This is a genomic window from Streptosporangium sp. NPDC049644 (assembly GCF_040675205.1).
Classification (GTDB): Bacteria; Actinomycetota; Actinomycetes; order Streptosporangiales; family Streptosporangiaceae; genus Streptosporangium; species Streptosporangium fukuiense.
The window spans coordinates 1-55,654 of sequence record NZ_JBFAOJ010000014.1 but is presented as its reverse complement, the minus strand read 5'-3'; the positions used below and the strand labels follow the sequence as shown (position 1 = coordinate 55,654).

General features: G+C 71.4%; 50 protein-coding genes (1 of these 50 cut by a window edge). 32 read left to right on the top strand and 18 right to left on the bottom strand.

What is annotated here, in order from left to right; translation table 11 throughout:
* Window positions 1-376 carry the 5' portion of a TetR family transcriptional regulator gene (locus tag AB0J58_RS10885; RefSeq protein WP_343966161.1) on the bottom strand. It extends 221 nt beyond the left edge of the window, so 376 of the gene's 597 nt are visible here — the first part of the coding sequence; the start codon lies at window positions 374-376; its stop codon lies beyond the left edge, outside the window.
* A gap of 147 nt (window positions 377-523) precedes the next feature.
* Here AB0J58_RS10885 and AB0J58_RS10880 point away from each other — a divergent pair, with 147 nt between their 5' ends.
* Window positions 524-2,023 (top strand): MDR family MFS transporter, encoded by a 1,500-nt coding sequence (locus AB0J58_RS10880; RefSeq protein WP_364213444.1) that lies wholly within the window; start codon window positions 524-526, stop codon window positions 2,021-2,023.
* An 89-nt stretch (window positions 2,024-2,112) separates the two neighbouring features.
* Here AB0J58_RS10880 and AB0J58_RS10875 read toward each other — a convergent pair whose 3' ends face one another.
* Entirely contained in the window at window positions 2,113-3,102 is a 990-nt protein-coding gene (locus AB0J58_RS10875) for a sporulation protein (protein WP_364213233.1), read from the bottom strand.
* A 149-nt stretch (window positions 3,103-3,251) separates the two neighbouring features.
* Window positions 3,252-3,923: a pyridoxamine 5'-phosphate oxidase family protein gene (locus tag AB0J58_RS10870; RefSeq protein WP_364213230.1), complete on the bottom strand. Its 672-nt coding sequence runs from the start codon at window positions 3,921-3,923 to the stop codon at window positions 3,252-3,254.
* Window positions 3,924-4,328: 405 nt separating this feature from the next.
* On the opposite strand from AB0J58_RS10870, the gene AB0J58_RS10865 reads away from it, so the two are divergent.
* Both AB0J58_RS10865 and AB0J58_RS10860 read left to right on the top strand, forming a co-directional pair.
* A complete protein-coding gene (locus AB0J58_RS10865) occupies window positions 4,329-4,835 on the top strand; it encodes a CBS domain-containing protein (protein ID WP_364213227.1) in 507 nt (168 codons plus the stop codon).
* 3 nt (window positions 4,836-4,838) lie between these two features.
* Window positions 4,839-5,840, top strand: coding sequence for a hypothetical protein (locus tag AB0J58_RS10860; protein ID WP_364213224.1), 1,002 nt, complete (start codon window positions 4,839-4,841; stop codon window positions 5,838-5,840).
* A 49-nt stretch (window positions 5,841-5,889) separates the two neighbouring features.
* Here AB0J58_RS10860 and AB0J58_RS10855 read toward each other — a convergent pair whose 3' ends face one another.
* A complete protein-coding gene (locus AB0J58_RS10855) occupies window positions 5,890-6,540 on the bottom strand; it encodes a response regulator transcription factor (RefSeq protein WP_364213221.1) in 651 nt (216 codons plus the stop codon).
* Window positions 6,537-7,574 carry a histidine kinase gene (locus tag AB0J58_RS10850; RefSeq protein WP_364213218.1) on the bottom strand — a complete coding sequence of 346 codons (1,038 nt, stop codon included), beginning with the start codon at window positions 7,572-7,574 and terminating at the stop codon, window positions 6,537-6,539. The genes AB0J58_RS10855 and AB0J58_RS10850 overlap by 4 nt, the downstream gene beginning before the upstream one ends.
* A 135-nt stretch (window positions 7,575-7,709) precedes the next feature.
* Here AB0J58_RS10850 and AB0J58_RS10845 point away from each other — a divergent pair, with 135 nt between their 5' ends.
* The 4 genes from AB0J58_RS10845 to AB0J58_RS10830 are packed head-to-tail and all read left to right on the top strand — an operon-like array spanning window position 7,710 to window position 10,144.
* Window positions 7,710-8,054, top strand: coding sequence for a hypothetical protein (locus AB0J58_RS10845; RefSeq protein ID WP_364213215.1), 345 nt, complete (start codon window positions 7,710-7,712; stop codon window positions 8,052-8,054).
* Between the two features lie 34 nt (window positions 8,055-8,088).
* Window positions 8,089-8,355, top strand: coding sequence for a hypothetical protein (locus AB0J58_RS10840; RefSeq protein ID WP_343966179.1), 267 nt, complete (start codon window positions 8,089-8,091; stop codon window positions 8,353-8,355).
* A gap of 44 nt (window positions 8,356-8,399) precedes the next feature.
* On the top strand, window positions 8,400-8,861 hold the full coding sequence (locus tag AB0J58_RS10835; protein WP_030914291.1) for a CBS domain-containing protein: 462 nt from the start codon (window positions 8,400-8,402) through the stop codon (window positions 8,859-8,861).
* Window positions 8,858-10,144 (top strand): ArsB/NhaD family transporter, encoded by a 1,287-nt coding sequence (locus AB0J58_RS10830; RefSeq protein ID WP_343966182.1) that lies wholly within the window; start codon window positions 8,858-8,860, stop codon window positions 10,142-10,144. The genes AB0J58_RS10835 and AB0J58_RS10830 overlap by 4 nt, the downstream gene beginning before the upstream one ends.
* Window positions 10,145-10,296: 152 nt before the next feature.
* On the opposite strand, the gene AB0J58_RS10825 is transcribed toward AB0J58_RS10830, so the two are convergent.
* Window positions 10,297-13,578, bottom strand: coding sequence for a BTAD domain-containing putative transcriptional regulator (locus AB0J58_RS10825; RefSeq protein ID WP_364213212.1), 3,282 nt, complete (start codon window positions 13,576-13,578; stop codon window positions 10,297-10,299).
* Window positions 13,579-13,728: 150 nt separating this feature from the next.
* On the opposite strand from AB0J58_RS10825, the gene AB0J58_RS10820 reads away from it, so the two are divergent.
* Both AB0J58_RS10820 and AB0J58_RS10815 read left to right on the top strand, forming a co-directional pair.
* A complete protein-coding gene (locus tag AB0J58_RS10820; RefSeq protein WP_364213209.1) occupies window positions 13,729-14,325 on the top strand; it encodes an NAD(P)H-dependent oxidoreductase in 597 nt (198 codons plus the stop codon).
* A gap of 103 nt (window positions 14,326-14,428) precedes the next feature.
* Window positions 14,429-14,977, top strand: a complete 549-nt coding sequence (locus AB0J58_RS10815) for a dihydrofolate reductase family protein (protein WP_364213206.1) — start codon at window positions 14,429-14,431, stop codon at window positions 14,975-14,977.
* 189 nt (window positions 14,978-15,166) lie between these two features.
* Here the strand turns inward: AB0J58_RS10815 and AB0J58_RS10810 are convergent, their stop codons facing one another.
* Window positions 15,167-16,042 carry a universal stress protein gene (locus AB0J58_RS10810; RefSeq protein ID WP_364213203.1) on the bottom strand — a complete coding sequence of 292 codons (876 nt, stop codon included), beginning with the start codon at window positions 16,040-16,042 and terminating at the stop codon, window positions 15,167-15,169.
* Window positions 16,043-16,181: 139 nt separating this feature from the next.
* On the opposite strand from AB0J58_RS10810, the gene AB0J58_RS10805 reads away from it, so the two are divergent.
* A complete protein-coding gene (locus tag AB0J58_RS10805) occupies window positions 16,182-17,882 on the top strand; it encodes a GAF domain-containing sensor histidine kinase (RefSeq protein ID WP_364213200.1) in 1,701 nt (566 codons plus the stop codon).
* A gap of 12 nt (window positions 17,883-17,894) precedes the next feature.
* Here the strand turns inward: AB0J58_RS10805 and AB0J58_RS10800 are convergent, their stop codons facing one another.
* Both AB0J58_RS10800 and AB0J58_RS10795 read right to left on the bottom strand, forming a co-directional pair.
* Entirely contained in the window at window positions 17,895-18,536 is a 642-nt protein-coding gene (locus AB0J58_RS10800) for a response regulator transcription factor (RefSeq protein ID WP_343966196.1), read from the bottom strand.
* Between the two features lie 108 nt (window positions 18,537-18,644).
* On the bottom strand, window positions 18,645-20,747 hold the full coding sequence (locus tag AB0J58_RS10795; RefSeq protein WP_364213197.1) for a glycoside hydrolase family 65 protein: 2,103 nt from the start codon (window positions 20,745-20,747) through the stop codon (window positions 18,645-18,647).
* Between the two features lie 294 nt (window positions 20,748-21,041).
* Between AB0J58_RS10795 and AB0J58_RS10790 the strand changes: the two genes are divergently transcribed.
* The 6 genes from AB0J58_RS10790 to AB0J58_RS10765 all read left to right on the top strand — a co-directional run bounded on the left by AB0J58_RS10790 (window position 21,042) and on the right by AB0J58_RS10765 (window position 27,501).
* Window positions 21,042-21,929 carry a universal stress protein gene (locus AB0J58_RS10790; RefSeq protein ID WP_364213195.1) on the top strand — a complete coding sequence of 296 codons (888 nt, stop codon included), beginning with the start codon at window positions 21,042-21,044 and terminating at the stop codon, window positions 21,927-21,929.
* Window positions 21,930-22,005: 76 nt separating this feature from the next.
* Window positions 22,006-22,872: a universal stress protein gene (locus tag AB0J58_RS10785; protein WP_364213192.1), complete on the top strand. Its 867-nt coding sequence runs from the start codon at window positions 22,006-22,008 to the stop codon at window positions 22,870-22,872.
* Between the two features lie 59 nt (window positions 22,873-22,931).
* Window positions 22,932-23,969: a zinc-dependent alcohol dehydrogenase family protein gene (locus AB0J58_RS10780; RefSeq protein WP_364213189.1), complete on the top strand. Its 1,038-nt coding sequence runs from the start codon at window positions 22,932-22,934 to the stop codon at window positions 23,967-23,969.
* Between the two features lie 183 nt (window positions 23,970-24,152).
* Window positions 24,153-25,004 carry a universal stress protein gene (locus AB0J58_RS10775; protein WP_364213186.1) on the top strand — a complete coding sequence of 284 codons (852 nt, stop codon included), beginning with the start codon at window positions 24,153-24,155 and terminating at the stop codon, window positions 25,002-25,004.
* Between the two features lie 172 nt (window positions 25,005-25,176).
* Window positions 25,177-25,731 (top strand): hypothetical protein, encoded by a 555-nt coding sequence (locus AB0J58_RS10770; protein ID WP_343966208.1) that lies wholly within the window; start codon window positions 25,177-25,179, stop codon window positions 25,729-25,731.
* A 69-nt stretch (window positions 25,732-25,800) separates the two neighbouring features.
* A complete protein-coding gene (locus tag AB0J58_RS10765) occupies window positions 25,801-27,501 on the top strand; it encodes a GAF domain-containing protein (protein ID WP_364213183.1) in 1,701 nt (566 codons plus the stop codon).
* Here AB0J58_RS10765 and AB0J58_RS10760 read toward each other — a convergent pair.
* Window positions 27,498-27,938: a pyridoxamine 5'-phosphate oxidase family protein gene (locus AB0J58_RS10760; RefSeq protein WP_364213180.1), complete on the bottom strand. Its 441-nt coding sequence runs from the start codon at window positions 27,936-27,938 to the stop codon at window positions 27,498-27,500. The two genes, AB0J58_RS10765 and AB0J58_RS10760, sit on opposite strands and share 4 nt — an antisense overlap.
* A gap of 187 nt (window positions 27,939-28,125) precedes the next feature.
* Between AB0J58_RS10760 and AB0J58_RS10755 the strand changes: the two genes are divergently transcribed.
* From AB0J58_RS10755 to AB0J58_RS10730, 6 genes are all read left to right on the top strand, one after another.
* On the top strand, window positions 28,126-28,515 hold the full coding sequence (locus tag AB0J58_RS10755; RefSeq protein WP_364213177.1) for a hypothetical protein: 390 nt from the start codon (window positions 28,126-28,128) through the stop codon (window positions 28,513-28,515).
* Window positions 28,516-28,856: 341 nt separating this feature from the next.
* Window positions 28,857-30,176, top strand: a complete 1,320-nt coding sequence (locus AB0J58_RS10750) for a phosphoribosyltransferase (RefSeq protein WP_364213173.1) — start codon at window positions 28,857-28,859, stop codon at window positions 30,174-30,176.
* Between the two features lie 60 nt (window positions 30,177-30,236).
* The gene (locus AB0J58_RS10745) at window positions 30,237-30,506 is read left to right on the top strand and encodes a metal-sensitive transcriptional regulator (RefSeq protein ID WP_364213170.1); all 270 of its coding nucleotides are present in this window, start codon (window positions 30,237-30,239) and stop codon (window positions 30,504-30,506) included.
* A 277-nt stretch (window positions 30,507-30,783) separates the two neighbouring features.
* The gene (locus AB0J58_RS10740) at window positions 30,784-32,178 is read left to right on the top strand and encodes an MBL fold metallo-hydrolase (RefSeq protein ID WP_364155888.1); all 1,395 of its coding nucleotides are present in this window, start codon (window positions 30,784-30,786) and stop codon (window positions 32,176-32,178) included.
* Window positions 32,175-32,783, top strand: coding sequence for a rhodanese-like domain-containing protein (locus AB0J58_RS10735; RefSeq protein ID WP_364213168.1), 609 nt, complete (start codon window positions 32,175-32,177; stop codon window positions 32,781-32,783). Before AB0J58_RS10740 ends, AB0J58_RS10735 begins: the two co-directional genes overlap by 4 nt.
* On the top strand, window positions 32,780-33,568 hold the full coding sequence (locus AB0J58_RS10730) for a sulfite exporter TauE/SafE family protein (RefSeq protein WP_364213166.1): 789 nt from the start codon (window positions 32,780-32,782) through the stop codon (window positions 33,566-33,568). The genes AB0J58_RS10735 and AB0J58_RS10730 overlap by 4 nt, the downstream gene beginning before the upstream one ends.
* A 47-nt stretch (window positions 33,569-33,615) precedes the next feature.
* Here the strand turns inward: AB0J58_RS10730 and AB0J58_RS10725 are convergent, their stop codons facing one another.
* Genes AB0J58_RS10725 through AB0J58_RS10705 form a run of 5 tightly spaced genes read right to left on the bottom strand, consistent with a single transcriptional unit; the run spans window position 33,616 to window position 38,081 of the window.
* On the bottom strand, window positions 33,616-34,104 hold the full coding sequence (locus AB0J58_RS10725) for a hydrogenase maturation protease (RefSeq protein WP_364213163.1): 489 nt from the start codon (window positions 34,102-34,104) through the stop codon (window positions 33,616-33,618).
* A gap of 24 nt (window positions 34,105-34,128) precedes the next feature.
* Window positions 34,129-35,415, bottom strand: coding sequence for a nickel-dependent hydrogenase large subunit (locus AB0J58_RS10720; protein WP_364213160.1), 1,287 nt, complete (start codon window positions 35,413-35,415; stop codon window positions 34,129-34,131).
* The gene (locus tag AB0J58_RS10715) at window positions 35,405-36,202 is read right to left on the bottom strand and encodes an oxidoreductase (protein ID WP_364213157.1); all 798 of its coding nucleotides are present in this window, start codon (window positions 36,200-36,202) and stop codon (window positions 35,405-35,407) included. Before AB0J58_RS10715 ends, AB0J58_RS10720 begins: the two co-directional genes overlap by 11 nt.
* A complete protein-coding gene (locus AB0J58_RS10710; protein ID WP_343980846.1) occupies window positions 36,202-37,020 on the bottom strand; it encodes an FAD/NAD(P)-binding protein in 819 nt (272 codons plus the stop codon). The genes AB0J58_RS10715 and AB0J58_RS10710 overlap by 1 nt, the downstream gene beginning before the upstream one ends.
* Complete coding sequence (locus tag AB0J58_RS10705) at window positions 37,008-38,081, bottom strand: 4Fe-4S dicluster domain-containing protein (RefSeq protein ID WP_364213154.1); 1,074 nt, start codon at window positions 38,079-38,081, stop codon at window positions 37,008-37,010. Before AB0J58_RS10705 ends, AB0J58_RS10710 begins: the two co-directional genes overlap by 13 nt.
* Before the next feature lie 281 nt (window positions 38,082-38,362).
* Between AB0J58_RS10705 and AB0J58_RS10700 the strand changes: the two genes are divergently transcribed.
* The 4 genes from AB0J58_RS10700 to AB0J58_RS10685 all read left to right on the top strand — a co-directional run bounded on the left by AB0J58_RS10700 (window position 38,363) and on the right by AB0J58_RS10685 (window position 44,139).
* Entirely contained in the window at window positions 38,363-39,217 is an 855-nt protein-coding gene (locus AB0J58_RS10700) for a universal stress protein (RefSeq protein ID WP_364213151.1), read from the top strand.
* 62 nt (window positions 39,218-39,279) lie between these two features.
* A complete protein-coding gene (locus AB0J58_RS10695; protein WP_364213148.1) occupies window positions 39,280-41,565 on the top strand; it encodes a heavy metal translocating P-type ATPase in 2,286 nt (761 codons plus the stop codon).
* A 192-nt stretch (window positions 41,566-41,757) separates the two neighbouring features.
* Window positions 41,758-42,096, top strand: coding sequence for a YciI family protein (locus AB0J58_RS10690; protein ID WP_364213145.1), 339 nt, complete (start codon window positions 41,758-41,760; stop codon window positions 42,094-42,096).
* Between the two features lie 33 nt (window positions 42,097-42,129).
* Window positions 42,130-44,139: an RNA polymerase sigma factor gene (locus AB0J58_RS10685; protein WP_364213142.1), complete on the top strand. Its 2,010-nt coding sequence runs from the start codon at window positions 42,130-42,132 to the stop codon at window positions 44,137-44,139.
* Window positions 44,140-44,173: 34 nt separating this feature from the next.
* Here the strand turns inward: AB0J58_RS10685 and AB0J58_RS10680 are convergent, their stop codons facing one another.
* Complete coding sequence (locus AB0J58_RS10680) at window positions 44,174-44,365, bottom strand: hypothetical protein (protein ID WP_364213139.1); 192 nt, start codon at window positions 44,363-44,365, stop codon at window positions 44,174-44,176.
* 27 nt (window positions 44,366-44,392) lie between these two features.
* Window positions 44,393-44,773, bottom strand: coding sequence for a helix-turn-helix domain-containing protein (locus AB0J58_RS10675; protein ID WP_364213136.1), 381 nt, complete (start codon window positions 44,771-44,773; stop codon window positions 44,393-44,395).
* 239 nt (window positions 44,774-45,012) lie between these two features.
* On the opposite strand from AB0J58_RS10675, the gene AB0J58_RS10670 reads away from it, so the two are divergent.
* From AB0J58_RS10670 to AB0J58_RS10645, 6 genes are all read left to right on the top strand, one after another.
* Window positions 45,013-45,519: a hypothetical protein gene (locus tag AB0J58_RS10670; protein ID WP_364213133.1), complete on the top strand. Its 507-nt coding sequence runs from the start codon at window positions 45,013-45,015 to the stop codon at window positions 45,517-45,519.
* The gene (locus AB0J58_RS10665) at window positions 45,519-46,919 is read left to right on the top strand and encodes a hypothetical protein (protein WP_364213130.1); all 1,401 of its coding nucleotides are present in this window, start codon (window positions 45,519-45,521) and stop codon (window positions 46,917-46,919) included. The genes AB0J58_RS10670 and AB0J58_RS10665 overlap by 1 nt, the downstream gene beginning before the upstream one ends.
* On the top strand, window positions 46,916-48,271 hold the full coding sequence (locus AB0J58_RS10660; protein WP_364213127.1) for a VWA domain-containing protein: 1,356 nt from the start codon (window positions 46,916-46,918) through the stop codon (window positions 48,269-48,271). The genes AB0J58_RS10665 and AB0J58_RS10660 overlap by 4 nt, the downstream gene beginning before the upstream one ends.
* Before the next feature lie 13 nt (window positions 48,272-48,284).
* Entirely contained in the window at window positions 48,285-49,400 is a 1,116-nt protein-coding gene (locus AB0J58_RS10655) for an AAA family ATPase (protein ID WP_364213124.1), read from the top strand.
* An 82-nt stretch (window positions 49,401-49,482) separates the two neighbouring features.
* The gene (locus AB0J58_RS10650; RefSeq protein WP_364213121.1) at window positions 49,483-52,263 is read left to right on the top strand and encodes a DUF5682 family protein; all 2,781 of its coding nucleotides are present in this window, start codon (window positions 49,483-49,485) and stop codon (window positions 52,261-52,263) included.
* Window positions 52,264-52,567: 304 nt separating this feature from the next.
* The gene (locus AB0J58_RS10645) at window positions 52,568-53,200 is read left to right on the top strand and encodes a hypothetical protein (protein ID WP_364213118.1); all 633 of its coding nucleotides are present in this window, start codon (window positions 52,568-52,570) and stop codon (window positions 53,198-53,200) included.
* A gap of 92 nt (window positions 53,201-53,292) precedes the next feature.
* On the opposite strand, the gene AB0J58_RS10640 is transcribed toward AB0J58_RS10645, so the two are convergent.
* On the bottom strand, window positions 53,293-55,350 hold the full coding sequence (locus AB0J58_RS10640) for a glycosyl hydrolase family 28-related protein (RefSeq protein WP_364213115.1): 2,058 nt from the start codon (window positions 55,348-55,350) through the stop codon (window positions 53,293-53,295).
* Between the last annotated feature and the right edge of the window lie 304 nt (window positions 55,351-55,654).

Genomic DNA, 55,654 nt, shown 5'->3' with positions numbered 1-55,654 from the left:
ACTGCCTGGCCAGGAGCGAGGGGTGCCTCTTGGCGAGTCTGGCGCGGACCACCCACTCCCTTTCCGGGCCGTCCCCTTCGCAGTAGCGATCGTGTACCGCTCCGCGCAGTGCCCGCCAGGCCGATTCCTCGGCGGGGCGGGTGCGGACCCGCTCGAGCAGCAGGCGGATGCGCTGCTCGTCGCCGTAGAGGAGGGCGTCCTCCTTGCCGGCGAAGTAGTTGGAGAAGGTTCGCCGCGAGATGTTGGCGGCGTCGGCGATGGCCTCGACGGTGACGTGGTCCAGGCCGTGCTCCACAGTCAGCCGTAGAGCGGCCTCGTGAACCGCCTGCCGCGTCTCGGCCTTCTTGCGCTCGCGCAACCCCATTGTGATCTGCATGACACGGACAGCCTAACGCCTGACACCGTATGTGCCCAGTGGGCAAAGTTTCTCAATGGGCATGTATGGTGTCATGGCCCGTTCCAGTTACCCGTACGTGGAGGTTGTGTGAGCACCCAGGCGGTCACGCCGCAAAGCACGGAGCCGATGACCCATCGGCAGATTCTCGAAGCGCTCAGCGGCCTGCTTCTGGTGCTGTTCGTGGCGATGATCAGCGGCACGATCGTGTCGGTGGCGCTGCCGCAGATCATCGGCGCGCTCGACGGGACCCAGTCCCAGTACACCTGGGTGATCACCGCGTCACTGCTCGCCGCGACCGCCTCCACCCCGATCTGGGGCCGGCTGGCAGACCTGTTCAGCAAGAAGCTGCTCCTTCAGATCTCCATCGTCATCTTCATGCTCAGCTCGCTGGCCTGCGGGTTCGCGCAGAACGCCGGCCAGCTCATCGCCTTCCGCGCCATCCAGGGCCTGGGCATGGGCGCCCTGCAGGTCCTGGTCCAGGTCATCATCGCCGCGATGATCAGCCCCAAGGAGCGAGGGCGCTACAACGGCTACCTGGGCGGGGTGATGGCCGTGGCCACCGTGGGCGGCCCGCTCCTCGGCGGCCTGATCGCCGACACCTCGTGGCTGGGCTGGCGCTGGTGCTTCTTCATCGCCGTGCCGTTCACGGCGATCGCCTTCGTCCTGCTGCACAAGACGCTCAAGGTGGTCTCGGTCCGCCGCCCGAATGTCAAGATCGACTACGCGGGCGCCACGCTGATCGCCGCGGGCGTCAGCGTCCTGCTCATCTGGATCACCTTCGTCGGCAACTCCTTCGACTGGATCTCCTGGCAGACCGCGGTCATGGCCGGCGGCGGGATTCTGATCCTGGCCGTCGCCACCTGGGTGGAGTCACGGGTCGGCGAGCCGGTCGTGCCGATACACATCGTCCGCAGGCGCACCCCCGCCCTGGCCATCGTGGCCAGCCTCGCGGTGGGCATGGCGATGTTCGGCGGAGCGGTCTTCCTGGGGCAGTACTTCCAGATCGGTCGTGGCTACAGCCCCACCCAGGCCGGGCTGCTGACCATCCCGATGATGTTCGGCGTGCTGCTCTCCTCCACGGTCTCCGGGCGGCTCGTGTCCCAGAGCGGCAAGGTCAAGCCGTACATCGTGACGGGTTCCGTGGTGCTCACCCTCGGATTCCTCGGCCTGTCCCTCATCGACCACGAGACCCCGCTGGTGCTCATCTCGGCCGCGATGCTGCTGGTCGGCATCGGCGTCGGCATGTCCATGCAGAACCTGGTGCTGGTCATCCAGAACGTCGTCCCACTGCGGGAACTGGGTGCCGCCAGCGGCGCCATCACCTTCTTCCGCTCGCTGGGCGGCACCATCGGAGTCTCGGTGCTGGGCGCGGTGCTGGCCAGCCGGGTGGCCACCGGTATCGCCGAGGGTTTCACGAAGGCGGGCATCAGGCCGTCCGGCTCCGGAGGCGGCACCCTCAACCTTGAGGCGCTGCCCGAAGCCGCGAGGACCGTCGTGCGCGCGGCGTACGGCGACGCCACCGGGCACATCTTCCTGATCTCCGCCGCGATCGCCGCGGTGGGCGTCGTCGCCGTGCTCTTCCTCAAGCCGGTCAAGCTGCGCGACACCGTGGACCTGGCGAACTGAGCGGGTGACGACGGCCCGCCCCGCGAGGTCGCGGGGCGGGCCGTCACCGTCCTGTCCCGCCGGGGCTCACCGGGCGGGACCCGGCACGGTCACTCCTCCTCTTCCTCGTCCTCGAAGATCTCCTCGACCAACTCGGCGGCCACGTAGCCGCCGACCAGGCCGGCCGCGCCGGCGGCCACCACCGCCCCCATACCCGGACCACCGTGCCCCCCGTGGTGCCCCCCGTGGTGATCCCCGTAGTGCCCCCCGGGGTGACCGCCCTGGTGGGCGTACGGGTCGTGGCCGCCGTAGTGGCCGCCACCGTGGGAGTACTGGGACAGCGCGGCCAGCCAGCCGTTGATCTCCGAGGCCCAGTCGCGGTGCGGCGCCTCCTGGTGGCTGGTCTGCCAGCGGCCGAAGGCGTCACCGCCGGAACCGTGGCCGCCGGCCCGCTTGTCGGCCTCCAGGACGATGTCCAGCCCGCCGGGGTTGGCGATGAAGGTCAGCTCGACCTCGTTGATCTGCCCGGAGTAGGCGGGCGGCGGGTAGAACTCGATCTCCTGGTAGAACGGCAGCTGCTGGCTCACCCCGTAGATGTGGCCATGCTCCAGGTCGGCGCTCTTGAAGTGGAAGCCGAGCTGGGAGAATGCCCGCAGGAACGCCTCCTGGGAGGCCAGCGGCTCGATCTCGACCGGATCCATGTCGCCCTTGTCGACCGCCGCGGCGATCGCCAGCTCGGTGCGCACCCCCATGCCCATGCCGTGCAGGTGCTGCCCGGCGATCTCGGTGATCGGTGCCTCCCAGGGGACGGGGAACTGGAAGGGGACGGTCCTGTCCTCTCCGCTGCGCAGCCGGAACGGTCCAGAGACCTGCGTACGGTGAAGTTCCATCAGGCCGATCTGCTCACCCTCGCCGTGCTCAGATTCCACCCGGGTGACCAGGCCAAGCGCGATGTACTCGATGTCGGCGTCGAAGTCCCCGCCCTTGATCCTTACCTCGCCGCGCAGCAGCCCGCCGGGTTGCACACGCGGAGTGGACAGGACGGTGTCCACCGACGGGGCCCCGACACCGAAGGCTCCCAGCATCCGTTTGAAGATCACGGCTTCCTCTCCTGTTTGTTCGTCGAACATGACCGAAGAGCAAACGATCACCAGGCGGCCTGGGTTCCCGGGCCGCCGTCAGACGGCGCCGGTGGAGCGGAGGTACCGCCCGCCGCCGACCCGGCGGCGGGCGAACGTCCCGCCGGCTGTCACGGAGCGTGCCGGATGCGCCGTCCGGTGATCTCGCTGGGGACGATCCTGAGGTAGAGCTCGCGGTCGCCGCCCGCCCAGGGCTCGACTCCCGAGGCGGCCGCCTCGGCCTGCTCGTCGGCGGAGACGTGGTGGGCGCCACCTCGGATGAGCACGCTCCATCCTTCGCGGGCGGTGTCGTCGATCCGGTCGATCTCGAACGAGATCTTGAACTCGACTCCCCGGACGCCGGTGCGCAGGTTGCTGTCGAGGGGACCGCCGACCGCGGTGCGGACGATCACCGAGTTGTCGTGCAGTACGTAGTTGACCGGCAGGATCGTCAGTCCCGCGGGCTCCTCGAAGGCGACCCTGCCGACACCGCCGGGGGCGATCAGCCGCAGGCACTCGTCGGGCTGCAGTTTCTCCAGGTGGGCATGGGGGGCGGGGCGGCCGTGCCCGGAGGGCAGGTTCATCGTCGCGCCGAGAAGGTCCTCGATGCCGGTGTCCAGGGCGTTGGCCAGTTTGCGCACGGTGTCGGTGGTGGGGGAGGCGGCGGTCTCCTCCAGGTAGCCGAGATATCCGGGGTCGATGCCGGCCCGGTCGGCCAGTTGCTCGCGGCTCAGGTGCAGCTCCTCACGTCGCCTGGCCAGCCGGCGGCCCAGGTCGCCCGGGGTTGCCATATGTTCGGTCATCGAAATCTCCCACTAGAACAGAACGAGCAAAGATCTGGCGTCGTCAAGCTGACCGTGCAGGGGCTTCGCGGGTTTTCCGGCCACCGCCCCTCTCCTCTTCCGAGAGGAAAACAGTACCCGGCAGGGCGGTGGGCCGCCTCGGGGCGAATCGCCCCCGCGGAGGATGTTCCCCTCAGCCGGTATTCCACCACGGGCAGGGTACGAAGATGGGGCCGGAAGTCCCCGGCGAGCGGGCCTTTCGGCCACTGCGGAGAATACGGGGAACCGGTCTGATGGAGGGGAGAGGGTGGAGGGGGAGCAGATGACAGTGCGGATGGTGGCGGGCACGGAAGGCTCACCTTCCTCGTGGGCCGCCGACGACGCCGTGCCGGGTTCGGCGACACGTCATGCCCGGGGTGAGGCGTGATGGACGTGCAGAGCCTCAGGGTGGCGCGGGTGATGAGCCGGACGCTGGTCGTCGTCGAACCCGACGAGTCCCCGCTCATGGCCTGGGAGATCATGCGTCGCGCGGGTGTCCATCACCTGCCGGTCGTCGACCGGAACGGTTGCCTGCGCGGTGTCCTCACCCAGGAGGATCTCGCCGCCCGCTGGTCAGGCGGCCCGGTCGAGCAGTCGCGCGCTCAGGTCCACTCGTTGCTGGCCGAGCACCGCTGCCCGCACACCACCCTCGACGCGCGCCTGGCCGACGCGGCGGCTGCCATGATCGGCGCCGGTGTCGACGCGATTCCTGTTCTGGGAGAGTCCAGCAGGCTGGTGGGCATGGTGACCGTCACCGACGTGTTGCGGGCCGTGGCCGGCCTGATCACCGAGGAGGAGGAGCCGCCGGAGCTGATGACGGGGATGTTCCGGCTGGTCCCCGTCCTGCCCAGGTCCCGCGGGGCTGACGATCCCTTTACCCGTGACGGAGGCTGAGTCATGATCGCTCGCACCAACGAGGAGATCACCTCGGCGATCCACGCGGCGGTACAGGCCGCCGTGTGGGCACCATCGGTGCACAACACCCAACCGTGGTCCTTCACCGTCGACGGTGAGGAGATCGCCCTGCGGGCCGACAGCGAGCGGAAACTGCGGCTCGGCGATCCCGAGGGCCGGGAAATGCTGATCAGCTGCGGTGCCGCCCTGATGAACGTACGGCTCGCGCTGCGGGTGCTCGGCTGCGAACCGCAGGTGCGCGTGCTGCCCGACCCCGACCGTCCCGCCCTGCTGGCGACGGTACGGATGGGGGCGACCGCCGCCCCGGACGAGCACACCCGGCTGCTGCACGCCGAGATCGAACGCCGCCGCACCCACCGCGCCGGATTCGCCGAGGTGCCCGTGGCGGACCGTCTCATCGAGGCGTTCGCCTGCCAGGCGAACGCCGAGGGGGCGCGGTTGACGCCGGTCAGGTCCGAGGCCGCCGTCCGAGTGCTCGCCGCGCTCACCTGCGCCGCCGAGGACGTGCAGTCCCAGGACCGGCTGCTCACCCTGGAGATGATCCGCTGGGCCCAGCCGCCGGGAAGCCCCCGCAAGGACGGGGTTCCGGCGCGGGCCTACCCGCGCGAGCCCAGACGGACCCACCCGCACTTCGCCCAGCGCGACTACGCCCACGGCCACCCCTGGGGCGACGACGCCGACCAGTTCCACTCCACCTTCACCGGAACCGTGGCGGTGCTGACCACGCCGGGGGACTCCCGTGAGGACTGGATCTCGGCGGGCCAGGCGTTGCAGCGGGTCCTGCTTCACGCCTCCGCGTACGACGTCAGCGCGGCCTTCCACACCCAGGCACTGGAGATGTTCCACCTGCGGGAGTTCCTGCGGCAGGAACTGTTGTCGGGCGAGCACCCTCAGATGATCATGCGCCTGGGCTTCACCTCCGACGAGAGCGAGGGCATCCGGCGGCCGGTCACCGACGTACTGGAAGAAGGCGGGCCGGGCTGATCCGAGGGCCGCGAGGGAGCCGTGGGGACGGCCAGGTCCACCGATGCCCTCACGGCTCGATCAGGCCCGCGCGGATGGCGTACCTGGTGAGGTCGAGCCGGTCGCGCATGCCGAGTTTCTGCAGGATGTTGGCTCGATGCCGATCGACCGTCTTCACGCTGATGAACAGGGTCTCGGCGATCTGCTTGGCCGAGTTGCCCTCGGCGATCAGCTTGACGATCTCCTCTTCGCGCGGGGTCAGGATGCTCTCCGGAATCGCCTCCCCCAGCCTGTCGCGCTGCAGGTAGTGCCGGATCAGGGCGGTGACGGCGCCCGGATACAGGAACGGCTCGCCTCGCATCGCCGCCCTGCACGCCTCCAGCAGGTCGCGGTCGGCCACCGACTTCAGCACGTAACCCGAGGCCCCGGCCTTGAGCGCCTCGAAGAAGTACTGCTCGTTGTCGTACATCGACAGGATCAGCAGCCGGATGCCGGGCGCGCGCCGTGAGATCTCGCGGGCCGCCTGCAGGCCGGTCATTCGCGGCATCGCGATGTCGAGGATCGCCAGGTCGATCGCCTCAGGTACGGCCGCCTCCACCGCCTCGGCGCCGTTGGCCGCCTCGGCCACCACGGTGAGGTCGGGTTCGGCGTCCAGAATCAGCCGCAGCCCGCGGCGGACCAGGGCGTGGTCGTCGGCCAGCAGGATCCTGGTGGGGTTCATCGGCTTCCTTGTTCGTTCTCGGCCGGCACGGTGAGCCGGACGTCGGTGCCGCCGCCCTGAGGAGAGGTCACGGTCAGGCGGGCGCCGATGAGCATGGCGCGCTCGCGCATCCCGCGGATCCCCGCCCCGTCCTGGCGCACGCCACCGCGGCCGTTGTCGGTGATGCGCAACTCCAGGCCGCCGGGCCCCGCGGTCAGGGAAAGCTCGACCCGGGAGGCGCAGGCGTGCCTGGCCGCGTTGGTCAGGCCCTCCTGGGCGATGCGGTAGATGACCAGTTCGACGTCCTCGCTCAGCGAGGGCAGCTCCGGATCGATCCTGCGGGTCACGGGAACGCCGCTGCTCTGAGAGAAGTCGCTGCTCAGCGCGTTGAGGGCGCTCTGCAGGCCGAGATCCTCCAGTACGCCGGGGCGCAGGCGGCGGGCGACCTGCCCCACCTCGTCCAGGCTCGCGCGGACGCTCTCCTGCACCCCGCGCAGTTCCTCGCGTAGCTCGTCGGGTGCACGGTCGGCGGCGTGTTTGAGGCTCAGCAGGACCACGGTGAGGCTCTGGCCGATCTCGTCGTGCAGCTCGCGGGCGATGCGCCGTCGCTCGCCCTCCTGTGCGGCCAGGGCGTGGGCGCTGCTGGCGCTGTGCTCGGCCTCCAGCCGGTCCAGCATCGCGTTGAACGTGTCGATCAGGTGGGTCAGGTCGCCGTTGCCGTCGCTGGGCAGCCGGTCCAGCGGGTGCAGCAGGTTCACCCGCTGCATCAGGGTCGTGAGCGCCTCGAGCGGGGCCAGGCTGGTGCGCAGAAGCAGCGCGTTGGCGGTCAGTATCAGCGCCAGGCCGACCGTCAGCACCGGGATCTCGGTCAGCAGCACCGGTGAGGACACGGTGGCGGGGGAGAGGGCGAGCACCAGCGTGCCGACCGTGAAGACCAGTCCGTTGATCACGAACAGGCGTTTGAACAGGATGCGCGCCGGGCTGCGTGCTCCTGCCACCTTTTGGGTGCGCTCGTTCATCTCATCAGCCTCCCGGCCGCCGGACGTCTTGTCCATGGGGGGCGTCTCCCATCTTCTCGTGCCGCCTCTGCACGTTCCACCCCTGATCAGATGGGTGCTGGCCCTGATGGTGACAGAGCCGTGACGGCGATGGGATGGAGGGACGGCGGACACCAACAGGCAGGAGAGGCGATGAGTACCAACGATGTCGGCATCCTCTGGCTGGAAGCCGTCACCCGTGACGGTGCCACGATAACCGTCAACGCGGTCGCCCGGGCTCTGGTCACCGATCCCGCGGCGTGCGCCTCCTATCCGGGTTCGCCGGGCGCCGCCATGCTGGCCGCGGCCGAGGCCGAGATCCGCCGGTACGTCGGGGAGCGCGATCTGTCGCGGCTGTCCCGGCGTGTCGATCTCGCCGGCGACGCCTACGGCGGGACCCGCCACTGGGGCGTCGAGGTGACGCTCGTGGCACTCACCCGGGTCGAGACGCGACTCCAGGAGGACCTGATCCGCTGGGCGGAACGACTCGCCTCGTGACCGCGGCTTCGAGTGGAAGGGAGTGACCACCGATATGAACATCACACGTACGACCGTGCCCGGTGAAGGGGTCCTGTTCCACTTCGCCACCCGAGACGGCCAGAACCTGGCGGTCATGGTGGACAGGAACGGATCCCGGCGGATCTTGGTATACGGCGGGGGCGACGAGCCCTCGCAGGCCATCCAACTGGCGCAGGACGAGGCCGATCAGATCGCCCAGGTTCTGCACAGCCGGTCAGTGGACGACAGGCTGGCCATTCTCGAACAGCGGATGGCCGAGATAGCAGGAGGGACACCGTGAGCACGCCGCCCGCGGTGCGCCATCTCACCCGACAGGAAGGTGCCATGCAAGCGCGCGACATCGCGGTGAGCCTTCCGACGGTCACCACGAGTGACTCCGTCGCGAAGGCCGTACGGGTCATGGTGATCGGCCGCCTGCCCGGGCTCATCATCGTGGACGACCGCTCGCGGCCCAAGCTGGTGCTTCCGGGCACTCAGGTGCTGAGGCTGGCCGTGCCCGGCTCCTACCAGGAGGATCCCGCGCTGGCCAGGACCATCGACGAGGCCTACGCGGACCAGTTCTGGCAGGACCTGGGCAATCGCACGGTCGGTGACTGCCTGCCGCGCGAGCACGCCAGGCCGGTGACCGTCCCGGTGGACGCGAACCTGCTCGAGGTGGCCGCGCTGATGGCCAGGATACGCAGCCCGATCGTGGCAGTGGTGGAACGTGACGGCTCGCTGGCCGGGGCGATCACCCTGGAGCGGCTGCTCACCAGCCTGGCCGTCTTCGGCCTCGGTGAGTCTTGAGCGCGCTGCTCGCCCTTGGGATCTTCCTCGTCGCGTTCTTCTTCATCGCCACCGAAAAGGCGAACAAGGTCAAGGTGGTCCTTGTCGCCGCGGGCGCGATGGCGGTTCTGGGGCTGATACCGGGCTCCGAGGTGTTCTTCTCCGAGCACGAGGGCATCGACTGGAACGTCATCTTCCTGCTACTCGGAATGATGATCATCGTAGGGATCATCAAGCAGACAGGGATCTTCGACTACCTGGCCATCTGGGCGGCGAAACGTTCCAAGGGCGATCCCTACCGGCTCATGGTCATGCTGATGGTGATCACCGCCATCGCCTCGCCCTTCCTCGACAACGTCACCACGATCATGCTGGTGGCGCCGGTCACGGTGGTCGTGTGCGACCGGCTGCGGATTCCGGCCCAGCCGTACCTGATCGCGGAGGTGCTGGCCTCCAACATCGGCGGCGCGGCGACCCTCATCGGAGATCCGCCCAACATCATCATCGGCAGCAGGGCGGGGCTGACGTTCAACGACTTCCTGGTGCACATGGCGCCCATCGTGGTCGTCATCTTCGTCGCCTTCGTGCTGCTGACCAAGGTGCTGTTCAGAGGGTCCTTCCAGTACAACCCCGAGCACGTCGCCGCGGTGATGGCACTGCAGGAGCGGCGGGCGATCACCGATCCCAAGCTGCTCGTGCGCTGCCTGGCGGTGCTCGCCGCGGTGGTGGTGGGGTTCGGGCTGCACGCGGTGCTGCACATCGAGCCGTCCATCGTGGCGCTCGTGGGAGCGGGCGTGATGCTCCTGCTGTCGCGCGTCTCGGTCTCCGAGGTGCTGGCGGAAGTCGAGTGGCCGACGCTGGTGTTCTTCATGGGACTGTTCGTGATGGTCGCGGGTCTGGTCGAGACCGGCGTGATCGCGACGGTGGGCACGTGGGCGATCGAGGCGGTCGGCGACGACTACTTCCTCGCGGCGACGTCGTTGCTGTTCGGTTCCAGCGTGCTGGGAGCGTTCTTCGACAACATCCCGTATGTCGCGACGATGGCACCGATCGTCGAGGGGATCGTGGCGCAGGCTCCCGACGCGGCGACCGGACAGGCGCTGTGGTGGGCGTTCGCGCTGGGGGCCGACTTCGGTGGCAACGGCACGGCGGTGGCGGCCAGCGCGAACGTGGTGGCGATCGGCATCGCGGCGCGGACGGGCCACCCGATCAGTTTCTGGCAGTTCACCAAGTACGGAATCGTGGTGACGGTGCTGAGCACGCTCATGGCCTGGGCGTACGTCTGGCTCCGCTACTTCATGTGATCGCGATGGCCCGCCGCGGGTTCCCCCACCCGCGGCGGGCCGGGGATCTCGTGGATGAGACTCCGGCGACCCGGCGGCGTCGTCCATGTCTCCGAGTCGTCGCTTCGCATGATGAATCTGTGAAAATCGTGCACATCCGAGGCCGGGCCCCGTTACGGGTTCGGTCGCGCCACGGCCGGCGGGGGCAGCAGGGAGCGTATCTCCTGAGCGGTGAGAGTGCCGCCGCGTTCGAAGCCGGCGGTGAAGCGGTCCGCGCCCAGCGCCTCACGCACCCGCCTGGTGATCCGGTCGATGTCGCCGCCTTCGGTGGGGGACGGGGAGTTCGAGGCACGGGCCGCAGCCCCCGCACCCAGGAGTAGGGCGGCGGCGTCGTGGTCTCCGGCGAGGGTCAGTGCCCCGGCCAGGCCCTCCAGGGTGCCGGGCATCTCCCGGGAGCTCTCGAACCTGGCCGCGAGGTCGATGGACCTCAGATGCGAGGCGAGGGCCGCGGCGGCGTCGCCACGCCGCTCGGCGACGAATCCCAGCTCGCTCATGATCATGGGGAGGTACGGGGGCGGAGTCTCCTCCGCGCTCTGCTCGGGGGCGCCGTTCAGCAGGTCGCGCAGGTGGGTCTCGGCGAGATCGAGAAGGTCCTCCCTGCGGGCCGCGAAGGCGAGCCCCATCGTGGCGAAGATCTGCGCGGTCCGGTGCCCCTGCTCGGCCGCCAGCCGTAGCGCCCGCTCGCAGGTCTCCCTGGCCTGGGCGTAGTCGCCGTGTTGCAGGGCGGTCCAGCCGAGCCAGGCCAGCCGCCCGGCGACCTCGGGCCAGAGGCCGAGTTCCTCCGCCATGTGCAGGCCGTCCCGGTGCAGCCGGTCGGCCCGCTGGAGATCACCGGTCATCTCGGCCAGAGCGCCGAGCCAGCCGGTGGCCTCCAGCCTGCCCCAGCGGTCGCCGAGCTCGCCGAACAGCTCCGCGCTCCGTTCGCCGTCGCGTCCGAGCGCGGCCGGGTCACCTCGTACGTGCGCGAGCTTGGCCCGGGTGGCGAGGGCCGCGGCCGTCCCCCACCGGTCGCCGGTCGCCCGGAAGGCCGGCAGCGCTCGGTCCAGCAGGTCCTCCGCGGCCGACAGGTCGCCCAGGTCGATGCCGGTGTGGGCCAGAAACCACTCGGCCCTGGCACGCCCGGCGGGATCGTTCGCGTCCTCGTACATCGACAGGACCGCGCGGCGGCGATCCTCCCGGTCCGCGACGTCGCCGTGGAGGAAACCGATCCCGGTCTCCCAGGCCAGCGCGCCGGCGCGGAGCGCGGAGGCCCGGGGGGCGGGCGTCTCCTCGGTGAGGGCCAGTGCGGCGGCCAGAGATCGCCGGGCCTCGGTCAGTCGTCCACGCAGCAACCAGTACCAGGCCATCGCGTTGACCAGGCGTAGCGCGCCGGCCGCGTCCTTCTCGCCGAGGGCGGTGTCGAGCGCGGTGCGGATGTTGGCGGTCTCCGCGTCCAGGCGGTGCAGCCAGTGTCGCTGCCGATGTCCGTACAGGTGCGGCGCGGCCTGTTCGGCGAGGTCGGTGTAGTGGTGCCGGTGGCGTTGCCGCAGGCGTTCGAGCTCGCCTGTCCGGCGGAGATGTTCCGCGCAGTAGGCGGCGACCGATTCCAGGAGACGGTAGCGGGGGCCGTCGGCGGCGTGGACGACGGTGACCAGGGAACGGTCGACCAGGCGTGCCAGGAGGTCGGGGACGTCGGCGGAGGCGAGGTCCTCGGCGGCGCAGACGTTCTCCGCGGCGTGCAGGGTGCAGCCGCCGGTGTGCACGGCCAGGCGCTGGAGGGTGAGACGTTCCGGAGGGGTGAGGAGCTGCCAGCTCCAGTCGATCATGGCGTGCAGGGTCTGCTGGCGGGGTGGGGCGCCGCGGTGCCCGCCCGCCAGGAGGCGGAAGCGGTCGTCGAGGCGGTCGACGAGGTTGTGCACCCCCAGGGCACGGACCCTGGTGGCGGCCAGTTCCAGAGCCAGCGGGATGCCGTCCAGACGGTGGCAGAGCGTCGCGACCGCCGGGGCGGTGTCGGCGTCAAGGACGAAGTCTCCGCCGGCGGCGGATGCCCGGGCGACGAACAGCTGCACGGAACCGTTCTTTCGCAGTGCCTGCAGGTCGGTGTCGGAGAGGCGGGGGGTGTCCAGGGGCGGGACGTTCCAGATCGTCTCGCCGGTCAGCGCGAGCGGTTCCTGGCTGGTGGCGAGGACGCACAGCGTGGGGATGGCGCCAAGCAGGTGCCGGACGAGTTCGGCGACCGGTTCGACGAGGTGCTCGCAGTTGTCGAGTACGAGGAGCAGCCGCCGGGAGCGCAGGGCGCCGGTGAGCCGGTCCCGAGGGGACGTCGGCTCCGACGGGGTGAGGGGAGATCGGACGTCCAGCACCGTCATGATCGTTTCAGCGAGCCGGGACACCGCGTCCGACATCCCGGACGGGTCCAGCGAGGCGAGCTCGACCAGCCACACGCCGTCGGGAAAGGGGACGGCGGGCGAATCGGGGGAGGGGTCGGTCAGGTTTCCGGCGACTTTGACGGCGAGGCGGGTCTTGCCCACTCCGCCGGGACCCGTGAGGGTCACCAGGCGGTTGGTGCCCAGCAGGGCGCGGATCTCGGTGGCCACGCGGTCCCTGCCGATCAGGGGGGTGAGAGGGGTGGGCAGGTTGGTGGCGGGGCCGGCCGCGACAGGGGGCGCCGGCGGGTCGAGGGCGGGGTCCTGGGTGAGGATGGCCCGATGCAGGGCGCTGAGGTCGGCGCCGGGGGTGAGGCCGAGCTCGCCGGCGAGCTGGTCGCGGAGTTCCTCGTAGCTGCGGAGCGCCTCTGTCTGCCGCCCGGAGCGGTAGAGGGCGCGCATGTGGGCGGCGCGCAGCCGTTCTCGCAGGGGATGCCGGGTGAGCAGGTCGCCCAGTTCGGCGGCGAGCCGGGCGTGCTCGCCGAGGGTGAGGCGGGCCTCCGCGTGGTCTTCGTGGGCGGTGAGCAACTCCTCGTGCAGGCGCGCGACGGTGGGGCCGGTGAAGGGTTCGTCGGCGAAGTCGGCCAGGGCGGGGCCGCGCCACAGGGCGAGCGCGTCGGTGAGCAGCGCCGCCCTGGTCCGCGGGTCGCCGGTCCTTCCCGCCTCGGCGACCAGCGACCGGAAGCCTTCGGCGTCGGTGTCGGCCTTCAGTAGATATCCGGCCGGGTGGTGTGCGACCAGCTCCCGGCCACCAGGTTCGGCGTCCTCCAGCGCGCGCCGTAGCTGCGAGACCCTGACCTGCAGAGCGCCTGCGGGATTGGCCGGCGGCTCCTCGCCCCACAGGTCGTCGATCAGCCGGTCGGCGGGCACCGGGCGTCCCTCGTGCAGGAGGAGGTCGGCCAGCAGGGCGCGGACCTTCACTCCGGGGACCGTGACGGGCCGGCCGTCCGTCGCCCACACGGCCAGCGGCCCCAGTATCCCAAAACGCATGATCGACACGATAGCCCGACATAGAGGAACGGCTCGCCGGGTTCATGTCGATCACAACGGCCGACGGTAAGCCCGCGAGAAGGAGACCGTAAGTCCTTCCCGGCAGGGTGGAGCACATCGAGCCGGACACGGGAGCGAAGGAGGCCGGAGATGGCGGAGTCGCACGAGGGTGACCGGTTGAGGGTGGCGGTCATCGTCGGCAGCACCCGTCGCGGCCGGTTCGGCCCCACGGTGGCGGCCTGGTTCGTGGCACGGGCGCGCAGGCGGGCCGATCTGGAGATCGACCTGATCGATCTGGCCGAGGTCGCCCTGCCCGGCACGCTCACGGGCGAGGACGAGGCGCCGCCCGCCCCGGTGGCGGCGCTGGCGCCGCGCCTGGCCGACGCCGACGCGTTCGTGGTGGTGACTCCCGAGTACAACCGGAGCTTTCCCGCTCCGCTCAAGAGCGCCATCGACTGGTTCTACCCGGAGTGGCGGGCCAAGCCCGTCGCGTTCGTCTCCTACGGCAACGACTCCGGCGGTCTGCTGGCCGCCGCGCAGCTGCGTGAGGTGTTCACCGAGCTGCACGCGGTGGCCATCCGCGACGGTGTCGCGCTGCCCCGCTACTGGGAGCAGTTCGCCGCCGACGGCAGCTGGCCCAGGGCCGGCGCGCCGTGCGACACCGCGGTCAAGACCACTCTGGACCAGCTGATCTGGTGGGCCCACGCACTACGCGAGGCCCGCGCCAAACGCCCTTACACCATTTGAACCAGGCGGCACACAGCCGTCGGAGATCCCTCGCGCCGCGGAAGGCCGCGGGGCGTTTCGAACAACAGCGCGTTCGCCGAACGCCGGAACCACGGAGAGACCAATGGGTAAGATCATCGCTTCGACCTACGCGACGCTCGACGGCTTCATCGACAACCCCCACCTGTGGTCCATGCAGTACGCGAACGCGGGGAGCGGCGAGTACGCCCTCGGCCTGGTCTTCGCCGCCGAGGCCCTCCTGCTCGGACGGGTCACCTACGACGGCATGGCGCAGGCCTGGCCGTCGATGAGCGGTAACCCCTACGCCGACCGGGTGAACAGCATTCCCAAGTACGTGGTCTCCTCGACCCTGGAGAAGGCCGAGTGGAACAACTCGACGATCATCCACGGAGACGACCTCGTCACCGAGGTGGCCAAGCTGAAGGAGCAGTTCGGCGGGAACATCCTGATCTGGGGCTGTGGCCGGCTCACCGACACGCTCATGGAGCACGGTCTCCTCGACGAGTACCGGATCTGGCTCTGCCCGGTCGTCCGTGGCCAGGGGGAGCGCCTGTTCCGTGAGGGCACCGAGGCGACCCTGGAGCTCACGGACACCGCGACGTTCGACTCGGGAGTCGTCATCCTCACCTACCGGCCGGTGAACGCCGGCTGAGCGACGCCCGGCCAGGGGAGGCGGCCGTGCTCTCCTGGCCGGGTGGCCTGAGGTTCCAGGCGGTCGTTCCACCCGACTCCGTCGGATGGAACGGCCATACTTGTTAATCTACAATGTAAAGCCACTGGTCAGGATTTAATGACTAAAAGCAGAAAAAGCTTCATAAAAACAGCAGGCTGAAGCGAGAACTCAAGCCCGGCGCGTGTGCGGGGGCGCCTGCTGGACGACGGCCACGGGCGCGTGGGCATGGGGGAGCAGGGCGTGCACCGTCGATCCGAGAATCCTCGCCGGCCCGGGGGCGCCCACGACGACCAGTTCGGCGGAGGCCGAGGCGTCGATGAGCGCCCTGGCCGGATGTTCGTGTACCACCTGCTCGACGACGGGCACGTCGGGGAACCTCTCCCGCCAGCCGCCGATGGACTCGGCCAGCAGGCGTGCCTCCTCCTGGCCGACGCCTTCGAGGTCGAAGACGAGCGGCTGCATGTCGCCGGGGGCCCGGACGGCCGGATGGGTCCAGGCGTGCACCATCCGCAGGGGGAGGCCGCGCAGAGTGGCCTCGTGGAAGGCGAACTCCAGGGTGCCTTCCTGGCCGGGGCGTCCGGTGACGCCGACGGCGATCTCGGTGCCGTGCTCGGTGCGGGGTTCGCCCACGACCACCACCGGGCGGGGGGAACGATCGGCGAGGGCGCGGCTGACCGAGCCCAGCAGCAGCCCGGCGAATCCGCCGCGGCCCCGGCTGCCGACGACGATCATCTGTGCGGTCCCGGCCGCGGCGATGATCGCCTCTGCGGTGGCACCGTCGGCGATCTCGGTGTCGACCGTCACGGTGGGGGCGGCGGCGCGGGCCTGTTCGGAGGCGTGGCGCAGCAGCCTCCGGGCGGTGGACTCCGCCGCCGGTCCCCAGTGGGCGGGTTGCGGGACGAGGGGGACGTCGTAGGCCCAGCGGAGGGTGACGTGTACGAGGCGCAGGGGCGCGTTCCTCAGGGCGGCCTCTCGTGCCGCCCAGGTCACGGCCTGGAGTGAGGAGTCCGAGCCGTCGACGCCGACGATGATGGGTTCTGCCATGAGCACCACCTTGGGACGGAGACCGGATCGCGCGCGTATGAGGCTATGTACCCACGGTGGAACCGCGTCTCCGCTGGTCCGACGGTTTTTGATCTTGAAGTGAGCGCATCTTCCGTGCCGGGGTGCGAGACTTCGCAGTATGGGGGAGTTCGAACCCGGCGCCTTCGTACCGCACATGCGGCTGGACGAGCTGCTGTCGGAGCTGAGGGTGCGTCTGGAGGCGGTGCTCGCCACCCGTGACCGGGTGCACGCGCTGCTGGACGCGGTCGTCTCGGTGGGCGGTGAGCTTGATCTGGAGACCGTGCTGCGCCGGATCGTGGAGACCGCGATCTCCCTTGTCGACGCCACCTACGGCGCCCTGGGGCTGATCGGTGAGGAGAACACGCTCGTTCGGTTCGTCCCGGTGGGGCTGAGCGAGGAGGAGATCGCGGGCATCGAGCACTGGCCGCACGGCCTTGGCCTGATCGGCCTGCTGATCAGGCAACCGCAGTCGCTGCGGCTGGCCCGCATCTGTGATCATCCGGAGTCGCACGGCTTTCCGCCCGGCCATCCGCCGATGGGGTCGTTTCTGGGAGTGCCGATCCGGGTGCGTGAGGAGGTTTTCGGAAATCTTTACCTCACGGAGAAGCGTGGGGGAGGGGAGTTCGACGACGAGGACGAGGCGATCGTGACCGCGCTGGCCACCGCCGCCGGTGTCGCGATCGAGAACGCCCGGCTGTATGAGGAGAGCCGGCGGCGGGAGATGTGGCTGCAGGCCTCGGCGGAGGTCACCACCAGCCTGCTGTCGGGGGCGGAGCCGGGAGAGGTGCTCACGTTGATCGCCCGGCGAGCGCGGCGGATGGCCGGTGCCGATCTCGTCACGGTCCTGTTGCCCGAGGAGGGCGGGCAGGTCCTGCGCGCGGTCGTCGCCGATGGGCCGGGTGGGGAGCAGGCGGCCCATGCGGAGACCTCTGTCGCCGACTCTCTCGCCGGCCTGGCCTTCACCAGCGGTGAGCCGCTCATGGTCACCGATTCGGCCGAGGCGGGGATTCCGGCCGTGATCGCCGGCCGTGTCTCGCCGGGTACGGTGGCCGCGGTGCCGATCGGCGCGGCCGGAGGGGTGCGGGGTGTGCTGCTGCTGGGTAGGCATCCGGGATGTGTCCCGTTCAGCCAGGCGGAGTTGCGCACCCTGCACTCCTTCGCCGGGCAGGCCGCGGTCGCCCTGGAGCTGGCGGAGAGGCGGGTGGACGCCGAGCGGCTGAGCCTGCTGGAGGATCGTGACCGGATCGCCAAGGATCTGCACGACGTGGTGATTCAACGGCTGTTCGCCGTCGCCATGACGCTGATGGGCACCGCGCGGTTCGTGGAGCGCGCCGAGGCCTCCGAGCGGTTGCGCAACGCGATCGACGAGCTGGACGGGACCATCCGGCAGATCCGCTCGACGATCTTCGCCCTGCAGGCCCCCCTTCAGGAAGGCGGTCGCGGCCTGCGCGCGCAGATCGTGGAACTGGTCGAGGACGCGCGGGCCCATCTGGGGTTCATGCCGGGCCTGATGTTGGAGGGCCCGCTGGACGGTGGCGTGCCGGAGCGGGTCGCGGAGCACCTGCTGGCCGCTCTGCGGGAGGCTCTGTCCAACATCGTGCGGCATGCCAGGGCCTCCAGGGCCGAGGTGACCGTTGAGATCGAAGGCGATCGGCTCGTTCTCACCGTGGTGGACGACGGGGCCGGGGTGCCCGGGGGGTGCAGGCGCAGTGGGCTGCGTAATCTCAAGGAGCGGGCCGAACGGCTGGGCGGCTCCTTCTCGGTCGAGTCCTCTCCGGAGGCGGGGACCCGCCTGATCTGGAGCGCGTCCCTCACCTAGCCGGAGGTCCGCTCACTCGGGGTGGTTGGTCTTCAGCCGTGTCACCAGGGCGGCGGCCTGGGTGCGGCGTTGCATGTTCAGCTTGGACAGCAGGTTGGAGACGTAGTTCTTGACCGTTTTCTCGGCGAGGTACATTCGCTCGCCGATCTGCCGGTTGGTCAGGCCTTCGCCGATCAGTTCCAGGATGTGGCGTTCCTGGTCGGAAAGAGCGGCCAGCGGGTCTTTCTTGACGGCCTGTTCGCGCAGCCGCGCCAGCATGGCGGAGGTCGTCTGCGGATCCAGCATCGATTCGCCGCCCGCCACCGTGCGTACGGCGCCGACCAGGTCTGAGCCGTGGATCTGTTTGAGCACATAGCCGGAGGCGCCCGCCATCACGGCGTTGAACAGGGCTTCGTCGTCGGCGAAGGAGGTCAGCATCAGGCAGGCCAGTCCCGGCATCTTGGAGCGGACCTCACGGCACACGTCCACCCCGTTGCCGTCGGGCAGGCGCACGTCCAGAACCGCGACGTCCGGTTGCAGCGCTGGAATGCGGGCTATCGCCGACTCGGCGGTCCCCGCTTCGCCGATCACCTCGATGTCGCCTTCGGACTCCAGCAGTGCGGCCACGCCGCGCCGTACCACTTCGTGATCGTCGACCAGGAACACGCGAATCATGTCCTGAGATTATCCTTCCTGGAGTGCCGGTGGTAAGGACGAGGATCCCCGCCATCGTGCGGTGGGCGCGGACGTCTTCGGTGCTGAGCCGGCGGCGAGGGCGGACGCTCAGGTTTTCGCCTCGAACAGGCCGGCCACCCCGGCCATCGCTCCCAGGTGGATTCCCTCGGAGGTGGTTCCCGCCTGGAGATCTCGCACGTCGTTGTTCAGCGCCTCCACCAGGAAGGGGTGCGAGGCGCCGGGGCGCAGGCGGGCCAGCACTCCGGCGTGGACGACGGCGCTCAGCGTCGAGCCGTGGCAGGTGCGGGCCAGGTAGTAGTCCACGGTGTCCTTGGCCATTGTGGCGTTCCACTCGTAGCCAAGGCCGGTCAGGATCTCGTCGAGCCCTTCCTCGCCGAGCAGGTGGAAGAGCATGAGCACGTCGGCCTGTTTGGAGGCCTTGTACCGGTTCGGCGTGTCGCCTTCGGCTTCGAGGATGCGGTCCAGTCGCCGGATGTCTCCGTACTTCTTCCGGTAGGCGGCCCAGTCCAGCTCCTCCAGGCCCGCGTATCCCTCGAACTGGCTGATCACCCCTTCGTGGAAGTCCACCCGCATCCGCCGGGTCATGGCGGTGAACAGTTCGATCTCCTGTTCGCCGACCCCCTCGGCGCCGACCAGGCCGATCATGTCCAGGACCCGGCGCATCAACCAGGCGGTCATGACGTTGGTGTAGGCGTTGTTGTCCAGCCCGGGTTCGGCGTGGTCGGGGTAGCCGTCGTGATACTCGTCCGGGCCCATCACGCCGCGGATCGCGTAGCGCCCCTTCTCGAAGGTCGCGAGTGAGGCGAAGAAGCGGGCCACCTCCAGCAGCAGTTCGCCGCCGAAACCGGCCAGGAAGGCGGTGTCCTTCGTCGCCTGGTAGTGCTGCCACACGTTGAAGGCGACGGCCAGGCCGACGTGGCGCTGCAGGTGTGAGCGGTCGGGCAGCCAGCGGCCGGAGCGGGGGTTGAAGTGCAGGCGCGGTGTCTCCTCCCGGCCGTCGCTTCCGCTCTGCCAGGGAAACATCGCTCCGGCGTATCCGGCGGCGCGGGCGGCCCAGCGTGCCTCGGGCAGGCGGCGCCACCGGTACCTGAGCAGTGCCCGGGTGATTTCGGGCAGGCGCGGGGCGAGGAAGGGGATGACGAACAGGTCGTCCCAGAACACGTGGCCCCGGTAGGCCTCGCCGTGCAGGCCCCGGGCGGGTAGGCCGGTGTCGAGTTCCGCGATGTGCGGGGAGGCCGTCTGCAGCAGGTGGAAGACGTACAGGTTGAGGATCTGCTGCACCTCGGTGTCCTGGGCGGTGACGTGCGCCCGCCGCCACAGCCGGTCCCAGGCCCGGATGTGCCGCTTGAGGAGGGTGGCGAAGCCGCCCGCGCGCACGACGGCGCTTCTCGCGGCGGCCTCGCTCTCGGAGATCGCCCTGTCGCGGGAGGTGTAGAGGGCCACGATCTTCTCCACGGTGACCTCGTCACCGGCTTTCACCTCGACGGTGCGGTCATCGCCGACCCAGCCCTCCTCGACGTCGGCGCGGCAGCGCCCGTCGGCCAGTGTGGTGCGGGCGGCGAGTGCGATCTCCACGCGGGAGGTGGCGGTGCGGGTCAGCAGTTCGATCACGCCGTGGGCGGCGTGCCCGCAGATCGGAACGAGATGCCGGCCCTCCAGCTCGCGGTAGCGGGCGACTCCGGCGTTGGTGACGCGCCCGTCCAGTGCCGAGCGGATCTCCAGCGCTCCGTCCCAGTTCTCCGGAACGATCGTCATCGTGAGGGCGGCCAGGTGTGGGTCGTCCATCGAGACCAGGCGGTGCTGTTCCACTCGGGTGACCCGGCCCTGGGGGTCGCGTATCCGCAGGAACCGGGTGAGAGTTCCCTGGCGCATGTCGAGTGTGTGGCGGTGGGTCAGGATCTCGGCGGTGCCGGGAGCGAACCAGTCGCCGCCTTCGGCGCGAAAGGTCAGGAACAGCCAGTTCGGCACGTTGACGAGGTCCTCGTTCTCCACCGGGTGTCCCGCCACCTGGGAGACGAGCCGGTCGTAGCAGCCGGCGACGTAGGTGCCGGGATAGTGCACCCCGTCGGCCTGTGACTCCGGCGTGGCGCCCCGGGTGGCGAAGTAGCCGTTGCCGAGCGTCGTCAGCGCCTCTCGCACCCCCTCCCGGGCGGGGTCGAAGCCGTCATAGGTGAGGAGCCAGGGGTTCACGTCTTCTCCCGTGAAGTTGTGGTTGTGCCAGATCGGTGACGAGGCCGACGCCGGTGATGGGAGCGGAGTCGAAGCGGCCCGCCCTGACCGCCGGGAGAGTCATGGGTACCCCTTCCGTCTGCACGGTACGGCACTGTTCACGGCGGTTTTAGGGCTGATCGGCCCTATGGCGCAGGGACCTTCGTCGGGAGGTCGGGCATTACATGTGAAAGGGGACAAAGGTCCCCTCGTCCGGGGACGATCGTCCCTGGGGGAACCGCCGGTGCCGCGATCCGATGGGCAGCGGGGGAAGTGATGACCGAATCGATCGCTGTCGGAACGGATGGCTCGGCCGCCGCCACCGCGGCCCTGGAGTGGGCGGTCGACGACGCCGTCCGCCGGGGGGTGTCCCTGCGGATCGTCCACGCCATGGACCGCTGGCCGCACGATCTTGTTGAGTTTCCCGCGCCGGCCCGGCCCGGCCGGCTGGCGTGCTTCGGCGAGCAGGTGCTCACCGAAGCGGTCAAGGCGGCGACGGAGCGGAGGCCGGATGTCCGGGTGACCACCGAGCTGATCGAGGGGACGCCGTCCGACGTTCTGTGCGGGCAGGCGGAAACGGCGGTCGAACTGGTGGTCGGCAACCGTGGCCTGGGCGGTTTCGCCGGATCGTTGCTCGGCTCGGTTCCCGTCCGGCTGGCGGGCCACGTATGCGGTGCGGTGGTGGTCGTCAGGCAGGGGCGTGCCGAGGCCTACGGCGAGGTGGTCGTGGGTGTCGACGGTTCCGCCGAGTGCGAACCCGCCCTCGGGTTCGCCTTCGAGCAGGCCGCCTTGCGCGGATGCGGGCTGCGCGCGGTCTACGCCTGGCAGACGCCCCACGCGTTCTCGCCGGAGGCGGCCGGGGACACCGAAGAGATCCGGTACGCACAGCGCCGGATGGCCGAGGAGCGGCTCGCCGGCTGGCAGGAGCGGTTTCCCGCGGTCGAGGTCGTCTCGGAGGTGACGCGTGCGCGCCCGGTGCCGACACTGCTGGCCGCCTCGGCACGGGCGGACCTGCTCGTGGTGGGTTCTCGCGGCCTCGGTGCCGTCGGCTCGGTCCTTCTGGGATCGGTCAGCCGCGAGGTTCTCCACCATGCCCGCGGCCCCGTCGCGGTCGTCAGATCGACCAGGTCCACCGGCCGGGGGCCGCGCGCCTCATCCGGGTGACCGGAGGCCACGGGGGTAGGAGACCTGCACCGGCTTTCCGCCGCGGGGGCGGCCGGAGGTTCGAAGGGGGAACAACATGATCCTGGTGGGAGTCGACGGCTCACAGGCCGCGCTTGAGGCGGTGAGCTGGGCCGTGCGGGAGGCCGGGCTACGCGACACCGGGTTGCGCGTCGTGCACGTCATGGTGGCCTGGCCGTTGGAGATGACCGAGGACGCTCCGTACGCCGACGTTGGCCGGTGGATGCGCGACGGGGCCACGTCCGTGCTGACGGACGCGCTGAACCGGGCCCGCGAGGAGGACAGCCGGGTCAGGGTGGAGTCGTCGCTGCTGCCGGGCGACCCCAGGGGCGTCCTGATCAAGGCCGCGCAGGACGCCGACCTCCTGGTGGTCGGCAGTCACGGCCGGGACGGTTTCTCCGGCATGCTGCTGGGGTCGGTCGCGCTGGGCGTGGCCGGGCATACCACCTGCCCGGTCGCCGTCGTACGGAGGACGCCCGCGCGGCCAGGCGGTGAGGTGGTCGTCGGAGTCGACGGCTCCGTGGCGGGCGCGTCCGCCATCGAGTTCGCCTTCGCCGAGGCGTCCCTGCGCGGTGCCGGCCTGCGGGCGGTGCACGCCTGGAACCAGCCCGTCGCCGGTGGAGGGCCGTTCGCCCTGGCGTCCGCCGAGGAAGCGGCCGAGGGGGAGCGGCGGCTGCTGGCCGAGGCGCTGGCCGGCTGGGGAGAGCGCTATCCGGATGTCAAGGTCACCGAGCAGATGGAGCACGGGCATCCGGTGGACGTGCTGAAGAACGCCTCGGCACAGGCCGATCTGCTGGTCGTGGGATCACGTGGTCGCGGAGGCCTCGCGGGACTGCTGCTGGGCTCGGTCAGTCACTCGCTGCTGCAGCACGCCGTCTGCCCGCTGGTCGTGACACCCGCCGTCACGGCACCCCGGCACACCTGACCGGACGGCCGGAGAGGGCCACATCCGCTTGACGGCGGCGAGAGGCGAAGGGGTGGATCATGAAAGCGCTGGTCTATCGGGGCCCCGGCAGGAGATCGTGGCAGGAGGTCCCCGAGCCGGGCATCCAGACGCCCACGGACGCGGTGGTCCGCGTCGACGCGGTGACGATCTGCGGCACCGACCTGCACATCCTCAAAGGGGACGTGCCGGCCGTCGAGCCGGGCCGGATCCTGGGCCACGAGGCGGTCGGCACGGTCACCGAGGTCGGCGCCGGGGTCGCGCTGAAGCCAGGCGACCGCGTCCTGGTCTCGTGCGTCTCGGCGTGCGGGCGGTGCCGCTACTGCCGTACGGGCTCCTACGGGCAGTGCCTGGGCGGCGGCGGCTGGATCCTCGGCCACCACATCGACGGGACGCAGGCCGAGTTCGTACGCGTTCCCTTCGCCGACACCTCGACCCATCTCGTGCCCGAGGGGATCGGCGACGAGGCCGTGCTCATGCTGGCCGACATCCTGCCCACCTCCTACGAGGTCGGTGTTCTGAACGGCAGGGTCGCCCCCGGTGACACCGTGGTCGTCGTGGGCGCGGGCCCGATCGGCCTGGCCGCGATCACCACCGCCCGTCTCTACAGCCCCAGCCGCGTCATCGCCGTCGACCTGGCCGAGGCCAGGCTGGAGGCGGCCACCCGCTTCGGGGCGGACGTGGTGATCGGCGCGGACGGTGATCCCGCCGGGAAGGTCGCCGAACTGACCGGCGGCCTGGGCGCCGACGTCGCCATCGAGGCCGTCGGCGTGCCGGAAACCTTCGAGCTCTGCGCCCGCCTGGTCAGGCCGGGCGGCCACGTCGCCAACGTCGGTGTGCACGGCAGGCCCGTCACCCTGCACCTTGAGGAGTTGTGGGCACGCGACCTCACCTTCACCACCGGCCTGGTCGACACCTACTCCACGCCGACGCTGCTGAGCATGCTCGGGGCGGGCCTGCTGGACGGCGGCCGGTTCGTCACCCACCACTTCGCGCTGCACGACATGGAGAAGGCCTACGAGGTGTTCTCCCACCCCCAGGAGACCGGGGCGATCAAGGTGGTGCTCACCCGCGGCTGACCCGGTCGGCGGACGTCGCAGGCGCCGGGAGACGGGGTCTCCCGCAGCTTCTCCTTGACGACGCGGCGCTGTCCGGTTTCGCCGCGGGGTGACGAAAGGCCCTGCCGTCACGCGGGCCGAAAGGGACTTCCGGCCCTGGGGGCGGCAGGTTTGGCAAAGGTCAGATGGGAATAAGGAGGATCGATGTCTAATTTGATCATTGTTGGAGCCGACGGCTCCGGTAACGCGACCGCTGCCGTCGAGTGGGCGGCTGACGACGCCGCCCGGACGGGCCTGCCACTGCGCATCGTCACCGCCGTGCAGCGCTGGCCGAACGAAATCCCCAAGTTCCCCGCCCCCGAGTGGGAGGACGCGGTGACCGAGTCCTCCCGGAAGGTGCTGGCCGCCGCGGAGGAGACGGCCCGCTCCCGGCAACCCGGCATCGAGGTGACCACCAAGCTGATCGATGGACCGCCGGCGCTGGTCCTGCGCGAGCAGGGAAAGGACGCCACGGAGATCGTCGTGGGGACCAGGGGACTCGGCGGGTTCGCCGGAGCCGTGATCGGCTCGGTCAGCGTCCACGTCGCCGGCCACGTGCACTGCCCGGTCGTCGTCGTCCGTCCGGGCCGTACCGGGACACACGGCGAGATCACGGTCGGCCTCGACGACTCCGAGGCCTGCGAGCCCGCCCTCGCCTACGCCTTCGAGCAGGCCAGGCTGCGCGGCAGCACCCTGCGCGCCCTCTACGCCTGGCAGGTGCCGGTGCACATCTACGCCCCGGAGATCGTCTATGACATGGACGAGTTCCGCGCCGCCCACGACAAGCTCGTGACGGACCGGCTCACCAAGTGGCGGGAGAGGTACCCCGAGGTGAAGGTGATCGAGGACGTGCGCCGCGCCCACGCGGTCGAGGCCCTCAGTGACGCCTCCGATACCTGCGACCTGCTCGTCGTCGGCTCCCACGGCCGCGGTGCCCTCGGCTCGCTGTTCCTGGGTTCGGTCAGCCGCGGTGTCCTGCACCACGCCCGCTGCTCCGTCGCCGTCGTCAGGTCCTAGCAGGGGGGCGGCGGGGTCCTGGCGGGGGTCGCGGGGTGAGAGGCCGAAGGTCCCATGAACACGATGACCTTCGCAGTCCGGGAGCGAGCCGTACGGCACTGCGCGGCGACCCTGAAAAACGATGTGATGAAGACACAACAGAGACCGCGAAAAACTACCGAAAGGGGCCGTCATGGCCACCAGGCACGGTCGGGACGTTCCCTCCAAGCAGTCCGCCACGAACGTCACCCCTTCGGCGGCGACGCGTCCGGTCGACTACGTCTGGGCGATCGCGCGCATCTCGATCGGATGGATCTTCCTGTGGGCGTTCCTCGACAAGACCTTCGGCTGGGGATTCGCCACCCCCGCCGACCGCGCCTGGATCGCCGGGGGCAGTCCCACGACCGGGTTCCTCAAGGGCACCGGTGAGAACGCCCTCGGCGGCCTCTTCTCCAGCCTGGCCGGGCAGGTCTGGGTCGACTGGCTGTTCATGCTCGGCCTGCTTGGGGTCGGCGTCGCCCTCATCCTGGGGGCCGGCATGCGGATCGCCGCCGTCGCCGGGAGCCTGATGCTGATCCTGATGTGGGCCGCCGAGCTGCCCCTGGCCACCAACCCGTTCATGGACGACCACATCGTCTACATCGTCGTGCTCGCCGGACTGGCGATGGCGGGCGCCGGTGACACCCTCGGCATCGGCAGGTGGTGGAGCAGCACCTCCCTGGTGCGGAACTACCCCTTCCTGCGCTGACCGGGCCCCAAGACGCCCACCCCATGATCGGGGTGGGCGTTTTGCCGTCTTGGTGCGAGACTCCCGAACATGGCAGACACCGACTCCCACCCCCTGCTTCCGAACATGCGGCTGGACGAACTGCTGTCGGAGCTACAGCTCCGGCTCGAAGCGGTACTCGCCACCCGCGACCGCGTACACGCCCTGCTCGAGGCGGTCGTGGCGGTCGGCAGCGACCTCGACCTGGAGACGGTGCTGCGCCGCATCGTCGAGACCGCGACCAGGCTGGTGGACGCCAGTTTCGGCGCGATGGGCGTGGTCGGCCAGGAGAACACGCTGGTGCAGTTCATCCCGGTCGGGCTCAGCGAGGAGGAGATCGCCAGGATCGAGCACTGGCCGCACGGCCTCGGCCTGCTCGGTTTGCTGATCAAGGAGCCGCGACCGCTGCGCCTGACGCGCATCTCCGACCACCCCGAGTCCTACGGCTTTCCTCCGGGCCATCCCCCCATGGGCTCCTTCCTCGGAGTACCGGTCCGGGTGCGCGACGAGGTGTTCGGCAACCTCTACCTCACCGAGAAGCGCGGCGGCGGCGAGTTCGACGAGGAGGACCAGGCGATCGTCGTCGCGCTGGCCACCGCGGCCGGCGTGGCGATCGAGAACGCCCGCCTGTTCGAGGAGACCCGCCGCAGGGAGACGTGGCTGGCCGCGTCCTCGGAGATCACCACCAGCCTGCTGTCCGGCGCGGACCCCCAGGAGGTCCTCACCCTGATGGCCAGGCGCGCCCGTCAGATGACCGGCGCGGACGTCGTGGCGATCCTGCTGCCGGAGGCGGGCGGGCAGCTGCTGCGGGTGGCGATCGCCGACGGCGAGAACGCCGGGCAACTGGAGCAGGTGGAGATCCAGGTCGCCGGCTCCCTGGCCGGACAGGCCTTCGCCGACGGCGAGCCCCTCATGGTCAACGATCCGGACGAGGCCGGCGGACTGCGGAACGTGTTCTCCGAACATCTGCCGATGGGCCCGGTGGGGGCCGTCCCGCTGGGTGCGGCAGGTGTCGCGCGCGGTGTGCTGTCACTCGGCAAGCGCTCGGGCCGCACCCCGTTCGTCCAGTCGGAGCTGCGTACCCTGCACGCCTTCGCCGCCCAGGCGGCGGTGGCCCTGGAACTGGCCGAGAGCCGCAAGGACGCCGAACGGCTGGGCCTGCTCGAAGACCGCGACCGCATCGCCAAGGACCTGCACGACGTGGTCATCCAGCGGCTGTTCGCCGTCGCCATGACACTGATGAGCACAGTCCGGCTGGTCGAGAGACCGGAGGCCTCCGGCCGCCTGAAGGGCGCCATCGACGAGCTCGACGAGACCATCCGCCAGATCCGCTCCACCATCTTCGCCCTTCAGACGCCCGGCGGGGACGGCGCCCCCAGCCTGCGCGCCAGCATCGTCGAGATGGTGGAAGGCGCCCGTGGTCACCTGGGCTTCATGCCCGGCCTGCGGATGGACGGGCAGCTCGACAACCGCGTGTCGCCAGAGGTCGCCGACCACCTGCTGGCGGTGCTGCGCGAGGCCCTGTCCAACGCGGTACGGCACGCCAGGGCCGGGAGGATCGACGTCTCCGTCGAGGCGCTGGACGACCGGCTCACCCTCGTCGTGCGGGACGACGGCGTCGGGCTGGCCGCCGACGGCAGGCGCAGCGGCCTGCGCAATCTGCAGGAGCGGGCGACCCGGCTCGGCGGCTTCTTCGAGATCGTCTCGCCGGAGACGGGGGGCACCAGCCTGACCTGGAGCGTGCCGCTCTAGTCGTGCGCCGCGGCGTCCCGGTCCACGGGCCTAGGGGAAATCCGGCGGCCGGTGAGGTGGCCCGTCTGCACCAGGATGTAGTGGTCCCGGCTTGCCGGTGCCCAGGCGGTCAGGGGCAGCCGGGCCAGGCGCTCGATCTCCCGCGACTCGTACACGGCTCGCGCGGGCCCCACCGCGGTGACCGACCAGCCGGTACGCGCCGACGGATCGAAGTCGTCGGCCTCGAAGGCGACGATCGCGTCACGGGCCGCCGCGGCGAGCTTGGAACCGATGGTGGTGCGGATCACCACCGTCTCGTCGTCGAGGACGAAGTTGACCGGCTGCACGGCCGGAAGGGCACGGTCGGTGAACACGATCCGTCCGATCGAGACCGAGCCCAGGAGTTCGAGGCACTCCGGCCGGGAGAGCACTTCAAGGCCTGCCGAGTCGAGCTTCATGCCTCTCAGGCTGCCTGTCGGCGTACCGGGGACGTTAGGGGCTAAAGTCCCGTCATTGGCGGTGTTCGGCCTTCGGAGGGCCCGCGGTACGTGTTCGACGCCGTTACCGCCTCGGTGCCCCCGCCTCCGGGTTCCCGCTGACGCCCCGCTTTGCGGGCGGGCCGCTCCCCATGTGATGATCGTGGACATGGCGGACATCGAGTATGTCGAGTACGCCGGGGTTCTCGACGGTGACGACCACATGACCATGGCGCGTGTCCTGGAGGTCTGGGCGGGTGGCCCGGTCCGCGTCGCGCTCCACTTCTTCGGCTGGGAGATCGACTACGACAGCGAGATCGTCTCGCTCTACGCCCAGCCCGGGGGCCACCTCCCCTCCGGAAACGACCGTGATCAGGAGCCCTACTATCTGCTGTCCGGTTCCCTCACCACAGCGACGGTCGCCGAGGCGGAGGGCCGTCTGAGGGCTCTGATCGCCGCCTTCGGCAAGGTGGGCATCGGTTGCCGCCAGCTCGAGTACCACATCGTGGATGAGAACGGCCGGGTGCTCGAAGAGCGCGAGGGCGCCGTCTTGTCCTGAGCCTCCCCGGTGGGCCGCCGGGGGAGCGGTGTTCCGAGAGCCGTCGGGAAGCGGGCCGGTGCTCGTGAAATGGGTCCGCCCGGCCGGTTGTTCTCCTATATGAGGCTGCGAGCCGGGATCTTCGGCCCTGCCCGCCGGGGCATGTCGGCGGCTGACGGTGGGGCCGACGGTGGGGCCGAAGGGCGAGATTCTCGCCGCCGCCGGCCGCGAGGGGGCCGCGGTGGCCGATGAGCGGCCGGTCGCCTGGCGAAGCCGGGCGTGGGCGCCGTTTCCGGTCGCGACGTGATCTCGAGGTCCCGCCGGCAAGCGGAGGTGTGCGGGGCGTCGGAAGGGGGGACGCGGTGTTCGCCGATCGTCAGGATGCGGGCCTGCGGCTGGCCGAGCGGTTACGCGGGTCTGTCGGTGCCGATGAGGAAGTGGTCGTTCTGGGGCTGCCCAGGGGCGGCGTGCCGGTGGCGTTCGAGGTGGCCCAGGCCCTTGACGCGCCACTGGACGTGATCGTGGTCCGCAAGCTCGGGGTGCCGTTCCAGCCGGAACTCGGGTTCGGCGCCGTGGGGGAGGGCGGGGTCCGCGTCATCAACCACGACATCGTGCTGCTCACGGAGCTCACCTACGCGGAGACGGCCGAGGTGGAGGAGTATGAGCGGGCCGAGGTCCTGCGCCGTGCGCGCCAGCTGCGCGGCGACCGCGCTCCGGTGGACCTGACGGGCCGTACGGCGATCGTGGTGGACGACGGGGTCGCCACCGGGGGGACGGCGCGTGTCGCCTGCCAGGTCGCCCGGGCGCGGGGTGCCTCACGGGTGGTGCTGGCGGTGCCGGTGGGGTCACCGGAGACGATCGCGAGCCTGCGCGAGGTCGCCGACGAGGTGGTCTGCCTGCGGACACCGGAACGCCTGCTGGCGGTCGGCGTCTGGTATGTCAATTTTTCCCAGACCACCGATCAGCAGGTGGCCGAGCTGCTTCGAAGGGCCGCGCCCGCGGCGGGGGAGCGCGACGGGAACGCGGCCTCCGATCCGCCCGGCCACGACGAGGAGGTCCTGGTGGACGCCGGGCAGGTCGAGTTGCCCGGCCGGCTCGTCGTCCCGCCCGGCGCCGGGGGAGTGGTGGTGTTCGTGCACGGCAGCGGCAGCAGCCGGCACAGCCCGCGTAACCGGTACGTGGCCGGCGTGCTCAACGGCGCCGGTCTGGGGACGCTCCTGTTCGACCTGCTCACCCTGGATGAGGGGGCCGACAGAGGCAACGTGTTCGACATCGGGCTGCTGGCCGAAAGGCTCGTCCGGGTGACCGGTTGGCTGGGCGACCAACCCTGGGCGGCGGGCCTGCCCGTCGGCTACTTCGGGGCGAGCACCGGAGCGGCCGCCGCGCTGTGGGCGGCGGCGGAGCCGGGCTCCGAGGTCGCCGCCGTCGTCTCCAGGGGCGGGCGGCCCGATCTGGCCGGGCCGCGGCTGCCCGAGGTGCGGGCGGCGACCCTGCTGATCGTGGGAGGTGCCGACGGGGTGGTGCTCGACCTCAACCGGGCCGCGCAGGAACGGCTGCGCTGCGAGAGCCTGCTCCAGGTCGTCCCCGGCGCCACCCACCTGTTCGAAGAGCCGGGGGCACTCGAAAACGTCGCCGCCCTCGCCTGCGACTGGTTCACCGGTCACCTCGGACCGCCGGCGTGAGGTCTCTCACACCGCACCCATGTACCCCCCGGGGTATATTGGGGGCGGAGGTGAGGCGGGATGGATATGGACGCGACGGTCCTGTCGGACGCGCTGACACGACTCAAGCGGGCCCAGGGGCAGCTGGGTGGAGTGATCGCGATGATCGAGAACGGGGACGACTGCGAACGGGTGCTGACCCAGCTGGCGGCGGTCTCCAAGGCGCTGGACCGGGCCGGATTCAAGATCATATCGACGGGCATGCAGCAGTGCCAGATGGCGCGTGAGCGCGGCGAGCAGCCGCCGATCAGCCAGGAGCGGCTGGAGAAACTGTTCCTGGCCCTGTCGTGACACCGGCGTCGTGACACCGGCGTCGTGACACCATCGCCCCGCCCGTCGCACGGAGGGCGGGGTGATGGGAGGCGTGGCATCCTTCTGTCCAAAAGATACCCCCGGGGGTATATTCGCACCGAAGTGGCCTGAACGCCCTCCGTGACGAAGCCTCGGGCGGGGCGCTGCGGCGACGCCGGACGCCCATCCGGCGAGAGTTCGCCGACCGGCGTGAAAACCGGGCCTGGCCGGTCCTCACCTGCCGGCGAAGACAACAACGACCAAGTGAGAGGCGACGATGACGACAATCGAGACAGTGGTGGTGGAGACCTCCTCGCTGGGGGACCGCAGCTACCTGGCCCACGACGGGCGGGTGGCTCTGGTGGTCGACCCGCAACGGGACATCGACCGGATCCTGGCCCTGGCCGGCCGGCTGGGCGTGCGCGTCACCCACGTGGCCGAGACCCACCTGCACAACGACTACGTCTCCGGCGGGCTGGCCCTGGCCAGACTGACGGGCGCGGCCTACCTGGTGGCGGCGGCCGACGAGGTCGCCTTCGACCGGGTGCCCGTGAGCGACGGCGACGAGATGGCGCTGTCACCGTCGATGCGCCTTTCCGCGGTGGCCACCCCCGGGCACACCTTCCACCACCTGTCCTACGTGCTCGGCGGTCCCGGCGGGCCGATGGGCGTGTTCACCGGCGGGTCGCTGCTGTTCGGCACCACCGGCCGCACCGACCTGCTCGGCGCCCGGCACGCCCACGCCCTGGCCAGGCACCAGCACGCCTCGGTGCGACGGCTGGCCGACCTGCTGCCCGACGGTACGCAGGTCTGGCCCACCCACGGGTTCGGCAGCTTCTGCTCGGCCACCCAGACCGACGCCGCGTCCTCGACGATGGGACACGAGCGCGGCGCCAACCCGGCGCTGCGGCTGGAGGCCGACGATTTCGTCACCCAGACCCTCGCCGGGCTGGACGCCTATCCCGCCTACTACGCCCACATGGGCGCCAGGAACACCGCCGGCGCGGACCTGGTCGACCTGACCCCGGCGAGGCGGGCCGACGCCGCCGGGCTGCGCGCGCGTATCGACGCCGGTGAGTGGGTGGTGGACCTGCGCTCGCGCAAGGCGTTCACCCGGCGGCACCTGGCCGGAACGCTGAGCTTCGGCCTGGACGGCCCGATGTCGACCTGGCTGGGCTGGATGGCCCCCTGGGGGGCGCCCATCACGCTGCTGGGCGAATCAGCGGAGCAGGTGGCCGCCGCCCAGCGCGAGCTGGCGCGCATCGGCATCGACCGTCCGGCCGCCGCCGCGACCGGTACCCCCGAGCAGTGGGCCGATGGCGACGGCGCCAGGCTGGGTGAGCTGACCGTCGCCACGTTCGCCGAACTGGCCGCCGTGCGCGACGGCCGTGACGTGCGCGATCTGCCCGCCCCCGACGTCGTGCTGGATGTGCGGCTGCGCAACGAATGGCGCGCCGGGCACATCGACGGCGCGACGCACCTCCCGCTGCCCGAACTACCGCACCGTTTGGCCGAGATCCCGGACGGGACGGTGTGGGTGCACTGCGGCTCCGGCTACCGGGCCGCCGCCGCGAGCAGCCTGCTGACCCGCGCCGGCCGCCGGGTCGTACACATCGATGACGACTACGCCCAGGCGGCCGAAAGCGGCCTGACCATCGAGGAGACCTCATGACCATTCACCCCGACAGGCCCGCCACGCTGGATGTGGCCGCCCTGCGCCACCTGATGGACTCCGGACCCGCGCCCCGGCTGATCGACGTGCGCACCCCCGGTGAGTTCGAGACCGCCCACATCCCCGGCTCGGTCAACGTGCCACTGGATCTGCTGCGCGAGCACCGTGCACGGCTGCGCGCCCACCTGGAGGGCCCCCGGTGGGAGCAGGTGGTGCTCGTCTGCCGCTCCGGGCAACGCGCCGCGCAGGCCGCGGCGGCCCTGTCCGGAGCCGGACAGGCGGCCCCGCGCCTCCTGGAAGGGGGCATCCTCGCCTGGCAGGGGACCGGCGCGCCGCTCCGTACCGGCCGGGCCCGCTGGGAGCTGGAACGCCAGGTGCGTCTGGTGGCCGGATCCCTGGTGCTGACCTCGATCCTGGTCAGCACGCTGTTCCCCCCGGCCAAATGGCTCGCCGCCGCGATCGGCGGCGGGCTGACCTTCGCCGCGCTCTCCGATACCTGCGCGATGGGCATGCTGCTGGCCAAACTCCCCTACAACCGAGGCCCCCGCCGGCCCAGCCTGGAGGCGGTGCTGGGCCGGTTGGCGCAACGGGAGGCGACCTCTTGACGGCGGCGCTCGGCCTGGGCGCGATGATCGGCGTCCTGCTCGGGTTGCTGGGGGGCGGCGGATCGATCCTGGCGCTGCCCGCCCTGGTGTACGGGGCGGGCCTGCCACCGGCCTCGGCGGTGCCGGCCTCGCTGCTGGTGGTGGGCGTCTCCTCGGCCACCGCCGTGCTGCCTCGCATCCGGGCCGGACAGGTGCGCTGGCGCATCGCCGCGGTGTTCGGCGGCGCCGGGGCCCTGGCCGCGTTCGGAGGCGCCGCGATCAACCGGACGCTGCCCCCGCAGGCGATCCTGATCGGGTTCGCCGCGCTCATGGCGGTGGCCGGCTGGCGGATGCTGGCCGGCGACGCCCCGGCCGGCGGAGCCTGCGCACTGCCCGGCGGCGGGGTGAACTGGCGCAGCTGCCTGCCCAGGTCCGTCGCCGCCGGCGCGGCCGCGGGCGCGCTGACCGGCCTGTTCGGCGTCGGCGGCGGGTTCCTCATCATCCCGGCCCTGGTGCTGGCGCTGGGGTTGCCGATGACGGCCGCGGTCGGCACCTCGCTGCTCATCGTGGTGGTCAACTCGGCGGCCGGGTTCGTCGCCCACGCCGACGGCGCCGGCCTGGACTACACGGTCATCGGGGCCTTCACGACGGCCGCGGTGGCCGGATCGCTGGCCGCCGCCCGCCTGGGCCGCCACCTGGACGCCGAGCGCCTGCGCCGCTGGTTCGCCTACCTCGTCCTCGTCGTGGCCGCCCTCGTCCTGGCCCGGGGAGTGCTCGACCTCGTGGCGCCGGCCGGCTGGGCGTGACTCCTCTCGGCCGTCGCGTCGCCGGGGAATTCCCCGGTTCTCCGGCGCTACCGCGCCCGCTCCGGGCCGACAAGGCCGGCCACGGTCTCGGCGAGCTTCCCGATGGCGTGTCTCACCGCCGGGGTGACCGGGGCCCCGAGCCCGAAATCGGCGCCCTCGACGGTGTAGAGCGCGAGCTCGCGGGGCAGGCGGCGGAGAGTCCGGCCGAGCGCGACGGCGTCGGCGACGCCCAGGGCATGGGAACTGCCGTGCCCGAGGGCGGGAGGCGTCCGGTGGGTATCCCGAGAGGAGGCGGCCGGGCCGAGGACGGTGCTCCGGCGCACCGTACCCGGGGGCGCGCCGGAGAGCACCGTGTCGATCACGATCGCCAGGCCCGCACCCGTCCACGCCTCGATCAGCTCGGCCGGATCACCTCCGTTCTCGACCACGGGAATCTCGGGCGGAAGCACACCGCGCAACAGCCGGGCCACCTCCAGCCCGGCGGCGTCGTCGCCCCGCAACTCGTTGCCGATCCCGATGACGATCTGCTCGTGCATGAATCCCCCTGTCGGAAACCGGCCTCAGCGGTCCAGCCGCAGGTCCAGGAAATGGGCCGAGCAGGAGATGCACGGGTCGTGGTTGCGTACCGTCCGCTCGCACAGTGCCGCCAGCTCCACCTGCGGCAGGTCGAGGCGGGGCTCGACGAGGTGGCGCAGGTCCATCTCGATGCGGGCCTGGTTCTGCGAGGTCGGTGGCACGATGTCCGCCTCGGCGATCAGCCCCGCGTCGTCGATCCGGTAGCGGTGGTAGAGCGTGCCGCGCGGGGCCTCGGAGACGCCGTGGCCGACTCCGGGACGGGGGTCGACCGGAACCGAGGGCGCGTCCGGCTCGGTGTAGTCCTCGATGATCCGCAACGCCTCGTCGCAGGCGTGCAGGATCTCCACGGCCCGGACCACGATGCTGCGGAACGGGTTGCGGCAGACGGGGCCGAGTCCAGCGTCCGAGGCCGCCGACCGGGCCAGCGGTGACAGCAGGTGCGCGTTCAGGGCGTAGCGCGCCAGAGCCCCCACCAGATAGCCGGTGGATCCGTCGAGCCGGGCGTGCAGGGCGGTGGAGCACGGCACCTGCTCCTCCACGACGTGGGCGGGCCAGTCGGACGCGGCGAAGGCGGTGCCGTCGCTGACCGAGATCGAGCCGGACAGGATGGCGTACTCGGCGGGATGGCTCAGCGCGAGAAACCGGTAGCCGTGCTCCACGTCGGGGAAGTCGAACCCGGCCACCCACTCCACCGTCGCCAGTGCCTGGTCGCGGGCGTGGCGCAGCCGTTCGGCGAGCGGTGCGAGCTCGGTGCGGGCGGGCACCCGGTAGAAGCCGCCCACCCGCACGTTGACCGGGTGGATCGCCCGCCCGCCGAGGGCCGCCACCAGCTCGTTGCCCGCCTTCTTCAGCGCCAGTCCCCGTTCCAGGACGGGACGGTGGTCGGCCGCCATGGCCACGCCGCTGTCGTAGCCCAGGAAGTCGGGGGCGTGCAGCAGGTGGATGTGCAGGGCGTGCGACTCGATCCACTCGCCGTAGTACAGCAGCAGCCGCAGGTCCCGGAGCGGCCCGGTCACCTCCGCCCCGCAGGCGGACTCGATCGCCTGGCAGGCGCTCATCTGGTAGGCCACCGGGCAGATCCCGCAGATACGGGCGGTGATGTCGGGCGGCTCGGTGTGGGCCCTGCCGCGCAGCATCGCCTCGAAGAAGCGCGGCGGCTCGTAGATGTTCAGCTCCACGTCGGTGACGCGGCCGTCGCGGGCGCGCACCAGCAGGGATCCCTCGCCCTCCACGCGGGTCAGGGCGCCGATCCTGATCGACCTATGCGTCATCTCCGGCCTCCTCGGACGCCTGGCGGAAGGGTTCCTCGGTGGCGTTGAACGTCCGGTAGACGCGCACCAGTTCGGGGGTGCTCATGCCGAGCTCGCGTAGTTGCGCGTTGAGTGCCCGGGTGTTGGGGCTCTCCATCGGGCCGAAGCAGCCGTAGCAGCCCCGGTTGAACGCCGGGCAGAGCGCTCCGCAGCCGGCCTGGGTGACCGGGCCCAGGCAGGGGGTGCCGTGGGCCACCATGACGCAGACGTTGCCCCGGGCCTTGCATTCCACGCAGACGCTGTGGGCCGGTACACAGGGACGCCGTCCGGCCAGGAAGGCCGAGACGACCTCCAGCAGCTGCCGGCCGTCGATGGGGCAGCCGCGCAGCTCGAAGTCCACCGGTACGTGGGCGGAGATCGGAGTGGAACGCCCCAGTGTGGCGATGTAGTCGGGCCGGGCGTAGACGATCGAGGCGAACTCGCGTACGTCGGCGAAGTCGCGTAGCGCCTGGATGCCGCCCGCGGTCGCGCAGGCGCCGATCGTCACCAGGCGCTTCGACACGCGGCGCACGTGCCGGATCCGCCGCAGGTCGGCCGGAGTGGTGATCGACCCCTCGACCAGTGACAGGTCGTAGGGGCCGCGCCCGGTCGCGCTGGAGGCCTCCAGGAAGTAGGCGATGTCCACCTCGGCGGCGATCGACAGCAGCTCGTCCTCGCAGTCCAGCACGGTGAGCTGGCAACCGTCGCAGGAGGCGAACTTCCACACCGCCAGCCGTGGACGCCGGCGCGTGGCCGCGGGGCCGGCCATCACAGTTCCTCCACGGCCAGCAGCCCGGCCGCCCGCTCGTAGCTCAGCACCGGGCCGTCGAGGCAGGTCAGCAGCGGGCCGAGCTGGCAGTGGCCGCAGCGGCCGACGCCGCACTTCATGTTGCGCTCCACCGACAGGGCCACCCGCCGCGCCGGGACGCCCCGCCGTACCAGCCTGGCCGCGGTCGCCCGCATCATGGCCTCGGGGCCGCAGACGAAGGCGAAGGTGCGGCGAGGATCGAAGACGATCTGGTCGATCAGCCGGGTGACCAGCCCCACCGGCCCCTTCCAGGCGCGGTCGGGGTGATCCACGGTCACCTGGACGTCGATGCCGCAGGCCTCGCGCCAGCGGGCCAGCTCGGCGGGGTAGATCAGGGTCGCCGGCGTGTGGGTGCCGACGATCACGCTGATCCGGCCGTACCGGGAGCCGTGGGCGACCAGTTCGCGGACGACTGGCCGCAGCGCGGCCAGCCCGAGGCCGCCCGCGGCGACGACCACGTCCAGTCCCGCCGCGGCCGGCACGTCCCAGGCCGTGCCGTACGGCCCGCGAACGCCCACGACATCGCCGGGTCTGGTCCGGCACAGTGCCCCGCTGACCGCGCCCACCGCGCGGATCGTCTGCAGGTACCCGCCCGCGCGGGCCCGGCCGCTGATCGAGACCGGGATCTCCCCGACACCGGGGGCGTAGATCATCGTGAACTGGCCCGGCAGGAACGGCGGGCAGGGGCCCTCCAGCGGCCCGAGGGTCAAGGTCACCGTGTCGGCCCGGTCCGGGCGGCGCGAGCGCACCCGGTAGGGCGCCGGCGTCATAGGATGCATCCGAGCTCCTCGGTGACGTCGATGCCGGTCGGGCACCAGGTGATGCACCTGCCGCAGCCCACGCAGCCGGACATGCCGAACTGGTCGAACCAGGTGGAGAACTTGTGCGTCAGCCACTGCCGGTAGCGGGCGGATCCCGAACCGCGTACGGGAGAGCCGGCGACCTCGGAGAAGTCCAGCGTGAAGCAGGAGTCCCACACCTCCGTCCGCTCCGCCTCCCCGCCGCCGAAGCCGGTGGCGTCCTCGACCGTGGTGCAGAAGCAGGTGGGGCAGACCATCGTGCAGTTGGTGCAGGCCAGGCAGCGGGAGGCGACCTCGGTCCAGCGCGGTGAGTCGTGCGCCGCGGCCAGGCGCTCCTGGATGTTGTCGGTGTCCACCTGGCGGCCCATCCGGGTGGCGGCGACGCCGGAGACCTCCTCGGCGGCCGTGACGTCGTCGCCGCCGGCGGGCCGGTGCGGGAGCGGCGCGACGACCTCCGCGCCCCGTTCGCTTCCCGTCTCGACCAGGAACCGGTGCGGGGCGCTCAGTTCGGTGAGCGCCAGATCGAACCCGGCGGTGGCCTTCGGTCCTGTGCCCATGGAGACGCAGAAGCAGGTGCCCCCGGGCACCGCGCAGTTCACCGCGATGAGGAACAGCGCCTCGCGCCGCTCGCGGTAGGCCGGATCGGGATGCCTGCCGCCGAGGAACACCCGATCCTGTACGGCGATCGCGGCCAGGTCGCAGGCGCGCACCCCCAGCAGCGCGATGCGGGGCGCTTGGCTCCGGGTCTCCTCCACCTCCGCCTCGCGCATCCGGAACAGCGCTTGGCGGGGCGGCTGGGTGTAGCGCTTGGCGGAGTCGGGACTGGCGGCGAAACCGAACACCAGTTCGTCATCACGCTCGGTCAGTCGGTAGTGCCCGGGCTGTTGATCGTCGCCCCGCCCCGCGGGCAGTTGCGCGGCATGGGAGAGTTCGGCGAACCGGATGGCGCCGTCCCGGACCGTCGGCCCGACGACGGTGAAACCTTCGGATCGCAACCCGGCGACGAGCGGTTCCAGCGATTCCATCACAACGGCGTTCACGGGCCGTCCCCCCTCCTGCCCCTGATTCCTTGGCAACACGCTGACGGTACGGAAATCCATACCTTGGGGGGATCGTCATACGATGAGGACGCCGGTCCGGAAAGATCTTTCGATCTTGCCGGCCGAGCCGGGGAGACTGCACGGTCTGCTATGACCGACAATACCCATTCCACGGGCGACGGCCCGCGACAGGGGGCGGAAGTCCCTGGTGAAAGGGGCATCGATCCGCTACGGCGAACGCCGCCACGCGGTCGGATGGAGGGGGAGTCCGAGGGGGCGACATGACGGCGCAGGTGGTGGTGGGCACGGACGGCTCGGCCCACGGGGAGGGCGCGGTCGCCTGGGCCGCCGATGACGCGGTACGGCGCGGGTGCGCGCTGCGGATCGTGTACGTGTGCGAACCGTGGACCTACGACATCCCGCTGCAGACCCCGCCCGGCTTCCGGGATTCGGTGACCGAGCACTGCCAGGGGGTGCTGGAGAGCGCGGTGGCCGTGGTGCGCGGGCGCGCACCCCACCTGGAGGTGGAGAGCGTGCTGCGGGAGGGCCGGGTGACGGAGATCCTCCGGCGCGAGGCCGAGGGCGCCGAGCAGATCGTGGTGGGCAGCCGAGGGCTGGGTGGGTTCACCGGGCTGCTGCTCGGGTCGGTCTCCCTGGCCCTGGCCGGGCACGTGGCCGCGCCGATCGTCATCGTCAGGGGGGCGTGGGAGCCGGCCCGCGGCCAGGTCGTCGTCGGTTTCGACGGCTCTGCCCACTCGACGGCGGCGCTGGGGTACGCCTTCGCCGAGGCCGTCCGGCGCGGCGCCCGGCTACAGGCGATCCACGCCTGGCAGGTGCCCGTCATGGGGCCGGGGGCCATCGCGTACGCGCCGCTGGTCGAGGACATCTTCGCCGGTGCGCGGAGCATCGCCGCCGGCGCGCTCACGCCCTGGTGGGAGAGGTACCCGCAGGTCGAGGTGGAGCAGACGGTGGTGTGCCGGCACCCGGCCGCCGCCATCTGCGAAGCCTCGGCCGCCGCGGACGTCGTCGTCGTCGGCACGCGGGGAATGGGCAGATTCGGCTCGGCCCTGCTGGGGTCGATCAGTCACGGCGTGCTGCACCACGCGCACTGCCCGGTGGCGGTGGTCGGATCGTGATCGTCGCCCTGCCCGGCGGCCGAAGGTCCTGATCCCGGCACGGCTCGTCAGGAGGCTGGGAAATGGGACGTTTGATGGCCGTCGCCCTTCTTGTGGGCACCGTGGCCGGACTGCTGGCCGGTCTCGCGCTTCGCCTGACCGGCGCGGAGGCGGCCGCCGACATCGTGTGGGCACTGGTCACCGGCGTGTCGCTGGTGCCCGCGACGGGATGGGTGGTGTCGGCGCTGCGGAACGGCCGGATGGGCGTGGACGCCATCGCCGTCCTCGCCCTGGCCGGAGCGCTCGCCGTGGGGGAGTACCTCGCCGGTGCCCTGATCGGCGTGATGCTCGCCACCGGGCGGGCACTGGAGGAGCACGCCCTGCGCCGGGCCCGCCACGACCTGACCGCCCTGTACGAGCGGGCACCGCACTCGGCCCGGCGCTACCAGAACGGGGCGCCGGACCTGGTACCGGTCGAGCAGGTTCGCCCGGGAGACCTGCTGCTGGTCCCCAGCGGGGAGATGGTCCCCGTCGACGGCGCGGTGGCGGGCGATCTCGCGCTGCTGGACGAGTCGGCGCTGACGGGGGAGTCGGTACCGGTGGAGTACGCCGCGGGGGAGGGGGTGCGCAGCGGTGTGGTGAACGCCGGTGCCGCCTTCGACCTGCGGGCCACCCGGACCGCGGCCGACAGCGCCTACGCGGGAGTGGTGCGGCTGGCGCGGCAGACGGAGACCGACAGCGCCCCCGTCGTACGGCTCGCCGACCGGTTCGCCTCCTGGTTCCTGCCGGTCACCCTGCTGCTGGCGGCGGCCGCCTGGCTGCTGTCCGGCCAGCCGGTACGGGCCGTCGCGGTACTGGTCGTCGCCACCCCCTGCCCGCTGCTGCTCGCCGCCCCCGCGGCCATCGCCTCCGGGCTGTCCCGCACGGCACGGCACGGCGTGGTGGTCAAGGGCGGTGGAGCACTGGAGCGGCTGGGCCAGGCAGGCACGCTCATCCTGGACAAGACCGGGACGCTGACCGCCGGGCGGCCCCGGGTGATCGACGTCGTGGCCGCTCCCGGCGTCCGTACCGACGACGTGCTGCGCCTGGCCGCCGCGGTGGATCAGATGTCGTCGCACGTGCTCGCCGCCGCGATCGTCGACGCGGCCCGCGCGCGCGGCGCCGAGCTGCCGCAACCGGCCGAGATCCAGGAGAGGCCGGGCACCGGCACCACGGGGGTGGTGGACGGGCACCTGATAGAGGTCGGCAAGGCGACGACCTCCTCGCCCTCGGAGTGGGAGCGGATCCAGCGGGCGCGGGCCGCGCTGGACGGGGCCATGACCGTCTGGGTGACGCTGGACGGCCGGGCGGCAGGGGTGATCCTGCTCCGCGACGCCATCCGGGCCGACGCCGCGCGGACGCTGCGGCGGCTGCGCGCCGCGGGCATCGAGCGGGTGGTCATGCTCACCGGCGACCGGGCCGAGGTCGCCGAGAGCGTGGGCGTGGTACTCGGCATCGACCGGGTGCTCGCCGAGCAGACCCCCGCGGCCAAGGTCGAGGCGGTACGGCGGGAGGCGGCCGACGCGGTGACCGTGATGGTGGGCGACGGGATCAACGACGCCCCGGCCCTGGCGGCTGCCGACGTCGGAGTGGCGATGGGGGCCCGGGGGTCCGCCGCCTCCACCCAGGCCGCGGACGTGGTGCTCACCACCGACCGCCTGGACCGGCTCGCCGACGCGATGGACGTCGCCCGCCGCTCCCGGCGCATCGCCGTGCAGAGCGCGGCCACCGGGATGGCGCTGTCACTGCTGGCCATGGTGGCCGCCGCGGCCGGCGCCCTGCCGCCCGCGGCCGGCGCCCTGCTGCAGGAGGGCATCGACATCGCGGTGATCCTCAACGCGCTACGGGCGCTGCGCCCCACCAGGGGAACCCGGCCGGTGATGGACTCCGCCACCGAATCCCTGCTGCACCGCTTCGAGCTGGAGCACTCCTCGCTGCGGCCGACCCTGGAACTGATCCGGGAGACGGCCGACGAGCTGGGCAGGACCCCGCCCACGGCGTCACTCGACCGGCTGCGAGAGGTCCAGGCGTTCCTCACCGAGCGGCTGCTGCCTCACGAACGGGCCGAGGAGCAGCGGCTGTATCCGGCCATGGGACAGGTGCTGGGCGGCCCGGAGGTCGTGATGACCATGAGCAGGGCGCATGCCGAGATCGAACGCCTGGTACGACGCCTGGGAAGTCACCTCGCCCTCATCGAGGCCGGCGGGCCGCGCCCGGAACAGCTCGACGACCTGCGTGCCTGCCTCTACGGCCTGTACGCCGTCCTGATCCTCCACTTCGACCAGGAGGAGGAGGCCTACTTCTCCCTGGCCGCCGGTTCGTCGGCGTGACCCGGCTCGGTGCCGGGGTGAAACCCGGCGGAGGCGGCCGGGAACCCGGTCCGCGGAGGCGTGGGCGGTGTGCATTCCCTGTCACATCCGGTCGCCGCCCTGGTCGGGCGAGGCGTGTCGATTTTCGCCGGCCCCGATCGACGCGTAGTTGGAAACCGGCGAGGATCGGTTCTCCGACCACCCGAAGGAGATATGAAGATGCGATTCCTGATGACCACCAAGGGCGGCGACGCGGCACCCCCGAGCGAGGCGGTCTACGCGGAGATGGCCGCGTTCGTCGAGGAGATGACCCGGGCGGGGGTGCTGCTGGCGACCGGCGGTCTGGACCCGGTCGGCCTCCACGTCTCGGCCTCCGGCGGTGAGATGACCGTCACCGATGGGCCGTTCACCGAGACGAAGGAGGCCATCGTCAGCTTCGCGCTCATCGAGGCGCGCTCGCAGCAGGAGGCCATCGAGCTCTCCCGGCGCTTCTGGAAGATCATTGGAGAGGGTGAGGGCACCATCCAGCAGGTCTTCGGCCCACAGGACTGATCGGGCGCTTGCGTACCCGGCCCGGCGGGTGCTGTGATCGAGCCCGTGATGTCCCGGGACGCCCATCGTGCGGTCGACGAGGTCTGGAAGATGGAGTCGGCGAGGATCATCGCCGGACTCGTCCGGATGCTGGGCGACGTGGGGCTGGCCGAGGAGCTCGCGCAGGACGCGCTCCTCGCCGCCCTCGAACGGTGGCCCGACTCAGGTGTTCCGGATAACCCGGGTGCCTGGCTCATGGCCGTTTCGAAACGTCGGGCCATCGACCACCTACGGCGCGGCGAGCGGCTCGAGCGCGGGCACGAGCAGCTCGCCCACGAGCTCGCCACCCGGCCGGACGGCACCGAGGCCGAGACCGAGACCGACGCGGCACTCGACGACGAGGTGGGCGATGACGTCCTGCGCCTGATGTTTGTCTCCTGCCACCCGGCGCTGTCCGCCGAGTCCCGGGTGGCGTTGACGTTGCGGCTGCTCGGTGGCCTGCGCACCGACGAGATCGCGAGGGCCTTTCTCGTCTCCGAGCCGACCGTCGCGCAGCGCGTCGTCCGGGCCAAACGCACCCTCGCCGAACTCGGGGTCCCCTTCGAGGTCCCCTCGGGGCCGGACCGGGCCGCGCGCCTGTCGTCGGTCCTCGAGGTCATCTACCTGGTGTTCAACGAGGGGTACGCGGCGAGCGCGGGCGACGGCTGGATGCGCCAGGACCTCTGCCAGGAGGCGCTGCGCCTGGGCCGTCTGCTGGCCGGGCTCGCGCCCGGCGAGGCCGAGGTACACGGACTGATCGCGTTGATGGAGCTCCAGGCATCCCGGCTGGCCGCCAGGACGGGGCCGTCGGGGGAGCCCGTCGCGCTGCACGAGCAGAACCGCGGACGCTGGGACCGGCTCCTCATCCGCCGGGGCTTCGCGGCACTGCTGCGTGCCAGGCAAGCCGGCGGGCCTCTCGGCCCGTACGTGCTGCAGGCCGCCATCGCGGTCTGCCACGCGCGGGCCCGTACGGCGGAGGAGACCGACTGGGCACAGATCGCCGCCCTCTACGAAACGCTCGTCCGGGTGCTGCCCACCCCGGTCGTGCAGCTCAACCGGGCGGTCGCGCTGGCCATGGCCCACGGTCCCGAGGCGGGGCTGGCGCTCGTCGACACCCTGGCGGCCGAGCCGGCGCTCAAGGGCTACCACCGGGTGCCCAGCGTGCGCGGCGACCTGCTGGTCAGGCTCGGTCGCCACGAGGAGGCCCGGCGGGAGTTCGAACGGGCCGCGGCGCTCACTCTCAACGTGCCCGAACGCACGATCCTGCTGGAACGCGCCCAGGCCTGCGCGGACGCCGCCAGGCCGGAGAGCGCGGTCACCCTGGCCGAGGCCGCGAGTGCCTTCCTGGCCCGTGCCGACCTGGACGCCGCGACCGTCCGCTCCTACCGCCAGACCATGAGCCGGCTCCGCCGCGATCTCGGTGACGACACCCCGCTGCGGGGCGTGACCGCCGGACAGGTCGCCGAGGTCTTCGCCGCCGCCTGGGAGAGCGCCGCCGCCGCGACGTGGAACAGGCACCGAGGTGCCGTCCGCTCCTTCTCCGGCTGGGCCGCGGACCGGGGCCGGCTGGGCGAGGACCTGGCCGCCGGGATCGGCCGCCGGCCCGAACCCCGGTCGCGTACCCGCCCGATGGAGCCGCCACGCGTCGAGGCGCTGTGGGAGCGGCGGGATCTCGCCCCGCGTGAGCGCGCCCTGTGGCTGATGCTCCACGAGAGCGCGGCAGGGATCGGCTCGGTGCTCGCGCTCAACGTCGAGGACCTCGACCTGGCGGGGATGCGCGGCAGGGCGCCGGGAGCCCGCTGGATTCACTGGCGGTCGGGCACCGCCGAGCTCATCCCCCAGCTCGTCGCGGGCCGTCGTCGCGGCCCGCTGTTCCTGTCCGAGCGCAGGCCCGGCCCCGGCCGCCGGCCCGCCCCCGGCGACCTGTGCCCCGAGACCGGCCGCCGCAGGCTCTCCTACGAACGGGCCGAGTACCTGTTCAAGCAGGCCACCGGCCACACCCTCCATCAACTGCGGAGCAGATGAACCCTCCCCGCGCGTTTCGGCGCCATGCGCCCGATCAGGGATGCCGCCGCTCCGGTGAGGTGATCGTGAAGGCGGCGGCCAGCAGAGCGATCAGATGGAGCGCACCGCCCGCCAGCAGGGCGGTGGTGTAGCCGCCGGTCAGGGAGGCCGGGAGCGCGGGGTTCTCGGTGGCCGCGGCGGCGACGGCGGCCAGGACGGCGAGGCCGAGGGCTCCGCCGACCGGCACCCCGTGTCGAGGGCGCCGGCGTCGTCATCAATGGGCCATGCGGTTCGGCGTGGCCGCCTCGCGGGCCTCCAGCAGTTCGTCCCAGTGTTCCGCCGACCACGCGCAGGCCGCGTTCATCGGTTCGAGCATGCTGCGCCCGAGAGGGGTCAACTCGTACTCGACCCGCTGGACGGGGCCTGCGTGGGCGGTGCGGAGGATCAGCCCGTCACGTTCGAGCGACCTCAGCGACTGGGTGAGCACCTTCGCGGTGACCCGGCGCAGCGGGACGCGCAGCTCGGAGAACCTGCGCGGTCCCCGCTCGAGGCAGCGGATGATCATCCCCGCCCATTTGTCACCGAAACGGACGGGGGAGAGGTCTGACGGGCACAACTCGTCGAACATGTCCGCGCGCAGTGGTGGCTCTGTCACGGCGCCCAGGGTATCCGGTGACCGGCTGCCCGTTGAGGGGGCCTGACGGCGGCTCCGACGCCTTCGTGGCCCAGCGCTCCACAGCCTCCCCGAGATCGGCGGCCGGCCCGGACCCGGTGTCGGCCGCTGCCGGCGACGGGTGGCCGATGACCACCGCCGAGTCGCGACCACCGGGGATCCCCTCGGGTGTGGTTCCTACGCGGGATTTCTGTCGGAGCGGTGAGATAGGTTCCCGGTTCATGATCGACTGTTTGCCGGCCGGCACGGCCGCGTGGGAGCAGTGCGGCAGGGTGCCGGTGGTGCCGCCGGTCCGGCCCCGCAAGCTGGCGAAGGTTCCCTTCGTCGAGCTGGCGGACGGCCGGCTGCAGGGTGTCGTGTCGAGCGGCTCGGACATCGGCCGCGTCTACGTCTCCTCCGTCACCGCGGCCACCCACACCCACAGCTGCAGTACCAACAACAACCGTCCGTGCGGCGGCCTGTCCGGTTCCTACCCGTGCAAGCACCTGCGGGCCCTGACCGCCGAGGCCGTGCTGCAGTACGGCCTCGACCGGGTGGCCCGTTACCTGCGGGCCGAGGTCTCCGAGGGGGCCGACCTGATCGACTGCCTGCGCGGCGGCCTCGGCCCCGCCCCCGCGGCCACGGTGTTCAGCCGTTTCCTGCGCCACCTGGCCTACCTGGAGCTGCCCGACACCACCGTGCCGATCCCCGAGCTTCACTGGTTTCCGGCCACGAGGGTGGTGCGCTGATGCTCGCCGCACAGCTGACCCGGCTGCGGGACGGCGAGCCGGCCGGCCTCGGGGAGGCGCTGGAGCTGGTGACCGGCTTCGACGAGGCCCTGGTGCACGGGCTGGCCCGGCTCTCCGAGCAGCACGCCGCGGCGCTGGCCGCCCTGGCAGGCGCCTTCGCGCTCACCCCGATCGGCGAGGGGGCGGCGGGGGCCGTGGCCAAGGTCGTCTCCGGCTCGATCGCCGAGGAGCAGCTGACGACGCTGGCAGGCGGCCGGACCGCGCTGCTGGGCGCCGTGCACGACGCTCTGCTGGCCGAGCTGGACGAGGCGCTGGGGCGCGAACGCGCCCCGTGGCAGGCGGCGCCGATGCCCGAGGCGGACGGTGCGGGCAACCTGCTCGGCGCCGCCAGGTCCTGGCTGTGCGAGCTGGCCATCACCGGCTGGCGCGGCGTCGACCACGACCTCGTCTCGGCCTCGGACCAGACCATCGAGGCGCTGCTGGCCGTGCCGGAGCAGCGCAGGCCGGCGGTGCTGCTCGACGGCCTGGCGGCCGAGCTGCGCGCCTGCTGCCCGATCGGCACGATGGAGCGTCTTCCCATGCGGCGCTGGGCCGATCTGTGGACCCGGGCCCTGCTGCTGGCCAGGGCGGGCGGCCAGGGTGGCGAGCATGTCGTGGCCGAGCACCTGTCGGGGCGGCTGCTGATCCTCGGCGTCGACGTGCACGAGCACGCCACCGCCGTACAGATGCAGGTGCACGGCGTGCTGGAACCCGTCGGCGGCGGCCGGGCCCGGCTGGTGCGCACCAGCGTGGCCGCCGCCAAGGTGGACACCATCGTCGGTCCCGCCGTCTGGAAGCTGCCGAACCGCCATCCCCGGCTGCTGGGCGCGCTTGCCGAACGGCGCAGCCTGGAGATCACCGATGTGCCCGTGCTGGCCGGCGGTGACCTGCTGTGGGATGACGATCGGGCGCGGGCCGGTGCGCCGGTCGACGCCTTCGCGGTGGCCAGGGTCTCCCTCGCCGGGGCGCTCGCGCCGGCCGCGCCACCCCTGGACCGCCACCCGGTGCTCATCGCCGAGCCGGTGCTGGTGACGGACTACAAGGTCACCCGTGACGGCTCGTTCGACCTGGGCGGCGCCGTGCTCGCCGTCGACACCGACGGGCTGCCCGCCTGCGGCCCGCTCACGCCGAAACTGGTGGCCGGATCCTCGGAGTGCATCGGGCTGATGCGCTGGGACGGCGGCAGCTGGCTGCTGCAGCCGCTCGCGGTGCGGGCCAAGGTCAAGAGCGAGACGATCGAGGCGCACACCGGCGACTGGGCGCTGGGGCCCACCGACCCCAAGGTGGTCAAGGCCGAGGCCAGGGCGGGGGACGCGGTCGCCGTGCTGCGTGAACGAGCCGGACGATTGCTGAGACGATGAGCCGGAACAGCGAGAACAGCACGGCGAGCGCCGAGCAGAACCGGCGTCAGGTGCTCTACTGGCGGCTGCTCGCCCGCCTCTTCGACAACGACGAGCAGCCCGCGCTGGAGAGCGCCGGCATGGCCGTCGTCGACGATCTCGGACTGCCCGCGGCGTTGCTCGACCCCTCGGTGTCCGTGGACACCCTGGTGCAGCGTTTTCCCGAGCTGGCCGCGGAGTTCCGGGACCTGCTCGCGCCGGGGGAGCAATCGGGCGGGCAACCGGGCGAGCGGGAGGCCGGCCAGGAGGTGCGCAGGGCGGCTTTGGTGTCGAAGCTGCTGCTCAACGTCTTCGCCACCGGGGCGGGTGAGGTCACCGCGACCCGGCTCGCGGCCTGGCAGCAGGACGCCGGCTGGTTCAAGCAGGCCCTGGGCTGTGAGGGCGGCCGCCAGGCCGGCGGTACGAGTGGCGGCACGGGTGATCGCGAGCCGGCCGCGGTGCTGGCGGGTCTGGAGGCCGACCTGGTCAGCCGCATGCGGTTGCGCGAGGTTCTGGCCGACCCGGTGCTGGCCAGGCGGCTCACGCCGAGCATGTCGCTCATCGAGCAACTGCTGCGTGACAAGGCCAACCTGTCGGGGGTGGCGCTGGCCAACGCCAAGGCGCTGATCCGCAGGTTCGTCGACGAGGTCGCCGAGGTGCTGCGCACGCAGGTCGAGAAGACCAGCGTGGGCGCCATCGACCGCTCGGTGCCGCCCAAGCGGGTCTTTCGCAACCTCGACGTCGAGCGCACGATCTGGAAGAACCTCGTCAACTGGAACCCCGAGGACCAGCGGCTCTATGTCGACCGGCTCTACTACCGGCGCACCGCCAGGCGCACCACGCCGGCTCGGATGATCGTGGTCGTCGACCAGTCGGGGTCGATGGTCGACGCGATGGTCAACTGCACCATCCTGGCGTCGATCTTCGCGGGACTGCCCAAGGTGGACGTGCATCTGATCGCCTACGACACCCGCGCGCTCGACCTCACCCCATGGGTGAACGACCCGTTCGAGGTGCTGCTCCGGACCCGGCTGGGTGGCGGCACCGACGGCACGGCCGCGCTGACCCTGGCCCAGCCGAAGGTCTCCGACCCGCGCAACACCGTGGTCGTGTGGATCTCGGATTTCTACGAATGGCAGTGCGAGGCCGTCTTCGCCGGGCTGGAGGCGCTGCACCGCTCCGGCGTCCGGCTCATCCCGGTGGGTTCGGTGAGCAGCGGCGGCCGGCAGAGCGTCAATCCGTGGTTCCGCCGGCGGCTCAAGGACCTGGGCACGCCGGTGATCTCCGGCCACATCCGCAAGCTCGTGTTCGAGCTGAAGAACTTTCTCACCTAGGAGCTCTCCACCGATGACCAATGAGATGTTGCGCGCGCCCGCCGAGGTGAAGTACGCCGAGGAACTGGACTGGCTGGAGTCGGTCGACGACGGTCCCAAGCCGTTCTCCTGGCGGCTCAGCCCCCGCATGGTGCGACTGTTCGTGCTCGGCTCCGAGCGCTCCGACGGGCTGGAGCGGGAGATCTCGCAGAAGTGGTTCGGCGAGCGGAGTCTCGTCGAGCGCAGCATCGTGACGCTGGCCTCCGACCGGGGACTGCTGCTCATCGGCGACCCCGGCACCGGCAAGAGCTGGCTGGCCGAGTTGCTCGCCGCCGCCATCTGCCGCAACTCCACCCTGGGTGTCCAGGGCACGGCGGGCACCACCGAGGACCACATCAAGTACTCCTGGAACGTCTCCATGGTGATCGCCAAGGGGCAGTCCCGCGCGTCGATGATCCCCTCGCCGATCATGACGGCGATGGAGCGGGGCGTGATCGGCCGTTTCGAGGAGCTGACCCGCTCGACCAGCGACGTGCAGGACGCGCTGATCTCGATCCTGTCGGAGAAGTACATCTCCATCCCCGAGCTCGACACCGACAACATCGTGTTCGCCAAGCCCGGGTTCTCCGTCATCGCCACGGCCAACAGCCGTGACCGGGGCGTGAACGACCTGTCCTCGGCGCTGAAGCGGCGGTTCAACTTCGTCAGGATCCCGGTCGTGACGAGCAAGGCCAGCGAGGCGGAGATCGTCCGCTTCCGCACCACCGAGCTGCTGCGCCGCCATCGCATCGAGCTGGACCTGCCGCCCACACTGCTGGACATCCTGCTGCAGAGCTTCGCCGACCTGCGCGCCGCGGCGGCCTCGGCCACCAGCGAGGACGAGAGGCTGGAGTCGGCGCTGTCGACCGCCGAGCAGATCGGTGTGCTGGAGGACGCCATCCTGCACAGCGACTTCTTCGGTGATCGCACCCTGCGCGCCCAGACGCTGGGCGGCGCCCTGGTGGGCTCGCTGGCCAGGCGCGCCCCCGAGGACCTGGCCATCCTGAACAAGTACTGGCACGGGGTCGTCGAGCCGCGCAGCAAGAAGGAGGGCGGGGAGTGGACGGGCTTCCTCGAAGGCGGCCGCCAGGCGATCTCCACGCTGTCGTGACCTCCTTCCCGCGACCCCTGGCAGCACGCCGGGTTTCCCGCCCGGAGCCAGAGCTCGGGGTCTCCACGCCCGAGGAGATGTGATGAGCACCTTCGCCGCCCTGCGCGAGCAGCTTCTGGACGCCGCCACCGCCTTTGCGGGCGGCCCGGACGCGCTGCCTGAGATCCTGGCGGGTCTGGTCGACGACGTCGACCGGGCACTGCGCGAGGAGCTGGAGATATTCCCGGTGTGTCACCACTCACCGGCCTCCGCGCTGGCCATGACGCGGCGGCTGCGCGACCGGCAGCCCAAGGTCGTCTATCTGGAGTTGTGTGAGGACCTGCGGCCGCTGCTGGAGGAACTGCGCAACTGCCGGCTGCCGGTGGCGCTGCAGGCGTTCGCCACCGAGCCGGAGGGCTTTCCGCCCGGCTCCGGCCCGCTGAGCGTTGTGGCGCCGCTGACCGAGGCCTCGGCGGAGTACCAGGCCATCGCCTACGCGCTGGACACCCCGGGTGTCGAACTGGTGCTGGTCGACCGCTCGGCCGACCACGTCTTCCAGTGGCTGCCCCGGGCGGAGGCCGAGCCGGTCGCCGCCGAACGCGACGGCGACCTGCACGGCGACGCCGTGGGTGTCGAGGTGGGCGACCTGAGGCCGCGTTTCGCCGAGCTGGAGGAGCACCTGCTGCGCCACGGCAAGGTCCGCCACTGGTCGGAGTGGTGGGACCAGTACGTCGAGCAGCCGCTGGCCGGTGCGGACTACGACACCTACCGGCAGGCCATGGCGCTGATCGGCAGCCTGTTCCGGCGGCTGGGGCCCGGTGGTGAGCGGCTGGCCGGTGACGAGGAACGCGAGCGCCACATGTGGACCCGGATCCGCGAGCACCTGGCCGTCTCCGGCGCCGACCCGGCGACCTGCCTGTACGTGTGCGGTGCCTTCCACGCCGTCAGCACGGTGCCCGAGTTCGGCCTGGCGGCCGACGCGCCGGCGTACACCATCACCCCTCCTACGGCCACGCGCTGGCTGTACGGGTTGATCCCCTCCAGCCACTCGGCGATCGAGGCCCAGTTCGGCCTGGCCCAGGGGTCGGTGTCGATCGCCGCGGCGACCTGGGCCAAGGCGGCGACGCGCGGCGGCCTCACGCCGTACCGGCTGCGGGGGCAGCGGGGCACCCGCTCGCGGACCGTGTCCCCGGTACGGGCCGCGGTGCCGGCCCCCGCGGAGCAGGTCACCGACCGGCTGTCGGGGTTCCTGGCCACCCCGCCCACCCTGGACGACCTGGACGAGGCCGAGCTGCGCGGCTGGTGTGTCGACATCGTGCGGCTGGCCCGGCGTAACGGCTACCTGGCCAGCACCGCCGACGCCATCGCGGTGTTCGAGACCTCGATCCTGCTCGCCGGGCTGCGTAACCGGGCCAGGCCGACGCCGTACGACTTCCAGGACGCGGCTGTCACGTGCATCGAGAAGGACGTGGTACCGGGCCGCCGTGACATCCGCCGCCTGTGCGAGATCCTCCTGGGAGGCGACCGGATCGGCGAGGTCGGCTACGAGGCGCTCCCGCCGCTGGCACGCGACGTGTACGACCGGCTGGAACCGCTCGGGCTGGACCCCGGCAGGCGCACCCGGCAGCGGGCGCTGCTGGACCTGCGGGCCGATCCCGGACTGGTGCCGTGCTCGGACCTGCTGTGGATACTGCGCCAGCTGCTGCCCGAGGGCGCGGTCCGGCCCATCATGGGGGCGCGCCGCCTGGGAGAGCGGCCGATCCAGGAGAGCTGGGACCTGGCGATCGGCCGCCACCAGCGGTCGATCGTCGAACTGGGCTACGAGGGCGTCACCGTCGAGCAGGTGCTGGAACAGCGCCTGCGCCGCAAGGTACGGGAGCCGCAGGCCGGCGCGGGAGTCGCTCTGGCGGCGGTGGAGGACGCCATTCTCTACCTGGGCGGCCGCCGCTTCGCCGACGAGCTCGGCAACCGCGCGGTGGAGTTGCTGGCGGCCGAGCGCACCGTGGACGACGCCCCCGAGGTACTGCGTCGGATCCGCCGGCTGCTGGCGTACTACCGGGCCACCCAGCCGGACCTGCCGGCCTGGTGCGAGGCGTTCGTCACGGCAGGCTACGCGCACTACTGCACGCTGCTGCCGACCGCCTTCGTGGACGAGGACACCGGAGTCCGCCAGGTCGGTGCCATGCTCGGCTTCCTGTTCTCCATGGAGAGTCTCGCGCTGTCGCTGGGCTGTGACCGGGCCCAGCTGGAGCTGGCGGTGCGGCAGTCGCATCCGCAGGAGCCGGCCAAGACGGCGCTGCTGTGGGCGGCCCAGACCCGGCTGGGCCTGCTCTCACAGGCCCGGCTGCGCGCCCGGTGTGACGAGCTGCTGGCCAACCCGCTCGTCATCCCCTCCTTCCCGCTCTACCTGAGCGGGTTCGTCCAGGCGCTCGAACCCGTTCCCGCCCTCGCGCCGTTCGTGGTCGAGGTGCTGTCCAAGGCCTTCGCGCGACTGCCCGACGAGGTTCTGCTGCCATGGCTGCCGACGCTGATCACGACGCTGCGCCGGTACGTGCCGGAGCTGGTCCCGGTGCTCGTGCGCGAGGCGGGCAGGACCTTCCCCGCCTCCCTGGCCGAGCTCGACCGGTGGGTCGCGCCGTGGGAGCGGCCTGCCCTGCCCGCGGTGCCCGCGGTGCCGGCCGGGCCGGCGTCCGCGCCGAGCGGGCCGGTGGCCGGGCTGCTGGCCGGGCACCCGCGGGCGTGCGACGCCGTGGCGGCGCTGCTCGGCTGCGCGGGGGAGTGGCCGACGCCGGCCGCGAGCGTCGCGGCGGCCCCGGCGGCGGGCGGGCTGCTCACCCGGCATCCGGCGACGACCGGCGCGGTCGCGGCGCTGCTCACCGGCTGAGGGCGGGCGAAGGCGCTCGTCAGCGTGTCGCGAAGGCGAGGGCGCCTGCCCTCGCCGGGCCTTTCCCGCGTCCATGCGGTGAGGGCCGGATGGCGCTCGTGGGACTCCGCCGTCCCCGGTGTCCGGGAGGGTGGTCCGGCATCCGTGCCTTGGCACCTCCGGGGTCCGGAGGGTCGAAAGTCCCATGGGAACGGGACCTCCGGGACCTCGGCGCGAGTCGTACGGCACTGCGTCCGGGCTCCGAAAAACGATGTGATGAGGGTGCGAAAGAAACCGGGAGACACCACAGGAAAGGGGAGCCGTCATGGCCACCACTCACGGACGAGTTCACACCGGGCCGGTCATGAACGCCGCCCCCGTCACTCCCGCCCCCGTCATCCCCGCCGCCGTCATCCCCGCCGCCGTCATCCCCGCCGCCGTCATCCCCGCCGCCGTCATCCCCGCCGCCGCGAGGCGCCCGGTCGACTACGTGTGGGCGGTCGCTCGCATCGCCCTGGGGTGGGTGTTCCTGTGGGCGTTCCTGGACAAGACCTTCGGCTGGGGGTTCGCCACCCCCGCCGAGCGGGCGTGGGTGGCCGGGGGCAGCCCGACCACCGGGTTCCTCAAGGGCACCGGGGAGAACGCGCTCGGCGGCCTGTTCACCGGTCTGGCCGGGCAGGGCTGGGTGGACTGGCTGTTCATGCTCGGCCTGCTCGGCGTCGGCGCGGCCCTCATCGCGGGGGCGGGTCTGCGGATCGCCGCCGCCGCCGGCGGGCTGATGATGGTTCTGATGTGGGCGGCCGAACTGCCACTGACCACCAACCCCTTCATGGACGAGCACCTCGTCTACGCCCTCGTGCTGGCCGGACTGGCGATGGCCCAGGCCGGTGACACCCTCGGGCTCGGCAGGTGGTGGGGCGCCACCCCGCTGGTCCGGGACCACCCCGTCCTGCGGTAACCGTCCATCACGGCGAACAGCCCGCCCCCGGAGGATCCGGGGGCGGGCTTTCCCGTTTCACGGCCTGCTCGGTCCTGACGCCCGCCGGTTGCTCACCAGGGGGACGGGGCCGGAGGCGCGACGACCGGCGGGCGGTCGTCGCAGGTGATGGTGTTCGGCAGTTCCCACGGTGCGAGCCAGGGACCGGTGGTGCCGCCCCCGTCGTTGCCGCCGAGGTCCGTCAGCGAGAACTCCGAGCCGGTGGACGGGAAGTTGAAGGCCCCGCAGTTGTTGACGCCGACCGCGCCGACGTTGCGGGCGTCCACGTTCTCGAAGGACGCCGAGCCCTTCACCCGGGCGCTGACCACGGAGGTACCGGTGCCGTCGACCCTGATGTCCTTGAAGTGGACGTTGGTGATCGAGTACAGGTCCTTCACCGGCCAGTCGCTGACCAGCATGATCGCGTTGTAGGTGTTGTCGAGGAAGTGGTTGCCGACCACCTGGATGTCGGCGTCGATGTTCTTCTCCAGCGCGTAGAACCAGATGGCTCCCAGGCCGATGTTCCAGTTCAGCTCGTACGTGCCGGCCCGGACCGTGGTGTTGTCCCTGACCCACAGGTGCCCGGCGAAGGCCTCGGCGCCGAAGCGGGAGCCGACCTGGATGGCGCTGCCCTCCCGGATCGGGTCGGCGACGAGGTTGTTCGAGACGGTGTTGTCGGTGCCGCCGTAGACGGCGATGCCGTTCGCGAGGACGGGCGTCTGCACGGTGTTGTGGTCGAAGGTGTTGCCGGCGTTGGAGGTCTTCTCCGACCACATCGCCAGGCCGTCGTCCCCGGAGTTGCGGATGAAGTTGTTCGACACGACCGAGTTCGTGACGCCGGTGTGGAAGTTGAGACCGTCGGCGATCTGGTCGACGACGACGTTGTTGGTGATCTTCAGGTTGGTCATCGGCCCGTCGAACCACAGGCCCACCTTGGTGTGGCGGATGTGCAGGCCGCTGATGGTCGAGTTGCTCATCGCCCCGCCGACACCGTTCACCTGGTCGGTGTCGATGCGCTCGCGGACGTCGCCTTCGATCGCGAAGCCGGACAGGTGGACGTCGTCGCTGCCACCGGTCGAGGCGTCCTTGCCGTAGAAGCCGACGCCGGTGTGCACCGAGCCGTCGGGGGCAGGCGCGGGCAGTGTGACCTCGCGCCCCTTGATGATCGTGTACCAGTTGCCCGCGCCCTCGATCGTCACGTCGTCGACGATGATGTGGCGGTTCACCTGGTAGGTGCCCGGCGGAATGTAGACCTTGAGTCGCTTGCCCTTGGCGAAGGCGATCGCCCTGTCGAACGCGTCGGCGGAGTCGCGCCGCCCGAGCGGGTCGGCGCCGAAGGCCAGCACGTTCGCCGCGACCAGCCTGACGTGCGGAGCGCCGACGAGGTGCGAGTCGAGCAGGTCGATGACCGTCCAGGCGGCGTTGCTCCCGGCGGGAACCGTGAGCCGTACCCTGTCACCGGCGCGGTAGGTCCTGCCGAGCAGGAGGCGCTGCTCGTCGTAGAAGTGGCTCGGGCGGAACGGCTTGGTGATCGCCGGAGTGGGCGTGGTGGCGGCGGGCACGCAGGCGCACTCGGTGATCCACCAGTCGGGGTGGAGCAGGTCGGCGTTCGGGTCGTTGGAGAACGGATACTGGTTGTACAGCCACGCGTACTGCGAGGTGAGGGTCATGGACTTCCTGGCCCCGCCGTTCACCGTGACGTTGAGCGGCGCGGTGATGCCGCCGCCGTTGGGAGCGTCCGGGATGCTGTAGCGCACGGTGATCGCGTTGGCCGCGCCCGGCAGGGTGAACTCGACGTGCTGCCCGGGCGTCAGCTTGACCGCCCTGCGGCCCGACGCCTCCGACGGCAGCGTGTACGCGGTGCGGTCCGGGCCGATGACCGCGCCGTTCGTCGCGGCGTTCTCCGCCTCCTGTTCGGCGAAGTCGACGCTCGCGCCCCGGCCCGCGACGAGTGACGGGTCGAGGCCGGCGCGAGTCACCGCGGGCGTCGAGGCTCCGTTCGCGTTCCTGTCGGCGAGGGCCGTGCCGCCGAGCGCGACGCTGAGACCGAGGGCGGCCGCCATCACCGCCGCGAGCCTTCGAGGTGGCCTGCCGGACCACCTCGCCGCGACTCCTGTGCCGATCCGTGACATGGCGTGCTCGTTTCTCTCGGGGGGTGAACACCCCAGGGCGTCCGAGGAGAGCGACCTTCCTGAGGTGAGGCGACATTAGGACCCCTGAACCCCGCCCGGCAAGACTCGTGCGAAATAGTTTCGTAATCTTGTTCTCTAGCTGCATCTGTCAATCAAGTTCTTGCGGACACGGTAGTGGGTCGTTGTGGAGTTCCCGCAGCGCGCGATCGGCCACCAGGCGGGGCCACCGGCCCGTCCGGCCATTCGAGAAAGGCCGAACGGGAGGCGGGTCAGGTGTCCGGGGGCCCCGACTGCATCACCGATT

Coding starts and splice junctions, on each gene's coding strand:
- AB0J58_RS10745 (WP_364213170.1), top strand. CDS start 30,237: ATGGATATGGACGCGACGGTCCTGTCGGACGCGCTGACACGACTCAAG.
- AB0J58_RS10640 (WP_364213115.1), bottom strand. CDS start 55,350: ATGTCACGGATCGGCACAGGAGTCGCGGCGAGGTGGTCCGGCAGGCCA.
- AB0J58_RS10715 (WP_364213157.1), bottom strand. CDS start 36,202: ATGGCCGGCCCCGCGGCCACGCGCCGGCGTCCACGGCTGGCGGTGTGG.
- AB0J58_RS10780 (WP_364213189.1), top strand. CDS start 22,932: ATGAAAGCGCTGGTCTATCGGGGCCCCGGCAGGAGATCGTGGCAGGAG.
- AB0J58_RS10665 (WP_364213130.1), top strand. CDS start 45,519: ATGCTCGCCGCACAGCTGACCCGGCTGCGGGACGGCGAGCCGGCCGGC.
- AB0J58_RS10820 (WP_364213209.1), top strand. CDS start 13,729: ATGGCGGAGTCGCACGAGGGTGACCGGTTGAGGGTGGCGGTCATCGTC.
- AB0J58_RS10690 (WP_364213145.1), top strand. CDS start 41,758: ATGAAGATGCGATTCCTGATGACCACCAAGGGCGGCGACGCGGCACCC.
- AB0J58_RS10720 (WP_364213160.1), bottom strand. CDS start 35,415: ATGACGCATAGGTCGATCAGGATCGGCGCCCTGACCCGCGTGGAGGGC.
- AB0J58_RS10650 (WP_364213121.1), top strand. CDS start 49,483: ATGAGCACCTTCGCCGCCCTGCGCGAGCAGCTTCTGGACGCCGCCACC.
- AB0J58_RS10755 (WP_364213177.1), top strand. CDS start 28,126: ATGGCGGACATCGAGTATGTCGAGTACGCCGGGGTTCTCGACGGTGAC.
- AB0J58_RS10880 (WP_364213444.1), top strand. CDS start 524: ATGACCCATCGGCAGATTCTCGAAGCGCTCAGCGGCCTGCTTCTGGTG.
- AB0J58_RS10700 (WP_364213151.1), top strand. CDS start 38,363: ATGACGGCGCAGGTGGTGGTGGGCACGGACGGCTCGGCCCACGGGGAG.
- AB0J58_RS10740 (WP_364155888.1), top strand. CDS start 30,784: ATGACGACAATCGAGACAGTGGTGGTGGAGACCTCCTCGCTGGGGGAC.
- AB0J58_RS10645 (WP_364213118.1), top strand. CDS start 52,568: ATGGCCACCACTCACGGACGAGTTCACACCGGGCCGGTCATGAACGCC.
- AB0J58_RS10760 (WP_364213180.1), bottom strand. CDS start 27,938: ATGAAGCTCGACTCGGCAGGCCTTGAAGTGCTCTCCCGGCCGGAGTGC.
- AB0J58_RS10865 (WP_364213227.1), top strand. CDS start 4,329: ATGGACGTGCAGAGCCTCAGGGTGGCGCGGGTGATGAGCCGGACGCTG.
- AB0J58_RS10695 (WP_364213148.1), top strand. CDS start 39,280: ATGGGACGTTTGATGGCCGTCGCCCTTCTTGTGGGCACCGTGGCCGGA.
- AB0J58_RS10725 (WP_364213163.1), bottom strand. CDS start 34,104: ATGCACGAGCAGATCGTCATCGGGATCGGCAACGAGTTGCGGGGCGAC.
- AB0J58_RS10805 (WP_364213200.1), top strand. CDS start 16,182: ATGGGGGAGTTCGAACCCGGCGCCTTCGTACCGCACATGCGGCTGGAC.
- AB0J58_RS10670 (WP_364213133.1), top strand. CDS start 45,013: ATGATCGACTGTTTGCCGGCCGGCACGGCCGCGTGGGAGCAGTGCGGC.
- AB0J58_RS10835 (WP_030914291.1), top strand. CDS start 8,400: ATGCAAGCGCGCGACATCGCGGTGAGCCTTCCGACGGTCACCACGAGT.
- AB0J58_RS10765 (WP_364213183.1), top strand. CDS start 25,801: ATGGCAGACACCGACTCCCACCCCCTGCTTCCGAACATGCGGCTGGAC.
- AB0J58_RS10840 (WP_343966179.1), top strand. CDS start 8,089: ATGAACATCACACGTACGACCGTGCCCGGTGAAGGGGTCCTGTTCCAC.
- AB0J58_RS10825 (WP_364213212.1), bottom strand. CDS start 13,578: ATGCGTTTTGGGATACTGGGGCCGCTGGCCGTGTGGGCGACGGACGGC.
- AB0J58_RS10855 (WP_364213221.1), bottom strand. CDS start 6,540: ATGAACCCCACCAGGATCCTGCTGGCCGACGACCACGCCCTGGTCCGC.
- AB0J58_RS10770 (WP_343966208.1), top strand. CDS start 25,177: ATGGCCACCAGGCACGGTCGGGACGTTCCCTCCAAGCAGTCCGCCACG.
- AB0J58_RS10845 (WP_364213215.1), top strand. CDS start 7,710: ATGAGTACCAACGATGTCGGCATCCTCTGGCTGGAAGCCGTCACCCGT.
- AB0J58_RS10785 (WP_364213192.1), top strand. CDS start 22,006: ATGATCCTGGTGGGAGTCGACGGCTCACAGGCCGCGCTTGAGGCGGTG.
- AB0J58_RS10815 (WP_364213206.1), top strand. CDS start 14,429: ATGGGTAAGATCATCGCTTCGACCTACGCGACGCTCGACGGCTTCATC.
- AB0J58_RS10775 (WP_364213186.1), top strand. CDS start 24,153: ATGTCTAATTTGATCATTGTTGGAGCCGACGGCTCCGGTAACGCGACC.
- AB0J58_RS10870 (WP_364213230.1), bottom strand. CDS start 3,923: ATGACCGAACATATGGCAACCCCGGGCGACCTGGGCCGCCGGCTGGCC.
- AB0J58_RS10800 (WP_343966196.1), bottom strand. CDS start 18,536: ATGATTCGCGTGTTCCTGGTCGACGATCACGAAGTGGTACGGCGCGGC.
- AB0J58_RS10660 (WP_364213127.1), top strand. CDS start 46,916: ATGAGCCGGAACAGCGAGAACAGCACGGCGAGCGCCGAGCAGAACCGG.
- AB0J58_RS10860 (WP_364213224.1), top strand. CDS start 4,839: ATGATCGCTCGCACCAACGAGGAGATCACCTCGGCGATCCACGCGGCG.
- AB0J58_RS10710 (WP_343980846.1), bottom strand. CDS start 37,020: ATGCATCCTATGACGCCGGCGCCCTACCGGGTGCGCTCGCGCCGCCCG.
- AB0J58_RS10655 (WP_364213124.1), top strand. CDS start 48,285: ATGACCAATGAGATGTTGCGCGCGCCCGCCGAGGTGAAGTACGCCGAG.
- AB0J58_RS10810 (WP_364213203.1), bottom strand. CDS start 16,042: ATGGCAGAACCCATCATCGTCGGCGTCGACGGCTCGGACTCCTCACTC.
- AB0J58_RS10735 (WP_364213168.1), top strand. CDS start 32,175: ATGACCATTCACCCCGACAGGCCCGCCACGCTGGATGTGGCCGCCCTG.
- AB0J58_RS10790 (WP_364213195.1), top strand. CDS start 21,042: ATGACCGAATCGATCGCTGTCGGAACGGATGGCTCGGCCGCCGCCACC.
- AB0J58_RS10850 (WP_364213218.1), bottom strand. CDS start 7,574: ATGGACAAGACGTCCGGCGGCCGGGAGGCTGATGAGATGAACGAGCGC.